Genomic DNA, 57,671 nt, shown 5'->3' with positions numbered 1-57,671 from the left:
GGCGAAATGAGCGTCAATAAATTTGCTTTACCGCAACAAACAATCGCCAATGTACAGCTATATAATATTGATTTATCGCAAGCCTTAACCATGGCAGAATATACCCAAGTGGGCCTGTCGGGGCGGGTGAATGCGACGCTCCCATTTTGGTTGGAAAATGAGCATTGTATTATTTGTGATGGCGAAATCACCAAAACGGACGAGCAAGATGTGAACTTAACATTGGGGCCAGAACTGATCACAGGGCTAAAATCCGGTGGGTTAACCGAGGGGATTTTAGCGGATGTGGTGAGTAATATGAATTTGCAAAAGTTAACTGCCAATGTCAATTTAACGCCCAATGGCATGTTGACATTAGCCTCACATATTCAAGGTTATAATCCGACGAAACGCAATAAACATCCCATTACCTTGAATTATAATCATCAAGAAAATGTCCATGAATTATGGGATATGATAAATTATGGTTCCACCTTTGAACAGAATTTAGAATATCAACTCTATCAAAAAAGAAAATAATCTCTTGCCTTGAAACCTCAACAGCCCTCACCTTGAGGTGTAGGATTTCCCCTCAGGCTGTGTTAAACTTAAGCCATGCGCAACAGGGTTTTTGAATGATGAAAAAATACATAAAATTGACACCGCACTTTCTGGCCGTCAGTCTATTGCTGACTGGCTGTACGCCTACCGTACAGTTGGAAACGCCGAAAGAGGGGATTACCATTAATATGAATGTGGTGGTGGATCATAAAATTAATGTAGAAATGGATAAAGAAACGAAGCAAGTATTAGAAAAATAAGGAATGTTATGTATTGTCCGTTTTGTTCTGCCGAAGAAACGAAAGTGATTGATAGCCGTTTGGTGGCCGAGGGGTTTCAGGTTCGCCGACGTCGTGAATGTATACAATGTCACGAGCGTTTCACTACCTTTGAGACCGCTGAATTAATTGTACCAAGAGTGATCAAAAAGGACGATTCTCGAGAACCTTTTGATGAGTTGAAACTCCGTCAGAGTATTCAGCATGCGGTGGGGAAACGCCCCGTCAGCGAAGATGATGTAGAGAAAGCGGTGAGCCATATTATTCACCAATTACAAGCGACAGGCGAGCGAGAAGTGCCGAGTAAATTAGTGGGTAATTTAGTCATGGATGAATTAAAAAAATTAGATAAAGTGGCCTATATTCGGTTTGCCTCGGTGTATTTAAGTTTTGAAGATATTAATGAATTTTCCAAAGAAATCGATAAAATTAAGGACTTTACTTGATGACATTTAGCCCACAAGATCACCAGTTTATGCAACTTGCGTTAGATTTAGCCGAACGTGGCCGGTTTACTACTTTGCCAAATCCCTCGGTGGGTTGTGTGTTGGTCAAACGGGGAAAAATTGTCGGGCAAGGTTTTCATTTCAAAGCGGGCGAACCGCATGCTGAAGTCATGGCATTACGCCAAGCGGGCGAACAAGCTAAACATGCGACGGCTTACGTGACCTTGGAGCCTTGTTCCCATTATGGACGCACACCGCCTTGTGCCAAAGGCTTAATTGAGGCAGGTGTGAGCAAAGTGATTGCGGCCATGTTAGATCCGAATCCGCAAGTGGCTGGCCGTGGTTTGCAGATGTTGCAACAGGCAGGCATTGAAACGGCGGTGGGATTATTGCAAGAAAAAGCCGAAAGGTTAAACCAAGGCTTTTTGCACCGTATGCGAACGGGCTTGCCTTTTGTACAATTAAAATTGGCCATGAGTTTGGATGGTCGCACGGCTATGGCGAATGGTGAGAGCAAATGGATTACCGGCGAGTTAGCCCGTGCTGACGTGCAACAAGAACGGGCAAAAGCCTCGGCAATTTTATCTACCGCCGCCACGGTGCTAGCGGACGATCCGAGCTTAAATGTCCGTTGGGCGCAGTTACCGCCAGCCATTCAGCAAGAATACGCAATTGAAAATGTTCGCCAACCGGTGCGTATTATTTGGGATTTTCAGCACCGAGTGTTGCCGAGCCATCAGCTTTTTAACACAGATTCGCCGGTGTGGTTGGTCAGTGATAAAGCCCGTGATTTAGCAGATTTCCCTGATTTCTGCCAACATATTCAGCTAAAAATTAACGAAAATCAGACCGCACTTTCTGCCTTAATGCAAGCCTTAGGGGAACGCCAAATCAACAGCTTATGGGTAGAATGTGGGGCCACTTTTGCGGGTGCCTTAATTGAGCAGAATGTAGTCAATGAATTGTTGGTGTATATTGCGCCTAAATTACTCGGCGATCAAGCCAGAGGCTTGTGCAAATTGCCGCATGTTCAGCAACTGGCGCAAGCCCCGCAATGGCAATTACAATCTGTTGAACAGCTAGGCGAAGATTTAAAAACCTGTTACTACCGCAAACAGCAAAAATAGAGAGACTGTTATGATAAAAAAATTATTACAATCCGCATTGATTGGCTTGGTTTGTGCAGGCTTAATTCTCTTTGTGATCCCGCAATTTACCGGTGGCACGGGGTTAAAATTAACCAGTGACGTGATGTCTTTTAAAGAGGCTGTACGCATTGCCTCGCCGGCGGTGGTGAATGTGTATAATCAAACCTTTACCAGCAATTCCAATTTAGATGCGGGGAAAGTGTCAACCCATAATTTAGGATCGGGTGTGATTATGAGCAAAGACGGTTATATTCTCACCAATAAACACGTGATTCAACGTGCGGATCAAATTATTGTTGCTTTACAAGACGGACGGGTGTTTGAGGCCAATTTAATTGGTTCGGATAGTTTAACTGACTTGGCGGTGTTAAAAATTCGAGCAGAAAAATTGGCGACTATACCGCAGAATGCCAAGCGTCAAGTGCATGTGGGGGATGTAGCGCTCGCCATTGGTAATCCTTATAATCTCGGTCAAAGCGTGTCGCAAGGGATCATCAGCGCCACCGGCCGAAATGCCGTCGGCGAAACCGTCGGTCGGCAGAATTTTATTCAAACAGACGCCTCCATTAATCGAGGCAATTCGGGTGGCGCCTTGATCAACTCCTTGGGCGAGTTAGTGGGCATTAGCACCTTAAGTATCGGCAAAGACGCCACGGAAATTGCCGAGGGCTTGAGCTTTGCCATCCCCATTGAAATTGCCAATGATGTGATGAAAAAGATTATCCGTGATGGCCGAGTGATCCGAGGTTATTTTGGCGTACAAAGTAATATTTTGTTTAGTAACGGTCAAAATGATGAAAACAGTTCGGGGATTTTAATTGAAAATGTGGTACCAAATGGGCCTGCCTCAAAAGCGGGTATTCAAGCGGGCGATGTGATGTTGAAATTTAATGATAAAGTGGCCAATTCGCCCGATCAGGTAATGCAAGTGATCAGCAATACCAAGCCAAACACACAAGTCAAGGTGGTGATTTCACGTTTAGGGCGCATTTTTGAATTGCCTGTCACCATTGAAGAATATCCGGCGAATTAGCGGATAAAGCGCAACTATGCACAATAAAATCATCGTAATAAACGCTGTTAAGGTGGCCATGTTGGCGATCTTTAGCCTCATTTGTCTGTCAGCCTGTGAGCCTAATGCTGTTCCTGAAAAAACGCAAAGCGTTGCCAGCCCCACCGATAATGTGGCGTATCAATCGGATGTGTTAGTCCGAGGTGTGTATGGGCCGTTTATGTTACAGCCTGAACAGATTCAACAGCCAGAACAAACCGCCCTATTACGTGATTTATTCGAGGGCTTAGTGATTTATGATCCGCAGGGTAATATTATTGCAGGTGTCGCAGAAAGCTGGAAAAGTGCGGATCAAAAAACATGGATTTTTACCTTGCGTAAACAGGCCAAATGGTCCAATGGCGACCCCGTGACGGCACAAGATTTTGTGCAAAGTTGGCAACAATTAGCGGGTTCGGCAAATCCGCAAAAGCAATTTTTACGCTACATGAATATGCAAAATGCCGCTGCCGTACTGGCGCAATCTATGCCTGTACAGCAACTCGGCGTACAAGCCCTTGATGACAGCACCTTGCAAATTCGTTTAGATAAACCCACCCCTTATTTGCCGAAGATGTTGGCGCATGTGGCCTTGTTACCTCAATATCAAGGAGCGACGCCAACGACCACTAACATAATTTCCAATGGCGCTTATGTGCTTGCGGAACAAGGCAAAAATCAACTTCGTTTACAGCAAAATCCGAGCTATTGGCAAGCCAATGACCGTGCATTTGGTCAAGTGATCTACCAACAGATCACGCCTGACATGTCGCCATCACGCTTGGATATTATTCAAAATAGCCAACAGGGGACAGATCACATCAGCTACTTCCCGCAACTTTGTACTTATTTTTACGAATTTAATTTCCGTGATCCTCTGTTGCAGAAAAAAGCGGTACGCAATGCTTTATCGGCCATGATTCCAAGTAATATCGTGCCGTCACAACCTTTTATGTTGCCGAATGGAATCAGTTATTTACCCGATAATATGCAATTTGAACAAGAACGAGATTTTGAGCCGACGGTGGTGGAACAACAATTACAGCATGCGGGGATCACCGAAAGTCAACCCTTAATGTTACGGCTCGCCTATGATAACCATGGTTTACATGCTCAAATTGCAGAACATTTAATTCGTGTGTGGTCGCAGTCGGATTTAATTCGTATTCAAGCGGATCCGGTTTCCTATCAAACGCTACTTGAAAAACATGCTCAAGGTGATTTTCAGCTTATTCGTTCAGGTTGGTGTGCGGATTATAATGATCCCTCTGCTTTTTTATCCTTATTACATTCCCAAAGTGCGGATAATAAAATGGGATTTTCTGATCCCGAGATGGATCACCTGTTAGAAAAAGCCTTGTCGGCCAAGATTTCTGAACAAGAACGCACCGCACTTTATCGCAAGGCGATTGCTCGTTCTCAGCAAGAATATGTGGTAATGCCGATTTTTCAATATGCCATGCCAGTGCGAATTGCCCCCAGTGTGGCGGGCTACGATCTCACCAATCCCACGAGCGTGATTTATAGCAAAGATCTTTATCGCTTAAACTTGCCTAAATCAACTGATACAAAGTAATAATTAACGGCATGGTGATGACGCATAACATGGTTGTCACCCCATAAATGGCACTGGATTTTTGCGCATCTTTGCCATGTAACACCGCAATTTGTGTGACGGTCGCCGCCGCAGGGCTAATGGTGGCGAGAAAACTGATTAACGCAATGGTTTCGCCATGTTCTGCCAAGCTAGAAAAATGGCCGAATTTAATCACGAGCATTAAGCAAAGTGGGATAAAAATTAAGCGTAAAAAAGTGACTAAATAAATCCGTTTTGACGACAAAATACTGCGTAACGGAATACCTGCAATTAACATACCTGCAATCAACATGGCATTCGGACCAATAAAAGTCCCGATGGAAGATAAGGTGCCAACAACAATAGCGGGCAATTTAATCTGAAAAGCAAACAAGGTTGCCCCCACAATAATTGACCAAATATTGATATTCTTCACAATTCTTTTCAAGGAGAAAGATTTTTCTCCACAAATTAAACCACGGCAATGGGTCCAAAATAACACCGTCTGTACCACGATAAAACAGGTGGCATAAATCACCCATTCATCACCAAACATAGACATCACGAGCGGAATAATCAAATTACCTGAATTAGAATAAATGGCCGCCGCATGTTCCACGCCATCAAGTTTAAAGATTTTTTTCAGCATCACGCCCATGATAATTAAGAGAATGTGCAACAAAATTGCCATGGAAACGGAAAGCAATAAACCACGCAACAATTCAGGGCTGTAATCAATTTGGAACGCTTTGAGCATGACGGCAGGGCTAATGATATACACCCCGACAACAGAGAGTGGAAAGGTATCTTTCGGTTGCAATAATTTTGACTTCACTAAACCGTAACCTAATAACACAATAAGGGTAAGTTCGGTGATTTTACTGGCTAAAATTAAGGCAATGTCCATGTGATTTTCTCGTTGAATGTGTGACGTTTTATACTAACGATTTTTTCGCTAAATGGAAATAAAAAAGCGAGGCAAAAGGGAGAATTTGTTATAATAGTAAAAATTTTTCAAAAAAAGACCGCACTTTCAAGGATTAATTATGTCATTACAATTTAATGCTATCGCTCTGTTACTGGTCGTACTCATTTTACTCGGTGTACTTAGTAATAACAGCTCGATTACCATTTCCGCCACCGTTTTATTGTTAATGCAACAAACTTTTTTGAGCAAATACATCCCCTTTGTAGAAAAGAATGGTTTAACGATCGGCATTATTATTTTAACCATTGGCGTACTCAGCCCGATAGTGTCAGGCAAAGTGCAACTGCCAGAATTGAAATCCTTATTTGAGTGGAAAATGCTAATTGCGTTGGCCGTGGGAGCGTTGGTCGCATGGCTCGGTGGGCGAGGCGTCAGTTTAATGGGAACCCAACCGATTCTACTCACTGGCTTATTGATTGGCACCGTGCTTGGCGTAGCATTTCTCGGCGGTATTCCTGTCGGCCCATTGATTGCAGCAGGGATTTTATCCTTATTGATTGGGGGAAAATAAGCTGTGAAACCAAATCAAACCAAATCAAATAGAACCCCACTAACGCCGTTACAAAAAACCTTATTTCACCAACTCAAAGAGGTGATGATCCTTGATGAGCGAAAAATTGCTGCTCGGATTCGTGGCATTGCTCAAATTAAAAATGAACAAAGCCAACAAGCCGTGGCAGCAGACATTCAAAGCCAAATTCAATTGGCACAGGAACGCCTAAACCAACGTAAAACTGCGGTGCAAAAAATTGAATTTCCTGACAATTTACCTGTGAGTCAACGCAAAGCAGAAATTCAACAATTAATTCGTGAAAATCAAGTTGTAGTGATCGCAGGCGAAACAGGATCGGGCAAAACCACCCAATTACCGAAAATGTGTTTAGAACTGGGTTTAGGCAAAAAAGGCTTGATTGGACATACGCAACCACGCCGTATTGCGGCGCGTTCAGTGGCGGCTCGTATTGCGGAAGAATTGCAAACGGAACTCGGCGGTATAGTGGGTTACAAAGTGCGTTTTAACGATCAAATCAGCGAGCAAACCCAAATTAAGCTGATGACAGACGGGATTTTGTTGGCAGAAATTCAAACCGATCGTTATTTAAATCAATATGATACCTTGATTATTGACGAAGCCCACGAACGCTCACTGAATAACGATTTTATTCTCGGCTATCTCAAACAGCTGTTGCCACGCCGTCCTGATTTGAAAGTCATTATCACATCAGCCACCATTGATGTAGAACGTTTCTCCAAGCATTTTAACAACGCCCCAATTTTAGAAGTGTCAGGGCGAACCTATCCAGTGGAAGTGCGTTATCGTCCAATGTTAGACAACGATGAAGAAGATCAATTACAGGGCATTGCTAACGCAGTAGATGAACTACAAGCAGAGGGCAGAGGCGATATTCTGATCTTTTTAAACGGCGAGCGAGAGATTCGGGATACGGCGGAAATGTTGCAAAAACAAGATCTTCGCCATACGGAAATCTTGCCCTTGTATGCACGCCTGTCCGCCCAAGAACAAAATAAAATTTTCCACCCGAGCGGACTTAATCGTATTGTATTGGCAACCAACGTGGCGGAAACGTCCTTGACCGTGCCAGGGATTAAATATGTGATCGATCCTGGTACGGCACGCATTTCTCGTTATAGCTACCGCACCAAAGTGCAACGCCTACCTATTGAGCCGATTTCGCAAGCATCTGCTAATCAACGCAAAGGGCGTTGTGGACGGGTGTCAGAGGGGATTTGTATTCGCCTGTATTCAGAAGAGGACTTCAACAATCGCCCTGAATTTACCGATCCTGAAATTTTACGCACTAATTTAGCCAGCGTGATTTTGCAAATGACGGCGTTGGGCTTGGACGATATTGATGCTTTTCCTTTTGTGGATGCCCCCGATAAACGCCATATTCAAGACGGCATTAAGTTGTTGGAAGAATTGGGAGCGTTTTCATCACATTCCGTGCAGGAAAATGGGCGGATACATCGATCCGCCCCTACGAATACCGATAACACTGTAGGGGCGGATCTACGTATCCGCCCGAAAAACCGCCTATCAACGATTGGGCGACAACTGGCTAAATTACCCGTCGATCCCCGCCTTGCCAAAATGCTCTTAACAGCGGTAGAACAAGGTTGTTTACACGAATTAATGATTATCGTATCTGCCCTGTCTATTCAAGATCCCCGAGAACGACCGCAGGAAAAACCACAATCCGCTGATGACAAACATCGCCGTTTTGCCGATAAAAAATCCGATTTTATGGCGTGGCTGAACCTGTGGAATTATATTCAAACCAACCAAAAAGAGCTGACCAAAAACCAATTTCGCCGTTTATGCCAAAAGGATTTTCTCAATTATTTGCGGATTCGGGAATGGCAGGATATTTATCATCAAATCAGAACCCAAGTGCGAGAATTGGGCTTGCCGATCAATTCGGAAGCGGCAAAATATCCGCAAATTCACACCGCACTTTTAAGCGGTTTGCTGTCGCATATCGGCTTGAAAGATAATGAAAAAAGCCAATATTTAGGGGCAAGAAATGCCCATTTTGCAATTTTTCCTAATTCGGTATTGTTTAAAAAACAGCCGAAATGGGTAATGGCAGCGGAACTGGTAGAAACGTCTAAACTCTGGGGGCGAATGGTGGCAGAAATTGAGCCAGAATGGATCGAGCCTTTGGCCTTACATTTAACCAAAAGCAGTTATTCCGAACCCCGTTGGTCAAAATCCCGTGGGCAAGTGATTGCCGATGAAAAAGTGAGCCTGTATGGCGTGCCGATTGTGGCAAGTCGCCCTGTGAATTTTAGCCAAATTGAACCGCACACTTGCCGTACGATTTTTATTCAATCCGCACTGGTGGAGGGAGATTGGAACACTCGCCACAAGTTCTTTTTTGCCAACCAAAAATTAGTGCGTGAAGTGGAAGAGCTGGAGCATAAATCCCGCCGCCGTGATATTTTGGTGGACGACCGCACCTTATTTGAGTTTTATGATGAACGCATCGGGGCGGATGTGGTGTCGCAGAAACATTTTGATAGTTGGTGGAAAATCGCCCAACAAAACGATCCTGATTTGCTCAATTTTGAAAAATCGTTCTTGATGAATGATGATGCACAAAAAGTGAGCCAACTGGATTTCCCGAATTTCTGGCAACAGGGCAATATTAAGCTCAAACTGACTTATCAATTTGAACCAGGGACGGACGCAGACGGCGTGACGGTGCATATTCCGTTGCCGTTGCTCAATCAAATTGAAATGACAGGGTTTGACTGGCAAATCCCAGGTTTACGCCAAGAATTGATTATCGCTTTAATCAAAGCCCTACCGAAAACGCTCCGCCGCAATTTCGTGCCAGCCCCCAATTATGCCGAGGCGTTTTTAGGGCGAGTAACCAATTTTGATAAGCCCTTGACGGAAACCTTAAGCCACGAGTTCCGCCGAATGACAGGCGTAACCGTTGAACCTGAGCAATGGAATCTTGAACCATTGGCAGCGCACTTAAAAATGACCTTCCGTGTGGTGGACGACAAAGGCAAAAAAATTGCCGAAAGTATGAATTTAGACCAGCTTAAATTTGATCTCAAAGATCGGGTGCAAGCCAGCATTTCCGCCGTGGCAGATGACGGCATTGAGCAATCGGGGATTCATATTTGGAATTTTGACCAACTTCCGCAATGTTATGAGCAGAAAAAACAAGGGTTTACGGTCAAAGCCTTTCCTGCGATTACGGACGAAAAAGATGCCGTAGGGATTAAATTATTTGAAACCGAATACGAGCAAAGCGTGGCGATGCAGCAGGGGTTACGCCGTTTAATTTTGCTCAACGTGCCATCACCGATCAAATATTTACACGAAAAATTACCCAACAAATCCAAACTGGGACTCTATTTCACCCCGTTCGGCAAAGTGCTGGAATTAATTGATGACTGTATCGCCTGCGGTGTGGACAAGCTAATCGCTGATTTTGGCGGTTTTGTGTGGAACGAAACGGATTTTGATAAATTACGAGATTTCGTGCGAGAAAATCTCAATGATATTACCGTGGACATTGCTCAACAGGTAGAACGCTTGCTCACGCTCACCTTTGAGATCAACAAACGCCTAAAAGGCAAAATGGATTTCACCCAAGCCTTTGCTCTGTCTGACATTAAGACTCAACTGAACGGATTGATTTACCAAGGTTTCGTAGAAAAAACAGGCTACGCCAGACTGCCCGATTTACAGCGTTATCTCCAAGCCATCGACAAACGCCTAGACAAACTCACCCAAGACACCAACCGAGACAGGGCAGCAATGCTACGAGTAGAACAATGCCAACAAGCCTACAATCAGCTGTTAGCAAAACTGCCAAAATCTAAACCGCACTCCGCAGAGGTGTTGGAAATTCGCTATATGATTGAAGAACTTAGAGTGAGTTTGTTTGCTCAACAGTTGGGGACGAAGTATCCGATTTCGGATAAAAGGGTGTTGAATGTGATTGGGGAGTAATAAGCTCCCCGAATTACGAAATGTTTTATATGAATTTAAGGTTAGTCGGAAAAATTTTCCCTGTTTGTCATACCGCAAAAGCGGGTAATCTAGTCCATTCTTTTGCCGTTTTCACTTTTTCAAGGCTTTGTTGATATTTTATATTGTTATTGAGTTCCCATAAATCCACGTTATTTTGCAAATTAAGCCAAAATTCCGCTGTGGTATCAAAGACTTTAGCCAATTTCATTGCCATTTCTAAGCTAATTTTAGACTTGTTATTTACAATGGCACTGACAGTATTACGGTGAACATCAAGCATATCCGCCAAATCACCAATTTTAAGATTTAATGGTGCTAAAAATTCTTCTTGTAAGATTTCACCTACGGGAGTGGGTTTGCGTTGGGTCACATACATAGTATTCTCCTATAAATCGTAATGATGAGGATCTAAATAGAGATGAGTAATCTCATTATTTTCAAATTTAAAAATCAGTCGATATTGCTTATTCACCCGAATGGAATACATTTTATTTTCTTTCGGCTCAAGTAATTCAAGGCGATTCGCTGGCGGTGAACGTAAGTCGTTTAGATTTTCCGCAGCATTAATCATATCCAATTTTCGTGCCAATACCTTTGTTAAATTCGCAGGAATTTTACTATGACTTTCACCGTATTGAAAAAAATGGTAAAGGTAATTATCACGAAAATGAATGGATGTGAGATTAAACATTTTTGCCTTGATATTGATTGATATGGTGCTATTGTAAAATAAATAAATACACAGTGCAATCGTGCATGTTCTTTGAGCAAAAGGAATGTATTCCTTTTTACTTACTCTTGACAGAGTAAGTAAACATCATTGCATATTTATTTGTCTAGTGGCTGGGGACAAAACCCCCTATTTTGGATAAAATGGCGTTGTGAATGATTAACCAATTTTGGGGGAAATGATGTCCGAAAAAAGCCTAGACACAGCGTTGTTAGCCATTGAAGTATTATGCAATATTCCAAAAAGCAGAAAAATCGACAGTCAAGAATTACAACAAAAATTGGCAGATGCGGGTTATGTACGTGATAAACGCTCGATTCAACGCTTGCTAAAAGTGCTGGCAGAAAATTTTGATATTGAAGTAGATGACCGTTCTAAACCCTATGGTTATTGCTGGAAGAAAAATTCCAATGGCTTAAATATTCCTAGCTTAAGTCCACAACAAGCCCTTGTGTTACGTCTTGCCGAAGAACAGCTTAAAACCTTGTTACCTGCCAATATTATGCGCTCAATGCAAGGCTTTTTTGAGCAAGCTCGTTCGCAGCTGAATGGCGATAATAAAAAGCGAGAAAAACAATGGCTAAATAAAGTTGCCATTGCCCCCACCAGTCAACCGCTTTTGCCAGCCAAAGTGAGCGGCAAAATTTTTGACACCATTAGCACCGCACTATTTGAAAATCGCTATTTGATGGTGAATTATCAAGGGCAATATCGCTCTCATCAAGCCAAAATAATGCCCTTAGCCTTGGTGCAACAGGGGGCGAGTAGCTATTTAGTGGCACGTTATCAAGACGATGACACGCCAAAACATCTTGCACTGCATCGCATTAAATCCGCAGAGCTTTCCACGATGTTTTTTGATCGTCCGACCGACTTTGTATTGAAAAATTATGTGAATGATGCTCATTTTGGCTTTGGCAACGGCAAACTCATTCAACTGCGATTTTCGGTGGCTCGTTATGCAGGCTTTCATTTAACCGAAACGCCGTTATCAGCAGATCAACAAATTTTGGAACAATCCGATCAACATTATCGTTTTCAAGCCACGGTGGTGGATAGCGAAATGCTGGATTGGTGGCTGGCGAAATTTGGGGAGGATGTTTGGGATATTGAGAAAATTGAAATTTGATAATTTTTGCGACATAGATTGTCGTTAACAAGTATATAATGATATTGAATATTAAGCTATAGTTTAAGGAGAACCAAGCAATGGAACTAAAAGAGATAGTGACTTTCTTACGCCATTATTACCAACAATATACTGAAATAAAGCAGAAACAGCAGAAAACCGCATTGTATGATGCGAATGCTTTTAATCCACTTCGTTTTCTTCGTACAGATGAAATGGGATTATCTGCGATTTTGGCTTTTTTATTAGATCCAAACGAAACTCACGGGCAACAAGATTTATTTCTCAACAGTTTCTTGAAATATTCACATCTTTCAACATTTTTAGCCTATGACAAGGTTGATGTAGTGACTGAACAAAGTACCACTGAGAACCGCAGACACGATATATTTATTCAAGGTTATTTGAATAACGAAATAAAATGGATTATTTCTATTGAGAATAAATTACGGGGTGCAGTCGATCAACCTAAACAAATCCACGATTATCTAAAGGATATAGAAAATAGAGTCAAGGAGAATTATTGTCTCATTTATTTGCCTAACTATGATAAAGATCCAGATGCGTCATCTCTATCAAAAGAAGAACGGGAAAACTTAACTAAAGAAAATAAATTCAAAATGATGACACCTACGGATTTAATTCAGTGGCTAGATCAAACCCCAATTATTGCACCACGAATGCAACAGTTTTGTGATGATATAAAACAATTTTTACAACAGGAATTTTTAGCAATGACAAAAGAAAGTAACCAGTTAATTGAACAAATTATCCAAAGTGAACAATATATAAAAATGACTATTTTACTTGGAGAATTACAGGATTTATTAAAGATAGAGTTAATGAAAAAGTTACAAAAACAATTACAAGGGTTATTTTCAGATGTTTATCGGATAAATCAATTTCTACATTTTGAGGATGCCGAAAAAGGGAAAAGTAAATATTTTTCTATTGTGGAGATTAAATCAAATACTACAAAATATAGTGTGAGAATGGAATTCGATAGATCTAATTATCAAAGTCTGTTTTATGGTTTTTATAAGAGATTTAAATTAGAAAATGAAAATGAATTTTATAAAACTAATAAAACTATTTTTGATGAGATAACTGATAAAAATTCTAATGAGTGGTGGTTTTGTTGGAAATATGCAGATACCTCTATTATAAATTGGAATAAAGAAGTTTGGTCAAAAATTCCAAGTGGCGAAATAGCTCAAAAGATTTATGATATGTTGCTCCCTTTAGTGAATAAAATGATAGAGATAGATAATCAACTAAAAGAATGAATATGACTTAAATTTTTGAAGTGCGGTTAAAATATGATTTTTTAACCGCACTTTTCACTTTGAAAAATAATTACATGCGACATATTTTGTCGCAACTGAGGCATATAATTTCCATCAAGTAACGTACTTTTAGGAAATAGATATGTGCCATTTTGTTAAATTCTCAGCGATTTATATTAATAAACCGTCCCAATTCATTGAAGGTATTCAATCAATATCTGTGTCTTGTTTAATGGATTTGTCTGCTATTTGGGGGGCAAATATTTGCTTTGTCATTTCGGATATGGGTGATCCTTTACTACCAGATTGTATTTCAATGTTAATTCGTCAAAGGATAATACCAATTATTCTACGCCATAAAAAATTTGATGAACTTATGCCAACGATTGAACAAGTTAATCACATTTTTTATAGGGAAGAGAGTGAACAACAAGAAATAATGAGACTTTTTGTGGATGTTATTGATAAAAAAGGCGTGATGAGCATTGATTTTAATGACCTATTGAGCGTCATCACACCGACTTTAACGTTAAATTATCGCTCTTTTGATGGCAATATTGATGCTCTGACCACTGATATGATACATTATTTTGAGTATATTTCCCCAATTAAATCAGGGCTTTTTGTCGTAGAAAGCAATGAGACAGTTGATTTTTTAGGTGTAATGAATATTTTTTCTTTACTGAAGATTTGTCAGAATGATGATTCTGATATACGGATAAGTCACATATTGAATAACGATCTTAAAATGATAAAAACACATTTAATTTATTTTTAATTGTGCTAATTAAGAGAATCTTTGTATACACAAAAAATGATAGAAATCTGTGTGATGGAATAAAATCCCCACTATCATATTTTATACGACATACTTTGTCGCAAAAATCAATAAAATCTTCTTTGAAATATCAACTGCGGTGAAAAATCTACCATTTTGTACCGCACTTTCCCACAGCAAAGGAGAAAATTATGCCAACCTATTCCATCACTTATTGCCAATCTGCTCAACGATTTGTTTGCCACGATGCTTTATTAACAGGCGTAGAGCGTTGCCAAGTTTTGAGACGTGAACCGCAAAAAGCGAAAACAGTTACTTTTGAAAAAGAAAATCCGATTATTGCGATTGCGGATGGGCTATCTACCACCCCAAAATGTTTTAAAGCAAGTCGTTATTGGATTGAATGGTTAAAAGATGATTGTACACATTTAACCGACCAATGGATTAGACAAGTATTTGAATATTATTGCAGTTATTTCCCTAAACCTTGGGGAACCACCACCACTTTAGTTTCGGCTCAATTATTTGAAAAAGGTAAAGTGAGAATTTTAAATATTGGTGATAGTCGAGCCTATAAAATTACCGAGCTTGGTGAATTTATTCAATTAAGTTATGACCATACTATACTCAATGAATTATTAACAGCCTATCCAGAAGTTGATCCCAATATTGTATGTGAAGAAATCAAATATATGTTGTCCGATTGTTTGGTTGCCGATAGAGCAGCGAGAAATTTTACTATTTTTAACCAAGAATACCAGCTAAAACCCAATGAAACGCTCTTATTATGTTCTGATGGTCTAACTGCTTTTTTAAAATCCGAACAATTAAGCGAAATTTGGCAGTCCTATTCAACCAATGAACAACGTTTGCAAGCCTATCAAGATAAGTTAACTCAGCCAGAAATAAAAGAAGATTTGTCGATTGTGGTATGGACGTATCAAGGATAAAGAAAAAAGGCTCGTATGAGCCTTTATTTTTACTCTATTTATTCGTAATCAAATTCATAAGGGTTTGGAATTTGTCCATTATATAATGCTTTGTAATCTTCTAATGGGAAAAAATAACATTGAAAACGTTTATCAATGGAATTGTCATGTCCATCTTCCCAACGTTCACAAAAAATAGCTAAGGATTTTTCATCAAAATCAATATAAAAAGCATTAGCAGAACCCGACAAAATACCTTCATCAGACATGAAAGGGAAGATTGGAGCAATGGGCACATCAGGCAAATTTTGATTAAACCAATTGAGCAGCATTTCTTCTTCTTTTTCATGGTCTTCTTGTTTGAATTTAATGAAATAAAGATCGCGTTGTTTGTGATAGAAATAATCACTGATTGTCCAAATGATCATAGGCATAGATTTTCTCCTTAGTTAATTGAATGAGTTATAGTATATCCAATTATGCGACAAATAGTGTCGCAAGGTGAAAATTCATTTTTAATTAATGTTTAAAATTTATTTTATGAATGGTGATAATAAAAAATTGGAAAAACAATGGCTAAACAAAGTCGCTATTGCCTCTATGAGTCAACCCATTTTACCTGCCAAAGTGAACAGTAAATTTGACATTTTCAAGTGCGGTGAAAAAACAGTCATTTTTTACCGCACTTGATTAATAGCTTGTATATTTTATTTATTGTGTCTAAATTTTCCAATTCTCCAGTACAAAGTTTTTAATTTTTTCAAAACGTTTGTCTATTGCCGCTTTATCCCAAATTTCACCATTCACAAGAAAATCTTTAATTTCTCGTTGTTGTAACAGATCAGTATTGTTGGTAAACGTCGGTAATTTTTCACTAAATGGTTTATTGCTATTTGATGAATTATGTGAAGGTGTAACTAACACAAGATTGCCGATATTATGTAAATATTTTTCATAAAATTCACTGTCATATTTATCATAACCGGTGGCAATTTCTTCACCATCGTTAGTTTGTGGTGCAATATGTTCTCGTGAAACATCTTTTAAGTTATCGCCACAAGTAAAAATGTAATCTTTTTGAACATTGTTATTCTGTCTGAGTGAATTTTCATATTTCTCAAGAATATAGGGTACAATGGTATTACCTTTAGAATTATAGATATAACGAAGTGTATTTTGTATGTTGTCATCACTCCAATAATATTCACTTTCACAAACAGATTTAAGCGCATTTTTTAGACTTTCTAAATCTGTAAAATTTTTTAATACAGAAATAAGGCGTGATGCCAAATCTGCTCTAGTATTGGATAATTTATCTCTGAAAATAATGATTTCAAGTAACTTGAAGACTTCATTAAGTTTTGTTTCATCCGTACCAAACAATGTATAAGCCTTGATAATAAATGGATAAATTTCCCAAGCATTAAGTCTTAATAAATCATTTTTGGCTTTATTATCTAATGCGAAAAAGATTTTTAAATTAACAAATGCATTTTTCAAGTCTTTTGTATAATCATCAATAAATTTGATGATATTTTGGCTTTCTTTAAGATGTTTTTTATAATTTAATGTGTCATTATTTTCTCTGTAAGCGTATCCAAATTTGTAATAATTAAAATAAAGTAGAATTTCATCTTCATTAAGTGTTTTTATATCATTGATTAATCTGTATATTTCTTCAAAAATTCGGGTGGTTTCACTTAATTTATCTTCTGCATTATCGCAATTATTGTAAATTTGATAGGAAAAATACGATTTTAATTTTTCCATATTGGTTAAATTTTTACCTCGATTGTTTTGTAATTCAAACATCAAAACACTATCCTTGATATTATCAAAATTCACTTCTAAAATTTGGGATTCTTTAACAATATTAAATAATTGAGTAATACTCTCTTTATCAAGATTTTTGAGTTGTTCTTTAAAAAATGCTTTGGCGTTGTAAATGCGAATTTGTGAAGGTGTTTGTGGATCGTGCATACCGTCATCACCTTCAATAATGAGCTTTTTAAAATAATCCCTATCGTATTCTACCGCATTTAGTTTGCTTTTTCTGTAATAGAAATAATCTTCGGCAATATCTTGCAGTACATCCTCGCTTTCACCACATTGCTTGAGGGTATCATAAACAGCACGAGCAAAAATAATGATGGTGGTAATGCGTTGTTGTCCATCAATAATATCACGCATATCGCCATTTTTTTGTAATAAGACATTGCCAAAGAAATAATGATTAGCTTTCACTTCTTGAAGGTCTGCTAAAAATTGTTTCCATTGATATTCTTCCCAAGAATATGCCCTTTGATAAACAGGAATCTGGTAGTAATTTTTCCCAGTAAAAAATTGTTGAATGGTGTTTTGTGTTGAGTTCATAAGTATATCCTCTTTGATGTATGGTGGATGTTTTTTCATGAAAGATCAATAAATAACTTCCATGATTTTGGAGATATTGTTCATGTTATAAGAATGTTTTATATTCTACTATTGTTTTTTTTTTGCACAATTTGTTATGCTTAAATTTGACAGAACTATACCATAATTTAGGCATATGATAAAACTATGGTTATGCTATATACGACACACTTTGTCGGTAGAGTGGATAAAATCTTCTGTAACACCTTAACAAATGGTGAAAAATCTACCATTTTTCACCGCACTTTCGCACACCAAAGGAGAACATTATGCACCCAGTCATTGAATTTTACCTAGACCAACGTAAAAGCGAAATGAATTTTAGCTTTGAACAAATGCTAGCGGTTCAGCCATTAGCCATTGAAATGGGCTATTTTTGGATTCCGTGGTTTTTTCCTGTGATGGAACGGTCAAAATGGAACAAAAAAATGCCGTTGCTTTCTCCTGATGAAATTGGCTTTTTCAAACAAAATGAACAGATTCAACAGCGTTTTTTGCAAGCCTTTGATGCGATTATGGCATATTTTGAAATACAGCGAAATGGCACGGAATTAACCATCACGGAAACGTTAAAACAACGATCCTATTGGCTTAAAAATATTGGTCATCAACAGAAAAAAGTCAGTCGAATTATTCGTAGCCTAAACTTATTAGGGCAAGAGACTCTAGCCCGCAATTTACAGCAGTTAGCGATCAGGATTGGGCAGGAAAAGGGCTATTTGTTGCCTGATACGTTAGAAATTTGGCAAGATATTTTTGAGGACTGAAAAAATTTCTCAAAATGGACTTTTAAGATGAAATAAAAGCAAGTTAATAAATGTATGCTTGAATAGAGAAAAGGAAAATCAAATGGCAGTTTATCCAATTAGTTTTTGTCAACGTTCAAAATATAAACTCACTTGTCAAGATGCGTTATTTAATGGCATTGATGTATATCAATATAAAAATAAGAATACAGAAACCGTGTTGGTGGAAAAGCCACATCCCATTATTGCAATAGCGGATGGGGTTTCTGCTACACCAGACTCTCATAAAGCCAGTCGTTATTGGATGGCGCAGATTAAAAATTGTGATGTATTAAATAGCCAATGGGTAAGGGAAACGCATTTACAATTTTGTGATGATTTTCCTTTCCAATGCGGTTCAGCGACCACATTAGTCGCCGCACAATTATTTGAAAATGGACGAATAAAAATCGTGAACGTGGGCGATAGTCGGGCGTATAAAATTACGGAGCAAGGCGAGTTTATTCAATTAAGCTATGATCATACTGTGCTAAATTGGTATTTAAATGAGAATAAACATCTTGATCCCAGTGGCGAATATGCTGAGATGTATTATATGTTATCGGATTGTTTAATCGCAGATTTTGAAAGTGATAATGTTCAAATTTTTAGCCAAGATTACCAGCTTAGTCCGAATGAAAGTTTATTATTATGTTCCGATGGTTTGACGGATTTTATTGAATCTAAACGGCTCACCGATATTTGGACGAGTTATACCACTAATGAACAGCGTTTACGGGTGTATTGTCAAGAAGCTAGAAAAGGACATACCCTAAAATGGAGCGATGATTTTTCAGCAGTGGCGTGGACGTATAAAGTCTAATTTTCTTCAATCTAAAGGATCGTTATGATCCTTTTTCTTTTTATTGTGCTTTTACGACATAATTTGTCGCACCAATGACTAAAATTATCATAAACCGACTTTTAATTTACCCTTTAAGCTTATTTATAGCGAGAACATTAATAATAAGGAGTTTATGATGACAACACAACATCAATTACAACCCAGTTCCCTTTCTATTTACAGCCAAAAAATGATTTTACGCTATTTGTTTGATTGCAATGCGTGGCGATTTTTTATTGAACGAAATACTTGGGCGGATAGCCATTTAGCTTATTCATTAGGTATTCCGCCGAATGCGTCGATTCCATTTTTTTGTACTAATGATGAAGAGAAATCAAAATATTCTGCTGAGTATTTATTAAAAGCTCGATTTGTGGAAATTCAGCAGCAATCAGATAACGAAGCTGAATGGCAAATGCTAGAGAAAAATATTGATTTTATTACAGTATTACTTAATCTTTCTGAAACTGAACAAGCTTTACTGCGTTTATCTGCCCATTTGGAATTAGAGAAAGGGTTGGTTTCAGCGTTTGATTTATCACGCAATGATGATCTTAATTTAAATGATTGTTTAGAAATTATGAGTGGTGCGTTGCAGCTTCCAAAAAGTAAATTAAGAAGCGCTTTAAATAAAACATCAAAGTTGTTTAGTTATGGGATTTTAAAACGCAATAAATATAGTAATGAAGTGAAAGATTTTATTCATTGGAACGATATTATTGATATTCACGATTTTGCGAATTTTGAAATTGATTACAAAATATTATTAGCACGCTGTTTAAGTGAAAGTGTTGAACCAAAATTAAATCTTGAACAGTTTGCACATATTAATGAATTTAAACAGCAACTGTTTGATTATTTAATACCAAGTTTGGCAAATAAAAAACGTGGTATCAATATTTTTATTCACGGCAAAGCAGGTGTGGGCAAAACGGAATTTGCAACTTTAGTTGCTAAACAACTTGCACTACCTTGCTATACCTTAACTGCGGAAGATAAAGATGGCGATATTATTGATGGGGAGCAACGTTTAAATAATTGCCGTTTAGCTCAACGTTTATTAGAAACGGCAGAACAAAAAGCGATGATTATTTTTGATGAAGTGGAAGATGTGTTTTATGGCGGCTTTTTTGAAAAATCGGTGGCTCAATCGCATAAAGCGTGGGTTAATCAATTGCTGGAAAATAATTTAACGCCGATGATTTGGTTGTCCAATAATATTCAAGGCATTGATCCTGCTTTTTTACGCCGTTTTGATTTTATTTTTGAAATGCCCGATTTACCAATTAAAAATAAAGAAAAACTGATTTTAGAAAAAGTCGGCGATAAATTATCGCCTGCTTATGTTCATCATTTTGCGGTGCAAGATGCAATTTCACCAGCGTTGATTGATAAAGGGTTTAGCATTATGAATCAGCTGGCAGAACAGCAAGATAAAATTGATGGCAATATGGCGGTAAATTGGTTTAACCAAACGTTGCAAGCTCAAGGCTATAAAAAAATCGAACCGCTAAATCAAAGTGCGGTGCATTATTCTTTAGATTTTATTGCTTGTACGGACAATATTCATCAAATTAGTCAAGGTTTACAGCAACATAAATGGGGGCGAATTTGTTGTTATGGCCCCGCGGGTACGGGAAAAACCGCATGGGCGAAATGGTTAGCGGAGCAGGCGGATTTACCGTTGTTGCAGCTTAATGGATCGGATTTGCTCGATCCCTATGTGGGCGGTACGGAGCAGAAAATCGCTCGTGCTTTTAACAAAGCCAAAGAGAATAATATGCTGTTGGTGTTGGATGAAGTGGATAGTTTCTTATTTGACCGAAATGGGGCGGATCGCAGTTGGGAACGCTCAATGGTGAATGAAATGCTCACCCAAATTGAGAAATTTGATGGCTTGTTGGTAGTGTCCACCAATTTAATGGACAGTCTTGATCCTGCGGTGCTACGCCGTTTTGATCTCAAATTGAAGTTTGATTATTTAACTCAAACGCAAGTTTGCGAATTGGCGAAATGTCAGGCGGAAAATTTAGGGCTAAGTTTAACCGAGCAAGATTTTATGCGATTAGCTGATATTGATTATTTAACTGCAGGGGATTTTGCCGCCGTCACTCGTCGTCATCAATTTTCACCGTTTGAAAAGGGGGAAGATTGGGTGATGGCATTGGCAAAAGAGTGTGAATTAAAGCCCGTGGTGAAAGGTCAGGTGAAAATGGGATTTTAGATTTTTGCCATCTATTGAATGCTTTTTATATTTTTCTTGTTAGTGCTAGTAATAAAGAAAAGTAAAAAATGTAAGAATGGTAGGTTCTTCCTTTTTTCTCATTGGCCTTTTGCGGCTTAGAATAGTACAATGACCCGATGAGAAAAATAGGAAAACAATATGAGATTAGATAAATTTTTAGCCGAACAAACCGGCCTAACCCGCTCGCAAGCCACCAAAGCCTTAAAACAAAGTGCGGTGCAAATTAATGGAGAAATTGAGAAAAGTGGGGCAAGAAAAGTGTCCTCGCAAGATGAAATTTTGTTTAATGGCGAACGTCTTGAATGGGTGGAGGGGAAACAATATTTTATGTTTAACAAGCCACAAGATGTGGTTTGTTCCAATGATGATGGAGAATATCCGACCATTTATCAATTTTTTGATTATCCGTTGGCAGGGAAATTGCACAGTGCAGGGCGGTTGGATGTGGATACCACAGGATTGCTGTTATTGACCGATGATGGGCAGTGGTCGCACCGTATTACGTCGCCGAAACATCATTGTGAGAAAACTTATTTAGTCACCCTTGCCGATCCCGTGGAGGCCAATTATCAACAAGCCTGTGAACAAGGGATTTTATTGCGTGCTGAAAAAGAACTGACTAAACCGGCCAAATTAGAGATTTTAGATGATTACAACGTGAATTTAACCATTAGTGAGGGGCGTTATCATCAGGTCAAACGCATGTTTGCGGCCTTAGGGAATAAAGTGGTGGGGTTGCACCGTTGGCGAGTGGGGAATATTATTTTAGATGACGATTTAGCCGAGGGCGAATTTAGAGCCTTGACCGAACAGGAAATTTTAGGAGTGATACATGAGTAAACCTTATAAAGCCGGTGTGCTTTTTATTTTAACGCTCGGTATTTTATCCATGTTACCGCCGTTGGGCATCGATATGTATTTGCCAGCGTTTTTAAATATTGCTCAAGATTTAAACGTGGAAGCCGAGCAAGTGCCTTATACCTTGACGCTGTTTACCTTTGGCATGGCCATTGGTCAGTTATTTTGGGGGCCGATTGGAGATAGTTATGGACGCAAGCCGAGTATTTTGCTTGGTATTATTGTCGGGGCATTTTCCGCTCTTGCTTTAACTGCGGTGGATTCTATTCAACATTTCACCGCACTTCGCTTTGTGCAAGGCTTTTTTGGGGCGGCTCCCGTGGTGTTAGTGGGGGCATTGTTGCGTGATTTGTTTGATAAAAATGAGCTATCAAAAATGATGTCATTAATTATGTTAATCGTGATGGTCGCTCCGCTCATTGCACCGATTTTAGGGGGATATATCGTCACCTATTTCAACTGGCACATGATTTTTTATATTATTGCCGTGGCAGGATTTTTAAGTGTGTCGCTGGTATTTTTCTTGGTACCTGAAACCCATAAAAAAGAAAATCGTGTCCCATTACGCTTAAATATTATCGCACGTAATTTTGCGACTATTTGGAAACAAAAAGAAGTGTTGGGTTATATGATTTCATCTGGCTTTGGTTTTGGTGGGATGTTTGTGTTCTTAACCCTTGGCTCCATTGTGTATATTGATTTATACGGTGTGTCGGTAGAAAACTTTGGTTATTTCTTTATGCTGAACGTTGGCGTGATGACGATTGGATCCTTTTTAAATGGACGTTTGGTGCATAAATTAGGTGCAGAGAAATTATTACAGGGCGGTTTATTGGTACAATTTATTGCTGGCATGTGGTTGATTTTAGTGGCGGTGTTTGATCTCGGATTTTGGCCAATGGCGATTGGTGTGGCGATTTTTGTCGGACAAAATGCCTTGATTTCTTCCAATGCCATGGCGTCTATTTTGGGTAAATTCCCGAATATGGCAGGCACGGCAAACTCCATTGCAGGAACGGTACGTTTTGGCTTGGGTGCGACAATCGGTTCGTTGGTGGCATTATTAAAATTAGATACAGCGAAACCGATGTTATTTTCCATGGCCGCTTGTGTGATTGTGGCCGTGTTAACCTATTATTTTTTAACTTATAAAACCCTACAAGGTCGTCAATAATGGCATTACAACGTTGTCCCGAATGTCGGCGAAAAATCAGTGAAAGTGTGGAAATTTGTCCCCATTGTGGCTTTTCTTTTAAAGAGGAAGATTTGGAAATTTATCGTCAAAAACTCGAGCAACGCCGTTTGCATAATCAACAATTAAACCGCCAGAATGTGAAAGTGCAGTTGTTTTGGTTGGTGGTGTTTGTGCTAGTGATTGCGGGAGCAGCGTGGTGGAATGGTTGATAACAAGCTAATTTAATCGGTTTAAATGACAAAGTGCGGTGGAATTTTAACAAATTTCACCGTTTTTTTATTTTTTATGCTGATATTTTAATCAAAAGTAATCGTAGTGTTAAAAAAGTGATTATTTTTATAAAAGATTGTTTTTTTAGTTCGCTTTTCTGTGTTTTTGTTGTTATTTTAGTTTTATATATTGCATATGTTCTATTTTTAAGTGTTATATTCCTTATTTTATCGGTGTTGTCGGTTATTTTTAGCATATTTAGCTTATCTATGTTTTGCATATTGGCGTTAAAACGATTAAGATTTTTACACATTATTATTTTGAGGAATCATGATTATGACAACATTAAGAAACGATCCACGAAAAGTGGCTATTGCTTCGATGGTTGGTACGGCTATCGAATTTTTTGATTATTATATCTATGCAGCAGCCGCTGTATTGGTTTTTAATACACAATTCTTTCACAGCGGTGACCCATTATCCAATGAATTACTTTCCCTTTCAACCTTAGCATTAGCCTTTTTTGCTCGTCCTATTGGTTCAGCGTTATTTGGTCACTTCGGCGATAAAATTGGTCGCAAGAAAACCCTTGTTGCTTCATTATTGTTAATGGGCTGTTCAACCGTTATGATTGGTCTTTTGCCGAATTATGAGTCCATTGGTATTTGGGCACCTGTATTGCTTTGTTTATGTCGTATTGGCCAAGGTCTTGGCTTAGGCGGTGAGTGGGGCGGTGCTGCTTTAGTGGCCACAGAAAATGCACCGGATGGCAAACGTGCTTGGTACGGCACATTCCCACAATTAGGTGCTCCGGTCGGTTTATTTTTAGCCAATAGTGCGTTCTTTACGGTGAGTTACCTTTGGGGACACCAAGCCTTGGTGGAATGGGCATGGCGTATTCCGTTTATCTCTTCTATTGTCATGGTGGTTATCGGCTTGTATGTGCGGTTAAGTTTGCATGAAAGCCAAGTGTTCCGTGAAACTGAGCAACAAGGAAAAATTCAAAAAGCACCTGTCAGTGCGGTATTTAGACATCACTTAAAACCGTTGATTTTAGGTACTTTGATTATGACGGCCACCTATGTGTTGTTCTACATTATGACCGCTTTTGCACAAGTTTATTCCAGAAGTCCGGCCAAATTATCTGACGCAGGCTATCCAATGGGCTTAGGAATTGAACCGAATGTGTTTACTGGTTTGTTGTTATTAAGTGCTATCGTATTTGGTATTTTCACTAGTATCTCAGGCATTTATGCGGATAAAATCGGTCGTCGTAAGTTTTTGATTTATGTCACTTCTGCTATGATCGTATTTGGTTTATGTATGCCAATGTTCTTATCTAATGGCACACCTTGGACCGTCTTTGCATTTTTAGTGGTAGGAATGGCATTAATGGGCTTTACTTTTGGTCCAATGGCGGCATTATTACCAGAGTTATTTCCAACCGAAGTGCGTTATTCTGGTTCTTCCTTGGCTTATAATTTTGCCTCTATTGTCGGTGCAACGGTAGCTGCCACTTTTGCGGTACAGATTAATGCCAATTATGGAATTTTGGGAGTAGGTCTTTATCTTGCCGTCAACTCCGCATTAACGCTTGTGGCATTATGGCTTTCTAAAGAAACCAAAGATATGGCGTTAGATGAAGTGTTAGCGTATTAATCCAAGGTATAACGTATCAAGAAAAATGGGGACGATAATTCGTCCCCATTTTGCTAAACTGCGGTCTTTTTTTCACTATTTTTTCTTCGCATATTTCAAACTATCAATGGCCACCGCTAAAATAATAATCGAACCTTTGATAATATATTGCCAGTAAGGATTGACTCCGATGTAGGTTAAACCGTAGTTAATGACGGTAAAGATTAATACCCCCGTCACCACACCGATAATGGTACCCACACCACCAGCGAATGATACACCACCGACTACGCACGCCGCAATAGCGTCCATTTCATACATAAAACCAAGGTTGTTAGTGGCAGAACCGATACGACCTGCTTCAAGCATACCGCCGAAAGCGTAGAATGCACCTGCAAGGGTATAGATCACTAATAAATTTGTCACCACATTGACCCCTGATACTTTTGCCGCTTCTGGGTTGCCACCAATCGCAAAGATGTTTTTACCAAAACGGGTTTTATTCCAAAGTGTCCACATAATAATCGTGGCAACAATGGCATAAATCGTAATATAAGAGAGTTTAAACGAACCAAGTCGGAAAAAGCCTTGAGCGAAGTCAGAGAAACTTTCCGTAAAGCCTGCAATCGGTGAGGAACCGACCGCATCATAATAGAGCGAGTTGATCCCATAGACGATAATCATGGTACCCATGGTGGCAATAAATGGCGTTACATTTAATACTGCAATCACGAAACCGTTCAACAAACCAATTAATGCACCGATGGCACAAACCAGCAAAACAACCGCAATAATGGGCATTTCAGGTAAATCAGGGAAAACCCGATTAAGATTATCCATACCTTGTAGCATGGTGGCAGAAACCACCGCCGCTAAACCCACTTGACGACCAGCGGATAAGTCAGTCCCTTGTACCACCAACAAGCCGGCAATACCCAGTGCAATAATTAACCGTACAGAGGATTGGGTTAAAATGTTACTGAAATTTCGCAACGTCAAGAAAGTTGGATCCTGTGCAATAATTACTAAAAGCAAAATTAATAATACAAAGTAAATGGCATTTTGTTTAAAAAAATCCCACGTTTTATTGTCTTTGATAACCATAACAACCTTCCTTTTTACATCGGTTATAAATATTTCGCCGCAAGTTGTAAAATTTCTTGTTGCGACGTTTTACTTGTTTCTACAATACCGGCCACTTTGCCATTACTCATGACCAAAATACGGTCGGTTACCCCGAGCAATTCTGGCATTTCAGAGGATATCATAATGATGCCTTTGTCTTTTTGAGCAAGCTGCATAATGAGCTGGTAAATCTCAAATTTCGCTCCTACGTCAATCCCTCTAGTGGGTTCATCGAGCATTAAAATATCTGGTTGAGTAAGCAACCAACGACCAATTACCACTTTCTGTTGGTTACCACCCGAAAGGGAACCAATATTGGTTTTATGGGACGGGGTTTTCACATTCATGGCATCAATCACCCATTGGGTATCACTGCTCATTTTCTTATTGCTTAATAACCCCCATTTGCTGATATAGGATTTCATATTAGAAATCAAAGAGTTGAACTCAATACTCAGGTTAGCATAAATCCCTGTAGAACGGCGTTCTTCGGTAACGAGGGCAAAACCATTATTAATCGCATCAAGTGCGGTGCGATTTTGTACGATTTTTCCATTGAGTTTTACCGTACCGCTTTGTTGTTCACGTACACCGAAAATGGTTTCCACAATATCCGTGCGTTTCGCTCCCACTAAACCTGCCACGCCCAAAATTTCACCTTTGCGTAATTCAAAGCTGACATCTTGAATAGAGGGTTGATTTTTGGCAGTTAAATGTTCTACTTGTAAAATCACTTCTTTTGGCTGATTGGTTTTTGGTGGGAAACGTTGGGTTAATTCACGTCCAACCATCATGGCCACAATGCCGTCCATAGTCGCACCTTTAACTGGCACGGTATTAATCCATTTTCCATCACGTAAAATGGTGATTTCATCACAGATTTTGAAAATTTCATCCATTTTATGGGAAATATAAATAATGCCACAGCCCCGATCTTTTAATTTTTGGATAATTTTAAACAGGTGTTCCACTTCTTTTTCAGAAAGGGAAGAGGTCGGTTCATCCATGATCACGATCTTGGCATGATAAGAGAACGCTTTCGCAATCTCAATCATCTGCATTTGAGAAACGGATAAATTGGCTACTTTTTCTTTGGGATCAATATCAATATCCAATTCATCAAAAATGGCTTTGGTTTCGTTGTACATTTTGGCATGATCCACGAACATGCCTTTTAATGGATAACGGCCTAACCAAAGGTTATCCATCACGCTGCGTTGACGCACTAAATTTAATTCTTGATGCACCATCGAAATCCCATTTTCAAGGGCTTCTTTTGATGTTTTGAAATTAACCGGTTGGCCTAAGAAGAGAATTTCACCCTCATCTTTGGCATAGATCCCGAATAAACATTTCAATAGGGTAGATTTTCCCGCTCCATTTTCCCCCATTAAGGCATGGACAGAGTGGGATTTGACCGCCAGATTAGCACCGTCTAACGCCTTTACCCCAGGGAAAGATTTACTAACATTGGTCATTGTGAGTAGCACTTCTTGTGTCGCCATATCTCACCTCAAATTAAATCATTAAAAACAACAGGGCTTGTGAAAAAATCACCATGATAGCTCTCACAAGCCCTCAATATTAGACAGACTTATTTTAAGAATTTATCCAAGTTGTCTTTGTCAACACCGACATAAGGCACGCGCACTACACGGTTTTCAAGTTTAAAATCAGCACCCTCTGTTGGTTCTTTACCTTTGACCAAGTTATCTGCTAATTTCACTAACACTTTAGCTTGGTTAACACCGTCATTTAACACCGTACCAGCGACTTCGCCTTTTTTGATTAATTGCAACACTTCTGGTAAGGCATCCACACCGAATACTGGTAATTTTTTACCATGGGCTTTCACCGCTTCTAATGCCCCCATTGCCATACCGTCATTGTTAGAAATGATCACTTCAATTTCGTTTGCTTTACCACTTGAAAGCCACGCATCAGTTTTATCTTTCGCCAATGCAGCATCCCACATACCGGTATCAATAAATAATTGTTCAGTGCCGATACCTTGTTTGTTTAATTGTTCCACCACATATTTCGTACGTGCTTCTGCATCTGGGTGGCCCGGTTCACCTTTCAATAACACATATTGAATTTTGCCGTCTTTATTTAAGTCAAGGGCAGGATTGGCTTTCCATTGTTTGGCAATCAAATCTGCTTGAATTTCACCAGATTCTTTTGGATCGGTACCGACATAATAGGCTTTGTCATAGCTACCAATGGCTTTGGCACCTGGGTCTTTGTTAAAGAAAATCACCGGAATATCTTCGCCTTGGGCTTTTTTGATAATGGTTGGTGCGGCAGATGGGTCAACAAGGTTAATGGCTAAGGCTTTCACCCCTTTAGAAATTAACACATCCACTTGGTCGTTTTGAATAGATTGGGCATTTTGCGAGTCATTCATTAACAACTCAACATCTTTGAGTGGTTCTGCATTTTTAGCAATTTCTTGACGCATTAACGCCATGAAATTGTCATCATATTTGTAAATGGTTACACCAATACGGTCAGCCGCTTGTGCTGCACTGCTTGCTAAGCCTAAACCGATAGATAATGCGACTGCACTTAATACTGCTTTTTTCATAACAATGTCCTCATTAATTGATTAACTAAAATGATGAAATTACCGCAAAATTGTTTAAATAAAACACAACAACCTTGTGTAATATGACTAAGATACACTATTTTTTTTCTCAATACTGTGATCTCTCTCACACTTTTGAAAAAAAGTGTAAGCGTTTACAAAAAAATTATTGCGGATAACAATTATCCGTAGAAAACCGTCGTACCAATGTTGGGTTAAATTGGGTATGAATTGGGGTATCAATTTTTTCATTAACCAAACTCAATGCTAATTTAGACGCATAAGTTGCCATTAAATCAATAGGATAGCGGATAGTTGAAAGTTTTGGCACCAAATGGCTTGCAATCGGCATATCATCAAACCCGATTAAGGAAAATTGACGTGGTACATGGATATTATTTTCCGTTAGCACGGATAATGCTCCCGCTGCCATACTATCATTGTAAGCCACCACGGCGGTTAAATCTGAATGATAGCTCAATAAATCCACCATTGCCGCTTCACCTCCCTCAAAATCAGGGCTATTTTGTACGCTAGTATTTTCAATTAAGGGTAAATGATATTGTTGAAGTGCGGTTAAATAGCCTTGTTTTCTTTCTCGTTCATCATTAATTTGATGGTTTGAACCGATATAACCAATTTTACGATGTCCCAATTTTATTAATAATTCTGTACCTAAAAAGGTGCCACGTTGGTTATCCAAACTGACGCAACGGTGTTCATAACCGGCAATACAGCGGTTAATGATCACCATGCCAGGGACTTGTTCTAAGTAGGTAATAAGTTCTTGGTCGCTCAACCCTTTAGAATGTACGACTAAACAGCTACAACGTTTACGCAAAAGGGTTTCAATGGCTCGGCGTTCTCGTTCTGCTTGATGATAGCCCATGCCGATTAACATGGTTTTACCGTATTCATAGGCAACCTGATCTACCGCTTTGACTAAAATCGCAAAAAACGGATCAGAGACATCCGTTACCACCACACCGAGTGTATCGGTATTCTGTAAGGCCAAGGCTTGTGCATTGGCATTAGGCGAATAACCCAAATTTTGCACCGCACTTTCTACCGCAAGGCGAGCGGTTTCACTGCAAGAGGCGTTGTTTAATACCCGAGAAACCGTCGCCACAGACACGCCTGCTTGTTTGGCCACATCACGAATGGTAATCATACTTTTCTCCCAATATAACAATGATGTAGGGGCGTATTGCATACGCCCTTATGCTCGATCTGTTTTGGGCGTATGCAATACGCCCCTACATTTAGCCCTACATTCCGCCCCACATTCAAAGATACATAATGAAAACGTTACCACTTCATTTTTGTCATTTCAACCCAAAAATACAATAAATTTTTCAAGTTTTTTTCAAAAATATGATCTACGTCACAGATTATTTCAAAAAATCTGCTATCTTATACCCAGTTAAATGTAACCGTTTCCGTTTTATCAAACGTAAGGACATATTATGAGTATTATTTTTGATCCAACTGAACATCCACATCGTCGTTATAATCCGTTGACAGACCAATGGGTGTTAGTATCGCCTCACCGAGCCAAACGCCCATGGCAAGGGCAACAGGAAAAAGTCAATGAAGAACAAAAGCCAAGTCACGATCCGAATTGTTATCTTTGCCCGAGAAATAAACGCATTACAGGCGAATTAAACCCTGATTATCAGCAACCTTATGTGTTTAAAAATGATTTCTCTGCCTTATTAGAAGATACGCCAGCACCTGAAAAATCCACTGATCCGTTATTTCAGTCGGTGCAAGCTCAGGGGGAAAGTCGAGTGATTTGTTTTTCACCGGATCATAGCAAAACTTTGCCGTTATTAAGCGTGGCAGAAATTAGCCAAGTGATTAAAGTTTGGCAACAACAACTGATGGAATTAGGGCAAAAATATCAATGGGTGCAAGTGTTTGAAAACAAAGGTGCCGCTATGGGCTGTTCCAATCCCCATCCTCATGGTCAAATTTGGGCCAATAGCTTTTTGCCAAACGAAGTGGCTCGGGAAGATCAAACCCAACGCCGTTATTTGGCAACACATCATTCGCCTATGTTATTAGACTATGCTCAACGTGAACTACAATTAAAAGAACGCATTGTGGTGGAAACCGAACATTGGTTAGCCGTGGTGCCTTATTGGGCAGTGTGGCCGTTTGAAACCCTATTAATGCCGAAAAAAGCACAAATTAAACGTTTGACCGATTTAACCGCAGAACAAGCGGACGATCTGGCGTTAGCCTTGAAAAAATTGACCACCAAATACGACAATTTATTTGAAACAAGTTTCCCTTATTCCATGGGCTTTCATGCCGCACCGTTTAATGGTGAACCCAATGATCACTGGCAATTACACGCCCATTTTTATCCGCCATTATTGCGTTCTGCCACAGTGCGAAAATTTATGGTGGGCTATGAAATGTTAGGCGAAAGTCAACGAGATTTGACGGCGGAACAAGCCGCAACAAGATTACGTGAGTTAAGTGAAATTCATTATAAACAACGATAAATAAAAAATTCCCTCTCCCTAAGAACGATAAACAAAGTCCCCTCTCCCTCTGGGAGAGGGCTAGGGTGAGGGTAAAATAACCATTGACCCTCACCTTAACCCTCACCCCGACCCTCTCCCAGAGGGAGAGGGGGGGAATACTGCGATGATGAGGGGAATAGTAAAGAAGGAAAATAAAAATGACCCCACAACAAACAGCCAAACAATTATTTGAACAAAAATTTCACCGCACTTCAGAATTAAACATCTATGCCCCAGGGCGAGTGAACATTATTGGCGAACACACCGATTACAACGACGGCTTTGTGATGCCTTGTGCGATTAACTATGGCACCGCCGTTTGTGGTGCGAAACGTGATGATCATCTGTTTAACGTGTATGCGGCGGATTTAGAAGATAGCGATCAATTTTCTTTAACGGAAGAAATCACCCCAGTCGCCGACAAAAAATGGACAGGCTATGTGCGTGGTGTGGTGAAATTTATTCAGCAACATTACCCTGAATTTAAACAAGGGGCAGACTTGGTGATCTCTGGCAATGTGCCACAATCTTCGGGTTTAAGTTCTTCCGCTGCCCTTGAAGTAGCGGTGGGGAAATTTTGCCAACAGTTAGGCAAGTTAGCGTTAACTAATACCCAAATTGCCTTAATCGGTCAAATGGCTGAAAACAAATTTGTCGGGGCAAATTGTGGCAATATGGATCAGCTTATCTCTGCCTTGGGCGAGCAAGATCATTTACTGATGATCGACTGCCGTAGCCTTGAAACCGTTTCTGTGCCAGTGCCAGAAAATATTGCCGTGATGATCGTCAACTCCCATGTGAAACATGATTTAGTCACCGGTGAATACAATACACGCCGTCAACAATGTGAACGTGCCGCCGAATTTTTTGGCGTAAAAGCCTTGCGTGATGTGTCGATTGAACAGTTTAAACAACGTGAAGCCGAACTCATTGCCTGTGATGAAGATACCGCTAAACGAGCCAGACATATTGTGACGGAAAATCAACGTGTATTAGATGCCGTTCAAGCCTTAAATCAAGGCGATATTTCTACGCTAGGCAAATTAATGGGACAATCCCATGATTCCATGCGTGATGATTTTGAGATTACCATTCCTGAAATTGATTATCTGGTGGAATTGGCTCAAGTGGCCGTGGGTGAAACTGGCGGTGCCAGAATGACTGGCGGTGGTTTTGGGGGCTGTATTGTGGTGGTCGCTCCGGTAGAAAAAGTCGAGACAGTACGTCAACTGATTGCCGACAATTATCAAAAACAAACCGGCATTAAAGAAGAATTTTATGTCTGTACTGCGTCACAAGGAGTACAGGTATGTCCGTAAGCGTTGAAACTACCAAGGCATTGGCCCCCGATAAACAAGCCTTACAGCTTGTGACCTTAACCAATCAACAAGGCATGCGAGTGCAATTTATCGATTGGGGAGCCACTTGGGTATCTTGTGTCGTGCCAGTGGGTGATGAAAAGCGTGAAGTATTGCTTGGTTGCAAGTTGGAAGATTATGCTAAACAAGGCGTCTATTTCGGGGCGACCATTGGCCGTTATGCCAATCGCATTGCCAACAGCCAATTTGACTATCAAGGGCAAACCATTAAACTCACCGCTAATCAAGGCTCACATCAGTTACATGGTGGGCCGATTGGCTTTGATAAACGACGTTGGCAAATCGAACAAACAGAGGAAAAGTGCGGTGAAAATGGGGTGATTTTTTCCTTAACTTCCCCTGACGGCGAGCAAGGCTTTGCAGGCACGGTTAAGGTTCAAGCGATTTATCGTTTAACCGACGATAACGCCCTGATCGCCGAATTTAAGGCGATTTCCGATCAAGATACGCCATTAAATTTAACCAATCATGCCTATTTTAATTTACATCATGCCGAACAGGGCAGTGATATTCGTGAGCATTTGTTGCAACTCAATGTGGCACAATTTTTGCCGGTAGATAGTCAAGGTATTCCCAATGCACCTTTGAAATCGGTACAACATACTAGCTTTGATTTCCGTCAAGCAAAAACCATTCAACAGGATTTTTTACAAGATGAGCAACAGTTGACCAAAGGTTACGATCACGCTTTTTTATTAGGCACAGAACATGAAAAAACCAGTGCGATTTTAACCGCACCTGATGGATCTTTACGTTTAACCCTGACGACCAGTCAACCGGCTTTACAGGTTTACACCGGCAATTACTTGCAAGGCACCCCAACCCGAGCGGGTGGCGAATATGCCGATTATACCGGTATTGCCCTTGAAACCCAAGCCTTACCTGATACGCCAAACCACCCTGAATGGTGGCAATATGGGGGTATGGTGAAAGCAGGGGAAACGTATCAGCAGTGGACGAAATTCCAATTCAGTTAATCATAGGTTGGGTGTGTTTTTACACCCAATTTTATTTCTTATTTTTCTGCCGCACTTTTTTACGCCATTTTACTTATTTAGACGTCAAGCGATATTTTCTCTTACCTACAGCACTACCTATTTAGGTGTATTTTGCTTGATCAAACGCAAGAAAATACAAAAAACCTATGAAAATTGTGTGGGAATTTGCTATTTTACTCTCGCCTTTTTAGATTTTATTAGCTTATCTAATTGTTTTAAATGAAATAAATTCTCATTCCAATGTGATGGCTAATCTTGAATTAATTTATTTGTATGGAGTGATTATCGTGGACGTCTTTAAAAAAACACTCGTTTTATTGGCCTTTCCTTTATTGAATTTGCTGGTCGCTCAAAGCGTATTGGCTGATACACCAACTGCAACAGCAACGGACAATAACACCGAAATGAAATATGCCCCGAAAAAAGGGGAATTGGCTAAACCAAATGCAGATTTAAAAATTGAATCCGTCAATGAGCAATTTGCGGAAAAATATGCTCGTCAATATAATGGTTGGAAAGCCACGTCAAAGTCCACCAATAATGCCTCGGCGATTGAAGAAGATCCTCGTTTAATCGTACTTTGGGGCGGTTATGCGTTTGCCAAAGATTATAACAAACCACGTGGTCACTTCTATGCCGTCACTGATGTACGCAATATTTTGCGAACTGGGGCACCGACGGATGCTAACACAGGTCCACAACCCATGGCCTGTTGGACGTGTAAAGGCCCTGATGTACCTCGTTTAATCGCTGAATGGGGGGAAGAAGGTTACTTCACGGGCAAATGGGCGAAAGCTGGGGCGGAAGTGGTCAACTCTATCGGTTGTGCAGACTGTCATGATACCAAGTCAGAGGATTTTTCCAATGGAAAACCCGCCTTACGTATTGCTCGTCCACATGTTTTGCGTGCTTTAGAGGCCATTGATAAACCTTTTGAAAAATCCGATCGTACTGATCAACGTGCCGCAATTTGTGCTAACTGTCACGTAGAATATTATTTCGATAAAAGCAATGCCAACAACGTAGTGTTCCCTTGGTATAAAGGCGTGGACGTGGATAGTATGGAAAAATACTATGATGAAATCGGCTTTAAAGACTGGGAACATAGCCTGTCTAAAGCCCCTATGTTGAAAACGCAACACCCTGATTTTGAAACGTGGTCAATGGGAACCCATGGTAAAAATGGCGTGACCTGTATTGACTGCCATATGCCAAAAGTGCAAGGGGAAGACGGCAAAGTTTACACCAATCACCAAATTGGTAATCCGTTTGATGCTTTTGAAAATACCTGTGCGAAATGCCACGATCAAAGTAAAGAAACCTTAAGACAAACCATTTCTAATCACAAAAAAGACATCAAAGAAGTGATGATTAAATTGGAAGATCAATTAGTTAAAGCTCACTTTGAGGCCAAAGCGGCTTGGGATGCGGGGGCCACACAAGAAGAAATGAAAGAGGCTCTACAAGCGATTCGTCATGCGCAATGGCGTTGGGATTATACAGCAGCGACACACGGTGGCCATATGCACGCTCCTGATGTGATGTTGAAAGTGATTGCTTCGGGGCTTGATCGTGCTGCTGATGCTCGCCGTGAATTAGCCGTGGTGTTAGCTAAACATAACGTCAAACAACCGATTAATTATCCTGATGTCTCTACCGCCGAAAAAGCGTGGAAAGTCATGGGGATTGATATTGAAAAAGAACGTCAAGCCAAAGATGAGTTCATAAAAACCATCGTGCCAGAATGGAATAAAGAGGCCAAAGCTAAAGGCTTAATTCTGAATGATGAACCGCCAGTAAAATAATCCAAAATTCACCGCACTTTTAGCGTCAACATGACAAAGTGCGGTGTATTTCAAGCTAAATTTTAAGGTAATGAATATGAACTCAATCATCAAATTTGTGAAATTATCGGCGTTATTCACGGTGTTTTGTTGGGCAATGCCAATAGCTCAAGCGGATACGCCAACTAATTCGTCAGCCACTCAAACGGTGAGTGATGAACCACGCTTAGAAAATGATCGTAACCCTAATGAATATTGTGCCAAATGTCACAGTTTTGATACCTCCGCCGATCAAGCCAAAGGCGAATTTCACGCAGGGAAATTTCATGGCACGCACTTAGACCAGAAAAATCCAGCCACAGGAAAGCCGATTACTTGTGTCACTTGTCATGGCAATATCAGTGAAAATCACCGCCGTGGGGTGAAAGATGTCATGCGTTTCGATGGACTTTGGGACAACGATCAGACCATTAAATATACTCCAGCAGAACAAAATCAGGTGTGCTTTTCTTGTCATCAGCCGGAAAAATTACAAGAAAAATTCTGGGCCCATGATGTCCATGCGATGAAGTTAGCTTGTGCGAGCTGTCATACGTTGCATCCAGAAAAAGATGCCATGAAAGATATTCAACCGAAGTCTAAAATTAAACTTTGTGTCGATTGTCATGGCAAACAGCAAAAACAAAAAGAACAGCAAAATAATACTATTTCTGAAAAGGATAAAAAATGACAGCTTGCTCACGCCGAAACTTTGTTTCTGGAGTGGGAGCCTTGATTCTTACTTCAGGAACAACCCTAAGTTTAACCGCACAAAGTGCCAAGGGTGGCGAGAAAACCATTCGCTATGCCATGGTGCATGATGAAACCGCTTGCATCGGTTGCACAGCTTGTATGGATGCTTGCCGAGATGTAAATCAAGTGCCAGATGGCGTTTCACGTTTGGAAATTATTCGTAGTCAACCTGTGGGCGAATTTCCAGAGGTGGAATATGAATTTTTCCGCCAATCTTGCCAACATTGTAGCAACGCCCCTTGTGTGGCGGTTTGCCCGACAGGTGCCTCTTTTGTCGATGAGAAAACAGGGATTGTGGATGTTCACAAAGATCTCTGTGTTGGTTGTCAATATTGCGTAGCCGTTTGCCCTTATCGTGTACGCTTTATTCACCCGATTCACAAAACCGCAGACAAATGTAATTTCTGTCGAGATACGAATTTAGCTCAAGGCAAACAGCCTGCTTGTGTGGAAAGTTGCCCAACCAAGGCATTGACCTTTGGTGACATGAATGATCCGCACAGTGCGGTGGCTCAAAAAGTACGTGAAAATCCGGTTTATCGGACTAAACTCCAGTTAGGCACTGAACCGAATTTATACCATATTCCATTTGGCAAAGGGGAGCATAGACAATGACCGAACATTTTCAAACCCCAAATTTAGTCTGGGATAGCACCATTGCCATTTATTTGTTTTTACTTGGGATTTCCTCTGGTGCCGTGCAATTAGCCATTGCTTTTCGTAACACCAGTTCGGTCAAGCTAGCGAAACCGAGTGAAAACTGGATTATCCGCAGTGGCGTGATGTTAGGTTTTGTGCCGGTGTTAATTGGCTTAACCTTATTGATTTTCCACTTAGCTCGTCCTTGGACATTCTGGAAACTGATGTTTAACTATCAATTCCATTCCGTGATGTCTATGGGGGTGTTGCTGTTTCAGGTATATTTAACCACGCTTTTTGTTTGGTCGGTAATTATTTTTAAAGATGAAATAGCCCAACTTATTGAGCGTTTCGTGCCAGCTTTGAAATTTGTTATAAAATGGATTTATGCCATTCAAGGTTGGTTAAAACCAGTGGAAGTGGTGTTGTTTGTGTTAGCCGCCGTGCTAGGGGCTTATACGGGCTTTTTGCTTTCAGCCTTAATCAGCTATCCAATGCTTAATAATCCTGTATTGCCTGCATTATTTTTAGCATCAGGCACATCATCAGGCATTGCCGCAACCTTTTTAATGATTTTATTAGCCGGCAAATTATCTGGCGACAGCCACGAAATTCATTTTATCCATAAATTTGAAGTGCCGATTATGGTCACCGAATTAGGCTTGTTAGTGTGCTTTTTCGTGGGGCTTTATTTTGGTGGCGGACAACGCTTAGTCGCTTTACAAAATGCCCTGTCCGGTTTCTGGGGTTGGGTATTTTGGATTGGTGTATTTTTAATCGGGATTATTATTCCGTTGATTGCCAATCTGTTTGTCAGTGAGAAGTGGAAATACGACCGTAACTTTATTATACTCGTGTCCATTTTTGACTTAATCGGCGTGTTGTGCTTGCGGTATTTTATTTTATACGCAGGGCAATTAACCGTAGCATAATGATAAATAGGGCGTAGCTGAATACGCCCTTACATATTTTAATCAAAACATTTTATGATCCCTGAACTCGGTTTTATTGCCTTATTATTGGCCAGCTTTACTTCCTTATTGTTAGCGATACTGCCCCAAATTGGTATCGCTAAAAATCACGTCATTTTCATCCTCACTTCATGGCAGTTAAGCTATTTACTGGCGATTTTCACCAGCCTGTCTTTGGGATTATTAGCTTATTCTTTCGCCGTAGATGACTTTTCTGTAAGCTATGTGGTGGCACATTCAAATAGCCAATTACCCATTTTTTATAAACTGGTGGCCCTGTGGGGTGGCCATGAGGGTTCCATGCTATTTTGGCTTTTTTCTTTAAGCCTCTGGGTGGCGTTATTTACCTATTTTAGCCGTCAACGTGAGCCGATAATGACTAGTCGAACTCTTTCTATTCTTGGTATGATTTATTTAGGCTTGGCGGTATTTGTGGTGTATTTCTCCAATCCCTTTATTCGCCAATTCCCAGTTCCCCCCGAGGGACGAGATCTGAATCCCATGTTACAAGATATTGGCTTAATTTTTCATCCGCCGTTATTATATCTGGGATATGTGGGGTTTGCGATAAATTTTGCCTTAACCTTGGTCGCCTTAGTGAATGGGCGTTTAGACGCCGTGATGGCACGTTGGATGCGAAGTTGGGCACTTGTCGCATGGTTGTTTTTAACGCTCGGTATAATGCTCGGATCTTGGTGGGCCTATTACGAACTCGGTTGGGGCGGTTGGTGGTTCTGGGATCCGGTGGAAAATGCGTCCCTGATGCCTTGGCTGTTAGGCTTGGCCTTATTACATAGCTTATTTGTCACGGAAAAGCGGGGCATTTTTAGCTATTGGACCATTCTATTTTCCCTGTTTACCTTTTCATTCAGTGTGTTAGGCACCTTTATTGTGCGTTCGGGGGTACTAACTTCCGTCCACGCTTTTGCCATTGATAGCGAACGAGGTGCGGTGCTGTTAATCCTGTTCTTTTTACTGACGGTCAGTGCGTTAACCCTGTTTGCCTTAAAAACTAATGTACAACAAACTGCGGTGCGTTTTGACTTTTTTTCCAAAGAAAGCCTGTTACTGTTGCTCAATATCATATTAACCATTGCCACGGTTAGCGTCTTTATTGGCACATTTTACCCCATGTTATTTAGCCTTGCAGGCTGGGGATCGATTTCCGTTGGCTTACCTTATTTTAACAGTATTTTCTTGCCATTAATTGCCTTGGTGCTGTGCTTAATGGTGTTGGTGTTAGCCACCAAATGGCAAACATCGGATCGATCTCGGTTGGTGAAAAACCTGCTGTTAGGTTTACCTGCCATGTTGGCCGCCTATGCCATGATTGCTTATACGGTAGCACAAGATAGCAGTTTAACCTTTCAATTTGTGCCTTTTGTATTGGTAAGTTTAGCTATTTGGTTATTATTGGCCACACTAGCTTTAGTCAGAAAATCCCTAGCATTTAAACGTTTAGGCATGATTTTTGCCCATTGTGGCGTGGCGGTCGCTGTGATTGGAGCAGTCATGTCCAGTTATTTTGGCACCGAAATGGGCGTACGACTGGCACCGAATCAACATCAACAACTCAATGGCTATGACTTTCATTATCTCGGATTTCATAACGAAATCGGGGCCAATTACACTAGCGAAAAAGCTCAGTTTGATATTTTAAAAAAGGGCAAAAAAATCACCGCACTTTACCCCGAACGCCGTTACTATGACGTGCGAACCATGAATATGTCGGAAGTGGCGATTGATTGGGGCATGTTAGGGGATATTTACATTGTGATGGGCGATAAACTTACGCCACAAAGTGGCATTGACGGCGAGTTTACTTTTCGTTTACATTATAAACCGTTTATTCGCTGGCTTTGGTTCGGCGGTATTTTAATGGCACTCGGTGCCTTGTTGGGTATGTTAGGATTACGCAAAAAATGATCAACAAAAAAATCTTATTTTTTATGCCGTTATTGCTGATTTTGGCCATCTGCGGTTTGTTATTTCAAGGTTTACAGCAGGATCCAAAAAAAATTGCTTCCGCCTTAATTGGTCGCCCTGTGCCCGAGTTTTATCAAGCCAGTATTGAAGATAGCCAACGAGTGTTAAGCAATAAAGATTTACCGCAAACCCCTTATCTGATTAATGTGTGGGGCAGTTGGTGCTATTTTTGCCGTTTAGAACATAAACATCTGCTTGCTTTAGCCGAGAAAAATATTCCTATCGTGGGACTCAATTACCGTGATAAGCCACAAAGTGCGGTGGAATATTTGCAAAAATTTGGTAATCCGTTTGTGTTGAACATTAACGATAGTCAAGGCAAACTGGCAATGCAATTAGGTGTGGACGGCGCCCCTGAAACCTATGTGGTGGATAAACACGGCATTATTCGCTACCGTTATTCAGGGGCGTTTGATCATGATAGTCTGCAAAATATTATTTTGCCTGAATTGGAAAAGTGGAAGTAGCTCCAACCTCGAGATTGGAGCTTATAAAGTAGTTATTTATTTGTACAACCTGGTATAGAACGGTCGTAAACTAAGTTACCTTCAGCAATATATGAAACAGTAAAGAAGCCTTGTTTAACGTTGAGAACCGCATCAGATAAAGCCACAGCACATTTATCTTGTTGAATGGCTCTATCAACGGCATTTTTTAAATAAGCTACGCCACTACTACTGTCTTCGCCTTTAACTCGTTCAGATCCAGCAACGAGTTTACCGCTGGTGAGATTTACGTTTTTGGTACTAATCACAGTGAAATCACCAACACGGAATGTTTGACAACCTGTGAGTAAAAGAGTCGCTAAAGCGATAGTTGCAATTTTTAATTTCATAGTCTGTCCTTATGTTAGGTTAAAATTGGTGAATTTTAGGAAAATTCACGCTAGAAAGAATAATATATCATCTGTAAAAAAAACAGTGTTTTATGGTGGAAAAATGAAATATTTTACGCTTTTTTTGATCTTACTAATCAGCATTGCTCATGCAGAAATGGTAGACACTTTTCAATTTCACAATCAAGCCGATCGCACCAGAGCTGTTGCCTTGGCGAAATCTTTGCGTTGTCCGCAATGTCAAAATCAAAATTTAGTGGAATCCAATTCACCGATTGCGTACGATTTACGCCTTGAAGTGTATCAAATGGTGAATGACGGCAAAACCGATCAACAAATTATTGATGTGATGACCTCTCGTTTTGGTCATTTTGTGTTGTATAAACCACCCTTACAATGGAATACAGCGTTGTTGTGGGGATTGCCAATCTTGTTGTTAATCTTGGCAGTGGGTGGCATGGTTTATTATCTTCGTCAGCAGAAAAATAAGGTATTTTCTGCTGCAACGGCTTTGGCGAATGAGCCACGCTTGTCACAAGAACAACCGAGCAAGAGCAAAACTGCGGTGCATTTTTCACCGATTTTTTTGTTAGGTTTCGGGTTTATTTTATTTGCTGTACCATTAGCCTATTATTTTTCGCTAGATCGTTGGGACTACGTGCAACGAGGCGAGCAGGAATTTGAACAGCAACAACAGCAATTTCAGCATGCTCAAGCCACAGCGAAAAATGACGATTATATTTTGTCTATTCAACAAAAACTTCGTCAAGATCCCAACGACAGTGACCGCTGGTTTGAACTCGGGCAAGCCTACACCTTAAATAATGAATTTGAAAACGCCCTGATTGCTTATGGCAATGCCGAGCAATTAGCTGGCAGTCAACCTCGTATTTTAGGGCAAGCAGCGACGGCCTTGTATTATCAAGCAGGGCAAAAAATGAGCCCAAAAGCACAGCAATTAATCGATCAAGCCTTACAACAAGATCCGAATGAAACCGCCAGCCTTTCCTTGTTAGCCTCCGAGGCGTTTTTAAAAACCGATTACGCTAACGCATTGAAATATTGGCAACGTTTGCTTGATAGCGGACGAACCGAAGTGGATCGTCGTAAAACCATTGAAAGTATGCAAATGGCGGAAAAGTTGTTGAAATAGGCTTTTTAATGAATTCATTACAATTTTTGCGGAATAGAACTAATTTCCAGATTTTTTTGATAAAAACCTGTAAGATCGCCTGTAATGAAATGAAGTTTGGATAAATAAAAATTAAATGAATCATTATAGCGAAACGATCATCATTGGTGCCGGTGCGGCCGGACTGTTTTGTGCGGCAGAAATTGGTCAACACGGCGGTGAAAAAATCACGGTTTTAGACAGTGGCAAGAAAATTGGTCGCAAGATTTTGATGTCGGGCGGTGGCTTTTGTAATTTTACCAACCTTGATGTTAGCCCGAGCCATTATCTTTCGCAAAATCCCCATTTTGTCAAATCTGCTTTAGCAAGATTTACCCAGTGGGATTTTATTAGCTTAGTTTGTGAATATGGCATTGCCTATCATGAAAAAGCAGACGGTCAGCTTTTTTGTGACAATTCGGCACAAGATATTGTGGATTTACTCGAAGATCGCTGCAAAAAGGCGAAAGTAGATATTCAATTACGCCAGCAAATTGATAGCGTAGAACCCATTGAAAACGATCCCAAGGTGCGTTTTAAGGTGCGTGCTAACGGTGTGGATTGGACCTGTCGAAATTTAGTTATTGCCACCGGTGGGCTTTCCATGCCGGCATTAGGGGCGTCACCTTTGGGTTATAAAATCGCAGAACAATTTGCTATTCCGATTATTCCGCCAAGAGCGAGCCTTGTGCCGTTCACTTACTTAGAAAATGACAAAATTTTCACCGCACTTTCGGGCGTATCGCTAAGGGTCAATGCCAGTGTGGGTCATCAGGTATTCCGAGGTGATATGTTATTTACGCACCGAGGGTTATCGGGGCCGGCTATGTTGCAAATTTCCAATTATTGGCAACTGAACGAGCCAGTCCACATTGATTTATTGCCCGATCAAACTATTGTCGATCTGATCACCGCACAAAAAGCCCACTCACCAAATATGCAATTAAAAACCGCATTAAGCCAAGTGTTGCCCAAACGATTGGTGGAATTGTGGATTGAACATCAGCGTTTGACCTTGGGCGATAAAACCTTGGCACAAATAAGCAAAGCGGATTTACAATCCTTAACCGAGTTAATTCATCAATGGCAATTTCACCCTAACGGCACAGAGGGTTATCGTACTGCAGAAGTCACCTTAGGGGGTGTGGATACACAATTTATTTCCTCGAAAACCATGCAGGCCAATCAGGTGGCGGGGCTGTATTTTATCGGCGAAGTGCTAGATGTTACCGGTTGGCTTGGCGGATATAATTTCCAATGGGCGTGGAGTTCGGCGTATGCTTGTGCCAAGGCTATTGCAGAAAGTGCCATTTAGGTTTAAGCTAGGCTTAATTTTATTAATAATGAAGGAAATACCATGACAAACACAACCTTACCTTTCCATGCCGATACCGTCGGATCTTATTTACGTTCTGAGGCGTGGAAACAAGCTCATGCTGATTTTAAAGCAGGCAAAATTTCCCTTGAACAGCGTGATGACATCGTTGAACAGGAAGTGAAAAAATTAGTGCAAGCACAACTTGATGCGGGCATTCAAGTGGTCACCGACGGCGAATATCACCGTTCTTGGTGGCATATTGATTTCTTAGAAAATCTCAACGGCATTGAAGGCTATGTGCCAGAAAAAGCCTATGCGTTTAAAGGCGTGGCGGTGCGACCTTATAATACTCGCTGTTGTGGCAAAGTATCGTGGAATAAAAATCACCCATTCTTAACCCATTTCAAAAAATTTAATGCCATAGTCGGCGGTCGTGCGGTGGCGAAATTTACCATTCCAAGTCCAAACCAATTAATGTATCCAGTTCAATGGGATCACGGCATTTACGCCACGCGTGAAGAATTTGCCAAAGACGTGCAACAAGCCTATAAAGAGGCGATTCAAGCCTTTTATGATGCAGGTTGCCGTTATTTACAAATTGATGATGTGTATTGGGGATCCTTATGTAACAACCACGATCAACCGACTTTTGCCGCAGATAAAGCTCAAGCGGTGGCGAATATTCAAGCCATTCTTGCGGATAAACCTGCAGATATGACCATTACCACCCACGTTTGCCGTGGTAACTATAAATCCTCTTATTTATTAACAGGGGCATACGATCCAATCGCAGATGGTTTATTTGCTCAAACTAATTATGACGGTTATTTCTTAGAATATGATGATGAACGTTCAGGCGGTTTTGAGCCGTTAAGACATTTTGCTAATAATAAAGGGCGTGTGGTGTTAGGTTTGATTAGTTCCAAATTCCCTGAATTAGAAGATAAAGCTCAAATCAAAGCTCGCATTGCGGAGGCCGCAAAATATGTACCATTGGCACAACTTTGCTTAAGCCCACAATGCGGTTTTGCGTCCACCGAAGAAGGTAACGTGATGACCGAACAACAGCAATGGGCGAAAGTGCGTCATGTGGAAGAAATTGCTAAGGAAGTTTGGGGGGAGGATTAGTTTTTTTCCTTTTACAAAATACCGAGTTTAGCTCGGTATTTTTATTTTCCCCAAAATTAACGTAAAATAGACCGCACTTTTATAGCCATTTAAGGAATTCTCATGTCAGCCCCACGATTTGTCCATCTGCGTACCCACAGCGATTTTTCCATGATTGATGGTATCGCCAAAGTGAAACCGTTAGTAAAAGCCTGTGCGGTAGAAAATATGGTGGCCATGGCGTTGACGGACTTTTCCAATTTTTGTGGTTTGGTGAAATTTTATGGCGAGGCGTTAGGGGCGGGGATTAAGCCGATTATTGGGGCGGATGTGTTGGTGAAAAGCGAGCTTTGTGGGGAAGAACGTTTTGAATTGACTTTGCTTGCTAAGAATAATGTCGGCTATAAAAATATTACCCTTTTATTATCAAAGGCTTATCAGCGTGGTTATGATGATTTGCCTTATATCGATCAAGCATGGTTGACCGAACATCATGAGGGTGTGATTGTACTGTCTGGCGGTCGTAAGGGCGATATTGGGCTGTCATTGTTAAAAGAGAATGCCACGGCGGTGGAAAGTGCGGTGGCTTTTTATCAAGAATTTTTCCCTAATCATTTTTATTTAAGTGTGGCGCGCACTGGTCACCAGGAGGAAGAACGTTATATTGCAGGAGCGTTGGAACTGGCTCAACGTTATCAATTGCCCGTGGTGGCGGTGAATGATGTGTGTTTTTTGAAATCGGAGGATTTTGAGGCGCACGAAATTCGAGTGGCGATTCATGATGGTTATACGTTGGACGATCCGAAACGCCCGAAACTTTATACCGATCAACAATATTTCCGTTCGGAACAAGAAATGTGCGATCTGTTTGCGGATATTCCGTCGGCGATTGAAAATACCTTACTCATTGCACAACGCTGTAATGTCACCATTCGATTAGGCGAATATTTTTTACCGCAGTTTCCAACGGGCGAATTGAGTACGGAAGATTTTTTAGTCAAAAAAGCCAAAGAGGGCTTGGAAGAACGGTTGGCGTTTTTATTTCCTGATGAAAAAGTGCGGTTGGAAAAACGCCCAGAATATGATGAACGCTTGCAAATTGAATTAGATGTGATTAACCAAATGGGATTCCCCGGTTATTTCTTGATTGTGATGGAATTTATTCAATGGTCGAAAGATAACGGTATTCCCGTTGGACCGGGGCGGGGTTCTGGGGCCGGATCTTTAGTGGCCTATGCGTTAAAAATTACCGATTTGGATCCGCTAGCTTTTGACTTACTTTTTGAACGTTTTTTAAACCCTGAACGGGTGTCCATGCCTGACTTTGACGTGGATTTCTGTATGGACGGGCGAGATCGGGTGATCGATCACGTGGCAGAAATGTACGGACGGGGAGCCGTGTCGCAGATTATCACATTCGGTACTATGGCAGCCAAAGCGGTCATTCGTGATGTAGGGCGTGTGTTGGGCCACCCGTACGGTTTTGTGGATCGTATTTCTAAATTAGTGCCACCGGATCCCGGTATGACGTTAGCCAAAGCCTTTGAGGCCGAACCGAAATTGCCTGAAATTTATGAATCGGACGAGGAAGTCAAAGCCTTAATTGATATGGCTCGCAAACTTGAGGGCGTGACCCGCAATGCGGGGAAACATGCGGGGGGCGTGGTGATTTCCCCGACCTTGATTACGGATTTTTCACCATTGTATTGCGACAGTGAGGGGCTGCACCCCGTCACCCATTTTGATAAAAATGATGTGGAATATGCGGGATTGGTGAAATTCGACTTCCTCGGTTTGCGCACGCTCACCATTATTAAATGGGCGTTGGATATGATTAATGCTCGTATGGAAAAAGAGGGTAAGCCACCAGTTCGCATTGAAAGTATTCCATTAAACGATCCCGATTCCTTTAGAACCTTGCTCGCCGCAGAAACCACGGCGGTGTTCCAGTTGGAATCCCGTGGCATGAAAGATTTGATTAAACGCCTGCAACCTGACTGTTTTGAAGATATTATCGCCTTGGTGGCCCTGTTCCGCCCCGGTCCGTTGGAATCGGGTATGGTGCAAAACTTTATCGACCGTAAACATGGGCGAGAAGAAGTGTCTTATCCGGATTCAACCTATCAACACGATTGCCTGAAACCGATTTTAGAACCGACCTATGGCGTCATTGTGTATCAAGAGCAGGTCATGCAAATTGCGCAAGCCTTGGCCGGTTATACGCTCGGTGGGGCGGATTTATTACGCCGAGCCATGGGGAAGAAAAAGCCCGAAGAAATGGCAAAACAGCGCTCGGTGTTTGAGGCGGGGGCGATTAAAAACGGCGTAGATGGCGAATTAGCCATGAAGATTTTCGACTTGGTGGAAAAATTTGCCGGCTATGGGTTTAACAAATCGCACTCGGCCGCTTATGCCTTGGTGTCTTATCAAACCTTATGGCTGAAAACCCATTTCCCAGCGGAATTTATGGCGGCGGTGATGACCTCAGAAATGGATAATACCGACAAAATCGTTGGCTTGTATGATGAATGTTTACGCATGGGCTTAAAAGTGACTCCGCCCGATATTAACACGGGTAAACATCATTTTAGCGTGAATGAACAAGGCGAAATTGTATACGGTATTGGGGCGATCAAAGGGGTCGGGGTGGCGCCGATTGAGGCGTTAGTGTCGGTGCGTGAAAAAGGCGGCATTTTCAAAGATTTATTTGATTTATGTGCCAGAGTGGATTTGAAACAAGTTAACCGCCGTACCTTTGAAAGCCTGATTAAATCAGGGGCTTTCGATAAACTCGGGCCACACCGTGCGGCGTTAGCGAAAAATTTAGAAGATGCACTGCAATCTTCTAACCAATTTGCCAAAAATGAAGAAATTGGCCAAGCGGATATGTTCGGTGTGTTGACCGAAAGCCACGAAGACGTGGAACGAAAATACGCCCACACGCCACCTTGGACGGATAAACAAATTTTAGACGGCGAACGAGAAACGTTAGGGCTGTATTTAAGCAGCCACCCGATTAGTCGCTATTTGACCGAATTGAAACATTATGGTCGTTTCCGCTTAAAAGAACTGATGCCGAATCGACGTGGGGAAGTCAGCACGGCTTACGGCCTGATTATTGCCTCTCGCTTTGCGGTTACTAAAAAAGGCAACCGCCTTGGCATTGCCACCCTTGATGACCGTTCGGGGAAATTAGATATTACCTTATTTTCCGAGGCCTTGGAAAAATACGGCGAGCATTTGCAGAAAGACAATATTGTGATTGTGTCGGGCCAAGTGAGCGAAGATGAATACACCCAAGGCTTGCGCATGTCGGTGCGTGAATTGATGACCTTAAGTGAGGCACGCAGCCGTTATGTAAAAAGTCTGGCGATTATGCTAAAACAAGACCAAATTACACCGCAGTTTATTAAGCAATTTCAATCTGTTATAGCGCCTTACAGCGGTGGCACGATACCGATTCATATTTATTATGACAGCCCACAAGGACGGGCATTGTTAAAACTCGGCGTGCAATGGTACATCAAACCTGATGACGAGTTATTAGTGGATTTGGTGGAAATGTTGGGGCAAAGTGCGGTGGAATTGGAATTTAGTTAGTGGCTAGAATTAGCCAGACAAAAATTCCCCCTTGTTGCATCAAATTTTGTTAAGATACGCAAAAAATCTTAATGAGATCCGCTATGAACGTCAATCATTTCACACAACGCTATATCGACTGGGTGATCAAACTCGGTCGGCTCAAATTTTCCCTGTTAGGTTTTCTCATTGTCGCCACCTTTGCCTTACTGACCCATATTGTGTTAAGTTTTGTGGTGATGGGGCGAATTAATTGGGAAAGTTTAAGTTATGCCATTATTTTTGGCTTGATTTCCGCCCCTTTTGTGATTTATTTTTTCACTTTATTGGTTGATCGGCTCGAACGCTCACGTTTAGCCTTAGCTAAATCCATTCAAGATAAAAGTGCCTTGCTGGCCAGTATTAGTCACGAACTCCGCACGCCATTAAATGGCATTTTGGGGTTAAGCCAAATGCTGTTAGACACATCATTGACGGAACAACAGCGAAATTATCTGCATACCATTAGCCTAAGTGCGGTGTCTTTAGGTAATATTTTTAATGATATTATCGACTTAGAAAAAATTGATAGCCATAACATTGAGTTATATCAACGTGAAACGGATTTTTATGCGTTTTTAAACGATATACAAAATATTGCGACCTTATTAGCCAGTCAAAAAGGCTTGTCTTTTGAGATGAAATGCGACGAAAATTTACCGCACTTTTTACGCTTAGACCAAACAAGGCTAAACCAAATTTTATGGAATTTATTGAGTAATGCGGTGAAATTCACTGAACAGGGGACGATCAGCCTAGCAGTCAACGCCTTGCCCGATAATCACTATCAATTTTCCGTCACGGATACTGGACAAGGTATGCCAAGCCAAGAGTTAGATAAAATCTTCACTATGTATTACCAAGTGGCCAGCAGTGGCAAACGCTCCGCCGGCAGTGGCATTGGGTTAGCCATTTCAAAAAATCTAGCACATTTAATGCAAGGGGATTTAACCGTCACCAGTGAACTTGGACAAGGCACCACCTTTACGCTCGGCATTCAAGCGGAAAGCGTGGAACCCAAAGCGTCGCCGATGGTAAAAAGTGCGGTACAAAATTTACACATTTTATTGGTGGAAGATATTCAGCTCAACATCACCGTGGCAAAAACTCTGTTAGAAAAACTCGGTCACCAAGTGGATGTCGCCATGTCCGGCAAAGATGCCATTCACGCCTTTGAACAGAATAGCTATGATTTATTGTTATTAGACATTCAACTGCCCGATATGACCGGCTTTGACATTGCCCATTATTTACGTGATGGCTATGAAAACGATCGCTATGATTATCTACCGCCGTTAGTTGCGTTAACCGCCAATGTAATGCAAAACAAAGCTGAATATCAACGCCAAGGCATGGATGACGTATTGCGTAAGCCATTGTTAGTGAATGAATTAACCGCTTGCTTGAATACCTATTTTGGCGAAAGTGAAATGTTAGCACATGCCCCAAAGCATGCGGAGGCTCAACCCATTCCCGAAGATTTAGCCGAATATTTTAACCCTGACATTCTGGCAGAACTGCTTGAATTTATTGGCAAAGATTTATATATCGAAAATATCCGTTTATTTAAACAGGAAATCAACGGCGGGGATTTAGATGTGGTTTCCGCTTATCAAGATTATCAACAAGGCCATATCAGTAAGCAACAATTCACTGAAACTGCTCATAAACTCAAAGGTGCAGCGGCGAGTCTTGCTATGCAATCGGTGCAGAATTTGGCGAATTTGATGCAACAGGGGGAGTTGGAAGAATGGGAAGAGCACATTGAGCATTGGATAGTTGAGGTTGAGCAGCAGATAAAAGAGAGTTTGGATTTGATAGAGAAATGGTTAGCTTCATTATATAGTGAATAAGTAGCTATTTAGCTACAAAATGTGTTATATTTTGCTCCATATTTGATACAAAAAAGGGGATTATTATGACAATGTCAAACATTCGAGTTGATACCGATTTGAAAAATCAAGCAGCTGCTATTTTGGCTAATTTTGGACTATCTCATACGCAAGCAGTTAAATTATTTTTTAATCAGATTGTTGCCACACGCAAAGTTCCATTGTCTTTTGACTATGAAAGACAATACAAAGATTCTGTGGTGGCAGAAGTTTTAGCTAATACGAGAACATCTGAGAATGGTGAGTATTGCAATGATTTAAATGAGTTAAATCAACGAATTAAAGAGTTGAACTAGATTATGGCTAAAAATCGGTTTTTCATTTTTAATACGTTTAAAAAGGATCTGAAAAAATATGCAACCGTATTTTTCAGCTCAGAATGGCATGAAATTTCTACCTGCCTTTTAAACGGCGAACCCATGCCAGCAAAATATCGTGATCATCAGCTAAAAGGCAATTTGAAAGAGTTTCGTGATTGCCATTTATCCTTTGATTTAGTGTTACTTTACAAAATTGCAGATGATAATGTTGTGGAATTACACCGAGTTGGAACGCATGAAGAGTTGTGCTTGTAATGGAAAATCTTAGAATATTGCTAAATTTGTTCAATTAAGGTTAGACATTGGTAGGAAGTGTTCATTTTCTCTAAGTTAATGAACACTTCTTTTTTGTATGATAGTGAGATGTTAATTCAGGAATGAATAAGGAAATTACCCCTTAAACTCTTCCCCTAAACACGGCTGAATTTTAGTCAGAATTTCTTTCACCACACGAGGATGAGCTGCAACAATATGGCCGTCTTTTAAATAATCATGTCCGCCATTAAAATCACAAACTAAGCCACCCGCCTCACGAACGACTAATTCACCTGCGGCAATATCCCAAGGTTTTAAACCCATTTCAAAGAAACCATCAACACGGTTAGCAGCGGTGTAGCATAAATCTAAGGCGGCAGAGCCTGTGCGACGGAAATCAGCGGCATCGGTGATTAAGGCATTCATCATGGCCATGTGAATTGGCATTAGTTTGGCTTGCTTGAATGGGAAACCAGTGGCTAGTACGGTGCCTTTCATATCACGGCGGTCTGCAACACGTAAACGAATATCGTTTAATTTTGCTCCCTCGCCACGTACCGCAGTAAATAATTCATTTTTGATCGGATCATAAACCACACCTACTTCAGTGCGACCTTTGACACGAATAGCGATAGAGACAGCGAAATGCGGGAAACCCTTGATAAAGTTGGTGGTGCCGTCTAATGGATCGATTACCCATTGCGTATCACGGTCGTTACCGGCTAACACCCCTGATTCTTCGGTGATAATACTGTGATCAGGGTAGGAGGCACGAATGGTTTCAATCACGGCGGCCTCGGCCGCTTTATCTACGTTAGTCACGTAGTCATAGTTGCCTTTAACTTGGGTTTCAATATCCGCACGGTTTTCATAACTTTTTGCGATAACATTGCCTGCTTTTCGTGCAGCACGAATAGCGATATTTAACATTGGGTTCATAAGAATATCCATTAGAGATTGTGAAAAGAACAATGGCAAAGCGTATTTTGCGTTTTGCCTTAAACTGCGGTGCATTATAGTGAATTTTTTGAGCCGTTTCCACTATTAAAAATATTTTCTAAAACCTACTAATAAATAGGGATATTGTGCTAAAATAAGCAACAAATTTAATTTGAATATCGCAACTATGTTAGACAACATCCGCATTGTATTAATCGAAACCTCCCATTCTGGCAATATTGGCTCGGCGGCTCGGGCCATGAAAACCATGGGCTTGCGTGAGTTGTATTTGGTTTCGCCGAAACAAGGTATTGATGAACTGGCGATAGCCTTGTCCGCAGGGGCGGAAGATGTGGTGAAAAATGCGGTGGTGGTTGAGCGTTTTGAGCAAGCGGTGGGCGATTGTTCGCTGTTGATTGGCACCAGTGCCAGACTTCGCCATTTGCAGAATAGTTTAATTGAACCTCGTCAATGCGGTGAGATTGCCATGCAAGCCACGAAGTGCGGTGAAAAAGTGGCGATTATTTTTGGTCGTGAGCGAGTGGGGTTAACCAATGATGAACTCTTGAAATGCCGTTATCATTTAACCATTCCGGCGAATCCTGATTATTCTTCGCTCAATTTAGCCATGGCGGTGCAGTTGGTGTGTTATGAATTACGTATGGCGTTTTTGTCGCAAACTGCACAGGAAATGCCTGTTACTCCCATAGAAAATACCGTTAAAAACACCGCACTTTTAGCCACGACACAACAATTAGAATACTTTTTTGAACATACGGAACGCCTTTATCAATCCTTAGGTTTTATTCAAAATCAAGGAGTTATGCCGAAATTAAGGCGTTTGTATCAACGTGCTGAAGTGGAGCAAAATGAGTTAAATATTTTGCGTGGTATGTTAACTGCGGTGGAAAAACGCTTAGATTTGCATAAACAATAATAGTTGACTATTTTACTAGGTTAAGTAAACTATTCGTATTGATTGTTAGGATAAGAAGAGAGAGAAAGATGAAATTAACTTCCAAAGGACGTTATGCCGTGACGGCCATTTTAGATATTGCACTAAATGGTCAGGAAAATCCGGTGACATTGTCTGACATTTCTGAACGGCAAAGTATTTCCCTTTCTTATTTGGAGCAGCTTTTTGCCAAATTACGCCGACATGGCTTAGTGAAAAGCGTGCGTGGGCCAGGTGGTGGCTATCAATTAGGATTGCCGACACAAGATATTTCCATCGGTATGATTATTTCGGCGGTGAATGAAAATATTTCCGTGACGAAATGTCTAGGTCAAGGGAATTGTCATGACGGGCATGAATGTTTAACCCATTCTTTATGGGAAGAATTAAGCCAACGGATTGAAAGTTTTTTAGATCAAATCACCTTGGCAGAACTGGTTAATAAGCAGAGTACGAAAGCACGTACTCATCAAACACATCAAGATTTTGATAATCTTTTAGTCGTCAATAGCTAGCTATAAATATAGCATTTTTAGGAGTGAATTTAATGAAATTACCAATTTATTTGGACTATGCAGCAACCTGTCCAGTAGATGAACGTGTGGCAAAAAAAATGATGGAATTTTTAACCATTGATGGTAACTTTGGTAACCCGGCCTCTCGTTCACACAAATTTGGTTGGCAAGCGGAAGAGGCGGTGGATATCGCACGTAATCAAATTGCGGATTTAATTGGTGCAGATAGCCGTGAAATCGTGTTTACTTCGGGGGCAACCGAGGCGGATAACTTGGCCATTAAAGGGGCAGCACATTTCTATCAAACCAAAGGCAAGCACATTATTACTTGCAAAACTGAGCATAAAGCGGTGTTAGATACTTGTCGTCAGTTGGAGCGTGAGGGCTTTGAAGTCACGTATTTAGAGCCGAAAGCAGACGGTTTAATCGATCTTGACGTGTTTAAAGCGACACTTCGTCCAGATACGATTTTAGTCTCGATTATGCACGCCAACAACGAAATCGGGGTGATTCAAGATATTAAAGCGATTGGTGAGCTTTGCCGTGCCAATAAAACCATTTTCCATACCGACGCTACGCAAAGTGTGGGTAAAGTTGACATTAATTTGAGCGAATTGCCAGTAGATTTACTTTCTATGTCAAGCCATAAATTATATGGACCAAAAGGAATCGGGGCATTATATGTGCGTCGTAAACCACGTATTCGTTTAGAGGCGATTATTCACGGTGGTGGCCATGAACGTGGTATGCGTTCAGGTACGTTACCAGTGCATCAAATCGTCGGTATGGGCGAGGCTTATCGTATTTGTAAAGAAGAAATGGCAACCGAAATGCCACGCTTGAAAGCCTTACGTGACCGTTTATACAATGGCTTAAAAGGCATTGAAGAAACCTATGTCAATGGTTCAATGGAACACCGTTTAGATAACAATTTAAACATCAGCTTTAACTATGTTGAGGGTGAAAGTTTAATGATGGCATTGCGTGATATTGCGGTGTCTTCTGGTTCTGCTTGTACCTCAGCGAGCCTTGAACCGTCTTATGTGTTACGTTCTTTAGGCTTAAATGATGAATTAGCTCATAGCTCAATTCGTTTCACCTTAGGCCGTTATACAACGGAAGAAGAAATTGATTACACCATTAGCCTAATGCAAGGTGCGGTGCAAAAATTAAGAGATTTATCACCACTTTGGGATTTATTCAAAGAGGGTATTGATTTAAACACCATTGAGTGGTCAGCTCACTAATTTTATAAGGAACAAGAAAATGGCATACAGTGAAAAATTATTAGATCATTATGAAAATCCACGCAACGTGGGTGCTATGGATAAAAAATCTACTGACGTGGGAACTGGCATGGTCGGGGCACCGGCTTGTGGTGACGTAATGCAGTTACAAATTAAAGTTGGCGACAATGGCATTATTGAAGATGCGAAATTCAAAACCTACGGTTGTGGTTCAGCGATTGCCTCTAGCTCATTGATTACCGAATGGGTCAAAGGCAAATCCTTAGACGAGGCGGGTGCAATTAAAAACAGCCAAATTGCCGAAGAATTGGAGTTACCACCGGTGAAAGTGCATTGCTCAATTCTTGCGGAAGATGCGATTAAAGCTGCCATTGCGGATTATAAAGCGAAACAAGCGAAGTAATTAAATTCCCTCTCCTCATAAAATCCCCTCTCCCTCTGGGAGAGGGCTAGGGTGAGGGTAATAGTTTTGGTGAGGGAACACGAGATTAACCCTCACCTCCCGAAAATCTTTCAGATTTTCTCCGTCCTCTCCCACTGGGAGAGGCTGTATTCTTTTATTGGGAGCATATAATGGCAGTCACATTAACGCCAAGTGCCGCTCATCGTGTTAGCACTTTTTTACAAAATCGTGGCAAAGGTATTGGTTTACGTTTAGGCATTAAAACATCAGGCTGTTCTGGATTAGCTTATGTGTTAGAATTTGTAGATAGCCTTAATGAGGACGATCATGTATTTGAATATGATGGCGTAAAAGTGATCGTAGATACCAAAAGCCTTGTGTATTTAGACGGTACAGAACTGGATTTTGTGAAAGAGGGCTTAAACGAGGGCTTTAAATTCAACAACCCAAATGTCAAAGATCAATGTGGTTGTGGTGAAAGTTTTAACGTATAAATAAGATAAATTTTATGACAAATCCCTTTTCCCTATTTAATTTACCCGTACAATTTGCCGTGGATATGGCCTTATTGTCCGAGCGTTTTTTGCAGTTACAAAAGCAATTTCACCCCGATAATTTTGCTACCCAATCCGCACAAGATCAGCGTTTGGCGATGCAACAATCGGCAGAAATTAATGATGCCTTAAAAACCCTTAAAGATCCGATTTTGCGTGCTGAGGCGATTATTCAAATTCACACAGGCGAAGTACAGGATCTAGAGCAAAAAAGCACGCAAGATATTGCTTTTTTAATGCAACAATTACAATGGCGTGAACAGCTAGACGAGATTGAAACGCAACAAAATCACACCGCACTTGATGAATTTCGTGGTGAGATTGAGACGGAACAAAAAACGCTGTTGCAACAAGTTGAAACTGAACTAGCCGAGCAAAACTGGTCAGCTGCACAAATGACGGCAGATAAATTACGTTTTGTGAAAAAGTTAATTGAACAGATTGAAAACGTAGAAGAAAAACTGTTTTAGGGGACAGAGCATGAAGTTAAGCTACTTATTCGTTGTTGCAGTCATGTTATTGACGACTTCTTTGTCTTTTGCTCAAACCGCTTACGGAACCGATCCCCTAAAAGAAATACAAACGAATGAGAGTTATATTTATACGAGTAATTCACCCAAATCGAAAGGCTTAACATTGTCATTAAGATTGCCGAATAGTTGGATCGGGCAAGAGGCGAGACGTTCCAATATTGTGCAAAAATTTCAAAGCAAATATGGCAAAGAAGCCCAAGTGATGTTGATGGTAAAAGATTTACCAGAGGAAATTCGGGGTGTTTCAAAGGCTGAATGGCGAGAATATTTATCAGATGCCAATGAAAGACGTGATTTTGCAGAGGCTATGCTTGAAGATTATAATGGCGTTTATCTCGGGAGTGGCGTGATAACGCTTGAAGGATTTCCAGGTTTTTGGCTTAGGAATCAGGTTAATGCAGAGCGATTAGATAATAATTTTGGTATGGAAAATATTACTTATTTTATCTTCACTCAAGATAAAATGGTGGCGATTCAAGGTATGGTCATGACATCTTTCAATGGAACATCAACCGGTGCTTCATTTGAAACCTACCGCCCATTATTTAATGTTATCGCAGATAGTTTGATGATCGAAAATTTATATAAATAAGAAGATAAACATGGCATTATTACAAATTGCTGAACCCGGTCAAATGGCCGCACCGCACCAACATAAATTGGCGGTGGGCATTGATTTAGGCACCACAAATTCCTTAGTTGCCTCGGTGCGTAGTGGGACAGCGGATATTTTATTAGATGAACAAGGGCAAGCCTTAACCCCATCTATTGTGCATTATGCGGAAAATAACGTTGTGGTGGGTCATGATGCTGGGGCGTTAGCGAGCCAAGATCCGCAACATACGATTATTTCTGTTAAACGCTTAATCGGACGAAGTTTAACGGATGTGCAACAGCGTTATCCCAATTTGCCTTATCAATTTCAGGCGACGGAAAACGGTTTACCATTAATTCAAACGCCACAAGGTAACGTCAGTCCAGTTGAAGTATCTAGCGAAATTCTGAAAAAATTAACCGCACTTGGGGAACAAACGCTAGGCGGTGAACTGTCTGGTGCGGTGATTACGGTACCGGCTTATTTTGATGATGCCCAACGTCAAAGCACCAAAGACGCAGCGAAATTGGCTGGCTTGAATGTGTTACGTTTGTTAAACGAACCAACAGCCGCAGCCATTGCTTATGGTTTGGATAGTGACAAAGAGGGCGTTATTGCCGTGTATGATCTTGGCGGTGGCACCTTTGATATTTCTATTTTACGCTTATCAAAAGGCGTATTTGAAGTGTTGGCGACAGGTGGCGATACCGCTTTGGGCGGAGATGATTTCGATCATTTAATTGCAGATTGGATCATTAGCCAATCAGGACAGTCCCCTGAAAATGCACAACAACAACGTGAATTGATTGAGATGTCAAATGACATCAAAGTATTTTTGTCACAAGAACAAGAAGTGGAGATTGCTTGGCAAGGTTGGCAAGGCAGCATTAGCCGAGTGCAGTTTAATCAGCTAATTCAACCTTTGGTTAAACGTTCTTTAATGGCTTGTCGTCGAGCGTTAAAAGATGCCAATATTACCGCCGAAGAAGTCCGAGAAGTGGTGATGGTCGGCGGTTCAACCCGAGTGCCGTTTGTGC

55 protein-coding genes (2 of these 55 cut by a window edge) are annotated in these 57,671 nt (G+C 40.7%); 44 read left to right on the top strand and 11 right to left on the bottom strand.

Annotated elements, in window-relative coordinates:
* From ACTG7Q_RS09115 to ACTG7Q_RS09090, 6 genes are all read left to right on the top strand, one after another.
* Positions 1 to 519: the 3' end of a YdbH family protein gene (locus ACTG7Q_RS09115; RefSeq protein WP_439243058.1), read on the top strand. It extends 2,205 nt beyond the left edge of the window; 519 of the gene's 2,724 nt are visible here — the last part of the coding sequence; its start codon lies beyond the left edge, outside the window; the stop codon is at positions 517 to 519.
* A gap of 98 nt (positions 520 to 617) precedes the next feature.
* Complete coding sequence (locus tag ACTG7Q_RS09110) at positions 618 to 800, top strand: YnbE family lipoprotein (RefSeq protein WP_439243077.1); 183 nt, start codon at positions 618 to 620, stop codon at positions 798 to 800.
* An 8-nt stretch (positions 801 to 808) separates the two neighbouring features.
* On the top strand, positions 809 to 1,264 hold the full coding sequence (gene nrdR, locus ACTG7Q_RS09105; RefSeq protein WP_439243056.1) for a transcriptional regulator NrdR: 456 nt from the start codon (positions 809 to 811) through the stop codon (positions 1,262 to 1,264).
* Entirely contained in the window at positions 1,264 to 2,391 is a 1,128-nt protein-coding gene (gene ribD / locus ACTG7Q_RS09100) for a bifunctional diaminohydroxyphosphoribosylaminopyrimidine deaminase/5-amino-6-(5-phosphoribosylamino)uracil reductase RibD (RefSeq protein ID WP_439243054.1), read from the top strand. Before nrdR ends, ribD begins: the two co-directional genes overlap by 1 nt.
* Before the next feature lie 10 nt (positions 2,392 to 2,401).
* A complete protein-coding gene (degS, locus tag ACTG7Q_RS09095; RefSeq protein WP_439243052.1) occupies positions 2,402 to 3,445 on the top strand; it encodes an outer membrane-stress sensor serine endopeptidase DegS in 1,044 nt (347 codons plus the stop codon).
* A gap of 16 nt (positions 3,446 to 3,461) precedes the next feature.
* Positions 3,462 to 5,039: a peptide ABC transporter substrate-binding protein gene (locus ACTG7Q_RS09090; RefSeq protein WP_439243050.1), complete on the top strand. Its 1,578-nt coding sequence runs from the start codon at positions 3,462 to 3,464 to the stop codon at positions 5,037 to 5,039.
* Here the strand turns inward: ACTG7Q_RS09090 and ACTG7Q_RS09085 are convergent.
* Entirely contained in the window at positions 5,017 to 5,946 is a 930-nt protein-coding gene (locus tag ACTG7Q_RS09085) for an AEC family transporter (protein ID WP_439243048.1), read from the bottom strand. The genes ACTG7Q_RS09090 and ACTG7Q_RS09085 overlap by 23 nt on opposite strands.
* Positions 5,947 to 6,085: 139 nt before the next feature.
* On the opposite strand from ACTG7Q_RS09085, the gene ACTG7Q_RS09080 reads away from it, so the two are divergent.
* Together ACTG7Q_RS09080 and hrpA are read left to right on the top strand one after the other, a co-directional pair.
* Complete coding sequence (locus ACTG7Q_RS09080) at positions 6,086 to 6,538, top strand: DUF441 domain-containing protein (protein WP_439243046.1); 453 nt, start codon at positions 6,086 to 6,088, stop codon at positions 6,536 to 6,538.
* A gap of 84 nt (positions 6,539 to 6,622) precedes the next feature.
* Positions 6,623 to 10,522 (top strand): ATP-dependent RNA helicase HrpA, encoded by a 3,900-nt coding sequence (gene hrpA, locus ACTG7Q_RS09075; protein ID WP_439243075.1) that lies wholly within the window; start codon positions 6,623 to 6,625, stop codon positions 10,520 to 10,522.
* Between the two features lie 67 nt (positions 10,523 to 10,589).
* Here the strand turns inward: hrpA and ACTG7Q_RS09070 are convergent, their stop codons facing one another.
* Together ACTG7Q_RS09070 and ACTG7Q_RS09065 are read right to left on the bottom strand one after the other, a co-directional pair.
* Complete coding sequence (locus tag ACTG7Q_RS09070; RefSeq protein ID WP_439243073.1) at positions 10,590 to 10,913, bottom strand: HigA family addiction module antitoxin; 324 nt, start codon at positions 10,911 to 10,913, stop codon at positions 10,590 to 10,592.
* 15 nt (positions 10,914 to 10,928) lie between these two features.
* Positions 10,929 to 11,234 carry a type II toxin-antitoxin system RelE/ParE family toxin gene (locus ACTG7Q_RS09065; RefSeq protein WP_439243044.1) on the bottom strand — a complete coding sequence of 102 codons (306 nt, stop codon included), beginning with the start codon at positions 11,232 to 11,234 and terminating at the stop codon, positions 10,929 to 10,931.
* Positions 11,235 to 11,454: 220 nt separating this feature from the next.
* On the opposite strand from ACTG7Q_RS09065, the gene ACTG7Q_RS09060 reads away from it, so the two are divergent.
* The 4 genes from ACTG7Q_RS09060 to ACTG7Q_RS09045 all read left to right on the top strand — a co-directional run bounded on the left by ACTG7Q_RS09060 (position 11,455) and on the right by ACTG7Q_RS09045 (position 15,416).
* Entirely contained in the window at positions 11,455 to 12,402 is a 948-nt protein-coding gene (locus ACTG7Q_RS09060; RefSeq protein ID WP_439243042.1) for a helix-turn-helix transcriptional regulator, read from the top strand.
* A gap of 80 nt (positions 12,403 to 12,482) precedes the next feature.
* Positions 12,483 to 13,688 carry a PD-(D/E)XK nuclease family protein gene (locus ACTG7Q_RS09055; RefSeq protein ID WP_439243040.1) on the top strand — a complete coding sequence of 402 codons (1,206 nt, stop codon included), beginning with the start codon at positions 12,483 to 12,485 and terminating at the stop codon, positions 13,686 to 13,688.
* Between the two features lie 142 nt (positions 13,689 to 13,830).
* The gene (locus ACTG7Q_RS09050; RefSeq protein ID WP_439243038.1) at positions 13,831 to 14,466 is read left to right on the top strand and encodes a hypothetical protein; all 636 of its coding nucleotides are present in this window, start codon (positions 13,831 to 13,833) and stop codon (positions 14,464 to 14,466) included.
* Positions 14,467 to 14,657: 191 nt separating this feature from the next.
* A complete protein-coding gene (locus ACTG7Q_RS09045; protein WP_439243036.1) occupies positions 14,658 to 15,416 on the top strand; it encodes a PP2C family protein-serine/threonine phosphatase in 759 nt (252 codons plus the stop codon).
* A 38-nt stretch (positions 15,417 to 15,454) separates the two neighbouring features.
* Here the strand turns inward: ACTG7Q_RS09045 and ACTG7Q_RS09040 are convergent, their stop codons facing one another.
* On the bottom strand, positions 15,455 to 15,829 hold the full coding sequence (locus tag ACTG7Q_RS09040) for a hypothetical protein (RefSeq protein WP_439243034.1): 375 nt from the start codon (positions 15,827 to 15,829) through the stop codon (positions 15,455 to 15,457).
* Between the two features lie 88 nt (positions 15,830 to 15,917).
* Between ACTG7Q_RS09040 and ACTG7Q_RS09035 the strand changes: the two genes are divergently transcribed.
* Positions 15,918 to 16,085: a hypothetical protein gene (locus ACTG7Q_RS09035; RefSeq protein ID WP_439243032.1), complete on the top strand. Its 168-nt coding sequence runs from the start codon at positions 15,918 to 15,920 to the stop codon at positions 16,083 to 16,085.
* Between the two features lie 30 nt (positions 16,086 to 16,115).
* Here the strand turns inward: ACTG7Q_RS09035 and ACTG7Q_RS09030 are convergent, their stop codons facing one another.
* Positions 16,116 to 17,768 (bottom strand): DUF262 domain-containing protein, encoded by a 1,653-nt coding sequence (locus ACTG7Q_RS09030; RefSeq protein ID WP_439243030.1) that lies wholly within the window; start codon positions 17,766 to 17,768, stop codon positions 16,116 to 16,118.
* A gap of 308 nt (positions 17,769 to 18,076) precedes the next feature.
* On the opposite strand from ACTG7Q_RS09030, the gene ACTG7Q_RS09025 reads away from it, so the two are divergent.
* The 7 genes from ACTG7Q_RS09025 to ACTG7Q_RS08995 all read left to right on the top strand — a co-directional run bounded on the left by ACTG7Q_RS09025 (position 18,077) and on the right by ACTG7Q_RS08995 (position 25,603).
* Positions 18,077 to 18,574 (top strand): opioid growth factor receptor-related protein, encoded by a 498-nt coding sequence (locus tag ACTG7Q_RS09025; RefSeq protein ID WP_439243028.1) that lies wholly within the window; start codon positions 18,077 to 18,079, stop codon positions 18,572 to 18,574.
* Positions 18,575 to 18,656: 82 nt separating this feature from the next.
* Positions 18,657 to 19,415: a PP2C family protein-serine/threonine phosphatase gene (locus ACTG7Q_RS09020; RefSeq protein WP_439243026.1), complete on the top strand. Its 759-nt coding sequence runs from the start codon at positions 18,657 to 18,659 to the stop codon at positions 19,413 to 19,415.
* A gap of 157 nt (positions 19,416 to 19,572) precedes the next feature.
* Positions 19,573 to 21,660, top strand: coding sequence for an AAA family ATPase (locus tag ACTG7Q_RS09015; RefSeq protein ID WP_439243024.1), 2,088 nt, complete (start codon positions 19,573 to 19,575; stop codon positions 21,658 to 21,660).
* A gap of 159 nt (positions 21,661 to 21,819) precedes the next feature.
* Positions 21,820 to 22,521: a 16S rRNA pseudouridine(516) synthase RsuA gene (gene rsuA / locus ACTG7Q_RS09010; RefSeq protein ID WP_439243022.1), complete on the top strand. Its 702-nt coding sequence runs from the start codon at positions 21,820 to 21,822 to the stop codon at positions 22,519 to 22,521.
* Positions 22,514 to 23,713: a Bcr/CflA family multidrug efflux MFS transporter gene (locus tag ACTG7Q_RS09005; protein ID WP_439243020.1), complete on the top strand. Its 1,200-nt coding sequence runs from the start codon at positions 22,514 to 22,516 to the stop codon at positions 23,711 to 23,713. Before rsuA ends, ACTG7Q_RS09005 begins: the two co-directional genes overlap by 8 nt.
* Positions 23,713 to 23,943, top strand: a complete 231-nt coding sequence (locus ACTG7Q_RS09000; protein WP_439243018.1) for a zinc ribbon domain-containing protein — start codon at positions 23,713 to 23,715, stop codon at positions 23,941 to 23,943. Before ACTG7Q_RS09005 ends, ACTG7Q_RS09000 begins: the two co-directional genes overlap by 1 nt.
* Positions 23,944 to 24,274: 331 nt before the next feature.
* Positions 24,275 to 25,603 carry an MFS transporter gene (locus tag ACTG7Q_RS08995; RefSeq protein WP_439243016.1) on the top strand — a complete coding sequence of 443 codons (1,329 nt, stop codon included), beginning with the start codon at positions 24,275 to 24,277 and terminating at the stop codon, positions 25,601 to 25,603.
* A 75-nt stretch (positions 25,604 to 25,678) separates the two neighbouring features.
* Here the strand turns inward: ACTG7Q_RS08995 and mglC are convergent, their stop codons facing one another.
* The 4 genes from mglC to ACTG7Q_RS08975 all read right to left on the bottom strand — a co-directional run bounded on the left by mglC (position 25,679) and on the right by ACTG7Q_RS08975 (position 30,465).
* Positions 25,679 to 26,686 carry a galactose/methyl galactoside ABC transporter permease MglC gene (mglC, locus tag ACTG7Q_RS08990; RefSeq protein ID WP_386689611.1) on the bottom strand — a complete coding sequence of 336 codons (1,008 nt, stop codon included), beginning with the start codon at positions 26,684 to 26,686 and terminating at the stop codon, positions 25,679 to 25,681.
* A gap of 23 nt (positions 26,687 to 26,709) precedes the next feature.
* Positions 26,710 to 28,212 (bottom strand): galactose/methyl galactoside ABC transporter ATP-binding protein MglA, encoded by a 1,503-nt coding sequence (gene mglA, locus ACTG7Q_RS08985; protein WP_439243013.1) that lies wholly within the window; start codon positions 28,210 to 28,212, stop codon positions 26,710 to 26,712.
* Between the two features lie 89 nt (positions 28,213 to 28,301).
* Positions 28,302 to 29,294 carry a galactose/glucose ABC transporter substrate-binding protein MglB gene (gene mglB / locus ACTG7Q_RS08980; RefSeq protein ID WP_439243011.1) on the bottom strand — a complete coding sequence of 331 codons (993 nt, stop codon included), beginning with the start codon at positions 29,292 to 29,294 and terminating at the stop codon, positions 28,302 to 28,304.
* A gap of 166 nt (positions 29,295 to 29,460) precedes the next feature.
* Entirely contained in the window at positions 29,461 to 30,465 is a 1,005-nt protein-coding gene (locus ACTG7Q_RS08975; protein WP_439243009.1) for a substrate-binding domain-containing protein, read from the bottom strand.
* Positions 30,466 to 30,760: 295 nt separating this feature from the next.
* Here ACTG7Q_RS08975 and galT point away from each other — a divergent pair, with 295 nt between their 5' ends.
* From galT to ACTG7Q_RS08930, 9 genes are all read left to right on the top strand, one after another.
* On the top strand, positions 30,761 to 31,807 hold the full coding sequence (galT, locus tag ACTG7Q_RS08970) for a galactose-1-phosphate uridylyltransferase (protein WP_439243007.1): 1,047 nt from the start codon (positions 30,761 to 30,763) through the stop codon (positions 31,805 to 31,807).
* Positions 31,808 to 31,986: 179 nt separating this feature from the next.
* Positions 31,987 to 33,147, top strand: a complete 1,161-nt coding sequence (gene galK / locus ACTG7Q_RS08965) for a galactokinase (RefSeq protein ID WP_439243005.1) — start codon at positions 31,987 to 31,989, stop codon at positions 33,145 to 33,147.
* Positions 33,138 to 34,184, top strand: a complete 1,047-nt coding sequence (gene galM / locus ACTG7Q_RS08960) for a galactose-1-epimerase (protein ID WP_439243003.1) — start codon at positions 33,138 to 33,140, stop codon at positions 34,182 to 34,184. Before galK ends, galM begins: the two co-directional genes overlap by 10 nt.
* A 308-nt stretch (positions 34,185 to 34,492) precedes the next feature.
* Positions 34,493 to 36,010, top strand: coding sequence for an ammonia-forming nitrite reductase cytochrome c552 subunit (gene nrfA, locus ACTG7Q_RS08955; RefSeq protein WP_439243001.1), 1,518 nt, complete (start codon positions 34,493 to 34,495; stop codon positions 36,008 to 36,010).
* Between the two features lie 70 nt (positions 36,011 to 36,080).
* Positions 36,081 to 36,719: a cytochrome c nitrite reductase pentaheme subunit gene (gene nrfB, locus ACTG7Q_RS08950; RefSeq protein ID WP_439242999.1), complete on the top strand. Its 639-nt coding sequence runs from the start codon at positions 36,081 to 36,083 to the stop codon at positions 36,717 to 36,719.
* Positions 36,716 to 37,396, top strand: coding sequence for a cytochrome c nitrite reductase Fe-S protein (nrfC, locus tag ACTG7Q_RS08945; protein ID WP_439242997.1), 681 nt, complete (start codon positions 36,716 to 36,718; stop codon positions 37,394 to 37,396). Before nrfB ends, nrfC begins: the two co-directional genes overlap by 4 nt.
* Positions 37,393 to 38,352 (top strand): cytochrome c nitrite reductase subunit NrfD, encoded by a 960-nt coding sequence (nrfD, locus tag ACTG7Q_RS08940; protein ID WP_439242995.1) that lies wholly within the window; start codon positions 37,393 to 37,395, stop codon positions 38,350 to 38,352. The genes nrfC and nrfD overlap by 4 nt, the downstream gene beginning before the upstream one ends.
* A gap of 54 nt (positions 38,353 to 38,406) precedes the next feature.
* Positions 38,407 to 40,317, top strand: a complete 1,911-nt coding sequence (nrfE, locus tag ACTG7Q_RS08935) for a heme lyase NrfEFG subunit NrfE (RefSeq protein WP_439242993.1) — start codon at positions 38,407 to 38,409, stop codon at positions 40,315 to 40,317.
* Positions 40,317 to 40,844, top strand: coding sequence for a DsbE family thiol:disulfide interchange protein (locus ACTG7Q_RS08930; RefSeq protein ID WP_439243071.1), 528 nt, complete (start codon positions 40,317 to 40,319; stop codon positions 40,842 to 40,844). Before nrfE ends, ACTG7Q_RS08930 begins: the two co-directional genes overlap by 1 nt.
* A 32-nt stretch (positions 40,845 to 40,876) precedes the next feature.
* Here ACTG7Q_RS08930 and ACTG7Q_RS08925 read toward each other — a convergent pair whose 3' ends face one another.
* Complete coding sequence (locus ACTG7Q_RS08925; protein WP_439238817.1) at positions 40,877 to 41,212, bottom strand: hypothetical protein; 336 nt, start codon at positions 41,210 to 41,212, stop codon at positions 40,877 to 40,879.
* A gap of 103 nt (positions 41,213 to 41,315) precedes the next feature.
* Here ACTG7Q_RS08925 and nrfF point away from each other — a divergent pair, with 103 nt between their 5' ends.
* The 7 genes from nrfF (at position 41,316) to ACTG7Q_RS08890 (ending at position 50,893) form a co-directional block, all read left to right on the top strand.
* Positions 41,316 to 42,365: a heme lyase NrfEFG subunit NrfF gene (gene nrfF, locus ACTG7Q_RS08920; protein WP_439242991.1), complete on the top strand. Its 1,050-nt coding sequence runs from the start codon at positions 41,316 to 41,318 to the stop codon at positions 42,363 to 42,365.
* Positions 42,366 to 42,480: 115 nt separating this feature from the next.
* On the top strand, positions 42,481 to 43,698 hold the full coding sequence (locus tag ACTG7Q_RS08915) for an NAD(P)/FAD-dependent oxidoreductase (RefSeq protein WP_439242989.1): 1,218 nt from the start codon (positions 42,481 to 42,483) through the stop codon (positions 43,696 to 43,698).
* 42 nt (positions 43,699 to 43,740) lie between these two features.
* Complete coding sequence (locus ACTG7Q_RS08910) at positions 43,741 to 44,829, top strand: 5-methyltetrahydropteroyltriglutamate--homocysteine S-methyltransferase (RefSeq protein ID WP_439242987.1); 1,089 nt, start codon at positions 43,741 to 43,743, stop codon at positions 44,827 to 44,829.
* Between the two features lie 102 nt (positions 44,830 to 44,931).
* On the top strand, positions 44,932 to 48,408 hold the full coding sequence (gene dnaE / locus ACTG7Q_RS08905; protein WP_439242985.1) for a DNA polymerase III subunit alpha: 3,477 nt from the start codon (positions 44,932 to 44,934) through the stop codon (positions 48,406 to 48,408).
* 83 nt (positions 48,409 to 48,491) lie between these two features.
* Positions 48,492 to 50,279, top strand: a complete 1,788-nt coding sequence (locus tag ACTG7Q_RS08900; RefSeq protein WP_439242983.1) for an ATP-binding protein — start codon at positions 48,492 to 48,494, stop codon at positions 50,277 to 50,279.
* A 65-nt stretch (positions 50,280 to 50,344) separates the two neighbouring features.
* Positions 50,345 to 50,614, top strand: coding sequence for a type II toxin-antitoxin system RelB/DinJ family antitoxin (locus ACTG7Q_RS08895; protein ID WP_439242981.1), 270 nt, complete (start codon positions 50,345 to 50,347; stop codon positions 50,612 to 50,614).
* A gap of 3 nt (positions 50,615 to 50,617) precedes the next feature.
* Positions 50,618 to 50,893: a type II toxin-antitoxin system YafQ family toxin gene (locus ACTG7Q_RS08890; protein WP_439242979.1), complete on the top strand. Its 276-nt coding sequence runs from the start codon at positions 50,618 to 50,620 to the stop codon at positions 50,891 to 50,893.
* A gap of 135 nt (positions 50,894 to 51,028) precedes the next feature.
* Here the strand turns inward: ACTG7Q_RS08890 and suhB are convergent, their stop codons facing one another.
* Complete coding sequence (gene suhB, locus ACTG7Q_RS08885) at positions 51,029 to 51,832, bottom strand: inositol-1-monophosphatase (RefSeq protein ID WP_439242977.1); 804 nt, start codon at positions 51,830 to 51,832, stop codon at positions 51,029 to 51,031.
* Between the two features lie 187 nt (positions 51,833 to 52,019).
* Between suhB and trmJ the strand changes: the two genes are divergently transcribed.
* From trmJ to hscA, 8 genes are all read left to right on the top strand, one after another.
* Positions 52,020 to 52,769, top strand: coding sequence for a tRNA (cytosine(32)/uridine(32)-2'-O)-methyltransferase TrmJ (gene trmJ, locus ACTG7Q_RS08880; RefSeq protein ID WP_439242975.1), 750 nt, complete (start codon positions 52,020 to 52,022; stop codon positions 52,767 to 52,769).
* A gap of 68 nt (positions 52,770 to 52,837) precedes the next feature.
* Complete coding sequence (iscR, locus tag ACTG7Q_RS08875) at positions 52,838 to 53,302, top strand: Fe-S cluster assembly transcriptional regulator IscR (protein ID WP_439242973.1); 465 nt, start codon at positions 52,838 to 52,840, stop codon at positions 53,300 to 53,302.
* A 32-nt stretch (positions 53,303 to 53,334) separates the two neighbouring features.
* Positions 53,335 to 54,549: an IscS subfamily cysteine desulfurase gene (locus tag ACTG7Q_RS08870; protein ID WP_439242971.1), complete on the top strand. Its 1,215-nt coding sequence runs from the start codon at positions 53,335 to 53,337 to the stop codon at positions 54,547 to 54,549.
* A 19-nt stretch (positions 54,550 to 54,568) separates the two neighbouring features.
* Positions 54,569 to 54,952, top strand: a complete 384-nt coding sequence (gene iscU, locus ACTG7Q_RS08865; protein WP_439242969.1) for a Fe-S cluster assembly scaffold IscU — start codon at positions 54,569 to 54,571, stop codon at positions 54,950 to 54,952.
* A gap of 170 nt (positions 54,953 to 55,122) precedes the next feature.
* Entirely contained in the window at positions 55,123 to 55,446 is a 324-nt protein-coding gene (iscA, locus tag ACTG7Q_RS08860; RefSeq protein WP_439242967.1) for an iron-sulfur cluster assembly protein IscA, read from the top strand.
* Between the two features lie 14 nt (positions 55,447 to 55,460).
* On the top strand, positions 55,461 to 55,976 hold the full coding sequence (gene hscB, locus ACTG7Q_RS08855) for a Fe-S protein assembly co-chaperone HscB (RefSeq protein ID WP_439242965.1): 516 nt from the start codon (positions 55,461 to 55,463) through the stop codon (positions 55,974 to 55,976).
* Between the two features lie 10 nt (positions 55,977 to 55,986).
* A complete protein-coding gene (locus ACTG7Q_RS08850; protein ID WP_439242963.1) occupies positions 55,987 to 56,631 on the top strand; it encodes a hypothetical protein in 645 nt (214 codons plus the stop codon).
* Between the two features lie 10 nt (positions 56,632 to 56,641).
* Positions 56,642 to 57,671, top strand: partial view of a Fe-S protein assembly chaperone HscA gene (gene hscA, locus ACTG7Q_RS08845; protein WP_439242961.1) — the 5' portion only. The gene runs 818 nt beyond the window's last position; only the first 1,030 of its 1,848 coding nucleotides appear in the window; the start codon lies at positions 56,642 to 56,644; its stop codon lies beyond the right edge, outside the window.

Origin of the sequence: Lonepinella sp. BR2474 (assembly GCF_051851555.1) — a bacterium.
Lineage (GTDB): Bacteria > Pseudomonadota > Gammaproteobacteria > Enterobacterales > Pasteurellaceae > Lonepinella.
This window is presented reverse-complemented; position numbering and strand designations above follow the sequence as displayed.

Excerpts from the sequence above, each read along its gene's own strand:
- ACTG7Q_RS09110 (WP_439243077.1), top strand. The coding sequence starts at position 618 with ATGAAAAAATACATAAAATTGACACCGCACTTTCTGGCCGTCAGTCTA.
- nrdR (WP_439243056.1), top strand. The coding sequence starts at position 809 with ATGTATTGTCCGTTTTGTTCTGCCGAAGAAACGAAAGTGATTGATAGC.
- ribD (WP_439243054.1), top strand. The coding sequence starts at position 1,264 with ATGACATTTAGCCCACAAGATCACCAGTTTATGCAACTTGCGTTAGAT.
- degS (WP_439243052.1), top strand. The coding sequence starts at position 2,402 with ATGATAAAAAAATTATTACAATCCGCATTGATTGGCTTGGTTTGTGCA.
- ACTG7Q_RS09090 (WP_439243050.1), top strand. The coding sequence starts at position 3,462 with ATGCACAATAAAATCATCGTAATAAACGCTGTTAAGGTGGCCATGTTG.
- ACTG7Q_RS09085 (WP_439243048.1), bottom strand. The coding sequence starts at position 5,946 with ATGGACATTGCCTTAATTTTAGCCAGTAAAATCACCGAACTTACCCTT.
- ACTG7Q_RS09080 (WP_439243046.1), top strand. The coding sequence starts at position 6,086 with ATGTCATTACAATTTAATGCTATCGCTCTGTTACTGGTCGTACTCATT.
- hrpA (WP_439243075.1), top strand. The coding sequence starts at position 6,623 with ATGATCCTTGATGAGCGAAAAATTGCTGCTCGGATTCGTGGCATTGCT.
- ACTG7Q_RS09065 (WP_439243044.1), bottom strand. The coding sequence starts at position 11,234 with ATGTTTAATCTCACATCCATTCATTTTCGTGATAATTACCTTTACCAT.
- ACTG7Q_RS09060 (WP_439243042.1), top strand. The coding sequence starts at position 11,455 with ATGTCCGAAAAAAGCCTAGACACAGCGTTGTTAGCCATTGAAGTATTA.
- ACTG7Q_RS09055 (WP_439243040.1), top strand. The coding sequence starts at position 12,483 with ATGGAACTAAAAGAGATAGTGACTTTCTTACGCCATTATTACCAACAA.
- ACTG7Q_RS09050 (WP_439243038.1), top strand. The coding sequence starts at position 13,831 with ATGTGCCATTTTGTTAAATTCTCAGCGATTTATATTAATAAACCGTCC.
- ACTG7Q_RS09045 (WP_439243036.1), top strand. The coding sequence starts at position 14,658 with ATGCCAACCTATTCCATCACTTATTGCCAATCTGCTCAACGATTTGTT.
- ACTG7Q_RS09040 (WP_439243034.1), bottom strand. The coding sequence starts at position 15,829 with ATGCCTATGATCATTTGGACAATCAGTGATTATTTCTATCACAAACAA.
- ACTG7Q_RS09035 (WP_439243032.1), top strand. The coding sequence starts at position 15,918 with ATGTTTAAAATTTATTTTATGAATGGTGATAATAAAAAATTGGAAAAA.
- ACTG7Q_RS09030 (WP_439243030.1), bottom strand. The coding sequence starts at position 17,768 with ATGAACTCAACACAAAACACCATTCAACAATTTTTTACTGGGAAAAAT.
- ACTG7Q_RS09025 (WP_439243028.1), top strand. The coding sequence starts at position 18,077 with ATGCACCCAGTCATTGAATTTTACCTAGACCAACGTAAAAGCGAAATG.
- ACTG7Q_RS09020 (WP_439243026.1), top strand. The coding sequence starts at position 18,657 with ATGGCAGTTTATCCAATTAGTTTTTGTCAACGTTCAAAATATAAACTC.
- ACTG7Q_RS09015 (WP_439243024.1), top strand. The coding sequence starts at position 19,573 with ATGACAACACAACATCAATTACAACCCAGTTCCCTTTCTATTTACAGC.
- rsuA (WP_439243022.1), top strand. The coding sequence starts at position 21,820 with ATGAGATTAGATAAATTTTTAGCCGAACAAACCGGCCTAACCCGCTCG.
- ACTG7Q_RS09005 (WP_439243020.1), top strand. The coding sequence starts at position 22,514 with ATGAGTAAACCTTATAAAGCCGGTGTGCTTTTTATTTTAACGCTCGGT.
- ACTG7Q_RS09000 (WP_439243018.1), top strand. The coding sequence starts at position 23,713 with ATGGCATTACAACGTTGTCCCGAATGTCGGCGAAAAATCAGTGAAAGT.
- ACTG7Q_RS08995 (WP_439243016.1), top strand. The coding sequence starts at position 24,275 with ATGATTATGACAACATTAAGAAACGATCCACGAAAAGTGGCTATTGCT.
- mglC (WP_386689611.1), bottom strand. The coding sequence starts at position 26,686 with ATGGTTATCAAAGACAATAAAACGTGGGATTTTTTTAAACAAAATGCC.
- mglA (WP_439243013.1), bottom strand. The coding sequence starts at position 28,212 with ATGGCGACACAAGAAGTGCTACTCACAATGACCAATGTTAGTAAATCT.
- mglB (WP_439243011.1), bottom strand. The coding sequence starts at position 29,294 with ATGAAAAAAGCAGTATTAAGTGCAGTCGCATTATCTATCGGTTTAGGC.
- ACTG7Q_RS08975 (WP_439243009.1), bottom strand. The coding sequence starts at position 30,465 with ATGATTACCATTCGTGATGTGGCCAAACAAGCAGGCGTGTCTGTGGCG.
- galT (WP_439243007.1), top strand. The coding sequence starts at position 30,761 with ATGAGTATTATTTTTGATCCAACTGAACATCCACATCGTCGTTATAAT.
- galK (WP_439243005.1), top strand. The coding sequence starts at position 31,987 with ATGACCCCACAACAAACAGCCAAACAATTATTTGAACAAAAATTTCAC.
- galM (WP_439243003.1), top strand. The coding sequence starts at position 33,138 with ATGTCCGTAAGCGTTGAAACTACCAAGGCATTGGCCCCCGATAAACAA.
- nrfB (WP_439242999.1), top strand. The coding sequence starts at position 36,081 with ATGAATATGAACTCAATCATCAAATTTGTGAAATTATCGGCGTTATTC.
- nrfC (WP_439242997.1), top strand. The coding sequence starts at position 36,716 with ATGACAGCTTGCTCACGCCGAAACTTTGTTTCTGGAGTGGGAGCCTTG.
- nrfD (WP_439242995.1), top strand. The coding sequence starts at position 37,393 with ATGACCGAACATTTTCAAACCCCAAATTTAGTCTGGGATAGCACCATT.
- nrfE (WP_439242993.1), top strand. The coding sequence starts at position 38,407 with ATGATCCCTGAACTCGGTTTTATTGCCTTATTATTGGCCAGCTTTACT.
- ACTG7Q_RS08925 (WP_439238817.1), bottom strand. The coding sequence starts at position 41,212 with ATGAAATTAAAAATTGCAACTATCGCTTTAGCGACTCTTTTACTCACA.
- nrfF (WP_439242991.1), top strand. The coding sequence starts at position 41,316 with ATGAAATATTTTACGCTTTTTTTGATCTTACTAATCAGCATTGCTCAT.
- ACTG7Q_RS08915 (WP_439242989.1), top strand. The coding sequence starts at position 42,481 with ATGAATCATTATAGCGAAACGATCATCATTGGTGCCGGTGCGGCCGGA.
- ACTG7Q_RS08910 (WP_439242987.1), top strand. The coding sequence starts at position 43,741 with ATGACAAACACAACCTTACCTTTCCATGCCGATACCGTCGGATCTTAT.
- dnaE (WP_439242985.1), top strand. The coding sequence starts at position 44,932 with ATGTCAGCCCCACGATTTGTCCATCTGCGTACCCACAGCGATTTTTCC.
- ACTG7Q_RS08900 (WP_439242983.1), top strand. The coding sequence starts at position 48,492 with ATGAACGTCAATCATTTCACACAACGCTATATCGACTGGGTGATCAAA.
- ACTG7Q_RS08895 (WP_439242981.1), top strand. The coding sequence starts at position 50,345 with ATGACAATGTCAAACATTCGAGTTGATACCGATTTGAAAAATCAAGCA.
- ACTG7Q_RS08890 (WP_439242979.1), top strand. The coding sequence starts at position 50,618 with ATGGCTAAAAATCGGTTTTTCATTTTTAATACGTTTAAAAAGGATCTG.
- suhB (WP_439242977.1), bottom strand. The coding sequence starts at position 51,832 with ATGAACCCAATGTTAAATATCGCTATTCGTGCTGCACGAAAAGCAGGC.
- trmJ (WP_439242975.1), top strand. The coding sequence starts at position 52,020 with ATGTTAGACAACATCCGCATTGTATTAATCGAAACCTCCCATTCTGGC.
- iscR (WP_439242973.1), top strand. The coding sequence starts at position 52,838 with ATGAAATTAACTTCCAAAGGACGTTATGCCGTGACGGCCATTTTAGAT.
- ACTG7Q_RS08870 (WP_439242971.1), top strand. The coding sequence starts at position 53,335 with ATGAAATTACCAATTTATTTGGACTATGCAGCAACCTGTCCAGTAGAT.
- iscU (WP_439242969.1), top strand. The coding sequence starts at position 54,569 with ATGGCATACAGTGAAAAATTATTAGATCATTATGAAAATCCACGCAAC.
- iscA (WP_439242967.1), top strand. The coding sequence starts at position 55,123 with ATGGCAGTCACATTAACGCCAAGTGCCGCTCATCGTGTTAGCACTTTT.
- hscB (WP_439242965.1), top strand. The coding sequence starts at position 55,461 with ATGACAAATCCCTTTTCCCTATTTAATTTACCCGTACAATTTGCCGTG.
- ACTG7Q_RS08850 (WP_439242963.1), top strand. The coding sequence starts at position 55,987 with ATGAAGTTAAGCTACTTATTCGTTGTTGCAGTCATGTTATTGACGACT.